Consider the following 57119-nt stretch of genomic DNA (forward strand, 5'->3'; position numbering starts at 1 on the left):
GCCTGGGCAAAAAGTAAGCTGACCGCGCAACACACCTGGTCCCTAAGCGTCTTGCCAGCAAGGCGCTAGGACTAGAGCCCGAAACACCCCATTGCTTCTCCCGCGACACAAAATCGACCAACGGACCTCACCGCCTGGCATTCGCCGGTATGCTTGCACACGTCTAGCACGGGCATCTGCCTGATACCTTCCGTTACTGCTCCTCGCTTTTCATGGAGTGAAGCATGCTCAAAACCTGTATTTTCCTGATCGCCGCCCTCGCCGCCAGCCCTTTGGCCGAAGCGCAGATTTTCCAGCGCGAATTGGGCGACTTCGATCTGAAACTGGGCACCACGCCCAGCCGCAGCATGGCCCAGGGCCTGGTCAAGCCGACATCGCCGGGCAGCGACGCCTTCCACGGCGGCCTCGACCTGAGCCACGACAGCGGCCTGTACGTCGGCCAGTTCTCACCGAACATGGGCCTGTCTTCGGCGAGCAACCTTGAAATCGACTCGTACATGGGGTTCAAACACCCCTTCGACCAGACGCTCGGCTACGAAGTAGGGTTGATCCACTACAGCTATCCCTCGCTCAGCCCCCTTGACAGCCAGGAGTTCTATGGCGGCCTGAACCTGCTGGGCAATCGCTTCGGCGCGTCCTTCAGCAACGACCCCGACCGCCAGGACAGCACCCTGTTCGCCGACCTTGGCGGCACACAGCCGTTCGGCATCGGCGTCAGCATGAAGTACACCACGCATCAACTGGGCAGCCCGGTCTCGGTGGACGGCGGTTCGATCCGCAGTTTCAGCGACTGGTCGGTGCAATTCTCACGGGCGTGGATGGGCGTTGACCTTGACTTGATCTACAGCGACTCCAGCCTCAACGGCGGCGACTGCTCGGCCTACTCCGGACACAATTCGCAATGCGATGGGCTGTTGACCTTGAAGGCAGCGCGGACGTTTTATTGATGGGCTGAACTGTCGCACCCAGCGCGGGTTCACATGCATTAACCCCCTCTGCGCAAGGACCCGCCCATGCTGAGCCGGCTCAATTTTCTGCTGCCATTCGTGATCCTGAGCCTGGTGCTTGGCGGCTGCAACCGCGTGGGTTTGGCCTACCGCAATCTCGACGTGATCATCCCGTGGACCCTCAGTGACTACCTGGACATGAATGCCGGGCAGAAACGCTGGTTCAACGACACCCTCCAGCAACACCTGGCCTGGCATTGCACCACGCAGTTACCGGGTTATCTGGACTGGCTCGACCGCCTGCAACAGATGGTCGACAACCATCAGGTCAGCGACAACGCCTTGCAGAGCCGTACCGACGAAGCCAAACAGGCGGTGAGCGAGATCGCGCGCGCGATCACACCGTCGGCGGTCCACTTGCTGCGCGGGCTGGACGACCAGCAGGTCAAGGACATGAACGACGCCCTGGCCAAAGACCTGCGCAAGCGCCAGGACGAATACCTGAAACCGCCCCTGCCGCGACAGATCCAGGCGCGTGCCGAGCGCATGAGCAAGCGCCTCGATGCGTGGATCGGGCCGCTCAGCGCCAGCCAGCAGCAACGGGTGGTGGCCTGGTCTGCGGAGCTGGGTGACCAGAACCAACAGTGGATCGACAACCGCGCCCGCTGGCAGGCGCAGTTCATCGACGCTGTGCAACAACGCCACGACCCTGACTTTGCGCAGAAAATGCAACAATTGTTGGTGGACCGCGAACGCGCATGGACCCCGGAATATCGGCAGGCCGATGCCCAGACGGAAACAGCGGCGCGCAGCCTGATCGTGGATCTAATGGCGCAAAGCAGCGTACAACAACGCCAGAAATTGACGCACAAAATCGCGGGCGTGCGCAGCGATTTCAAGGCGCTCAAATGCCTCAACGCCGCCGCAGAGTAGAACGTGGGAGCAACATCGCGCCCACAGGCCCTTCAGGCAATCGCCGCCTTGGACGCCACGTCGTCGAACGTCGCCGGTTCCAGCGCATCCGCCTGCTCATCGAGCACCTGACGCGGGTGAGCGTGGCCCGGTATCGAGCTGTCGATCAACGCCAGCAATTGGGCTCCTCGTGGCGTCAGGATAAAGTTCTCACCATTACCACCCTCGTCCTCGGGCCGCGACTCGATAAACCCGCGCTTGAGCAACAGCGCCTCGTAATCCGCAGCGGTTTTTTTCAACACATCCAGATTGCCGGTGGACTCGCCCGCCATGACCTTCTCGGCGGCCTCCTGCTCGGCGTACTTACGCGGGGCAAAGCTGCCCTCGCCATTCTGCACTTCATGCAACAGCCGTTCGATCAGATCCCAGTTGTAAGTCGTCATCCTGATTCCTCCTGCGGGCCAAAAGGAAAAGCAGCCCGTTCAGAGTTGGGACACGTCTCGTCAGCGGCCGTTCAGCCGAATGGACAGGCGTCACTTCTGTGTACTTTCCAGACGTTCGCCGCCTCAACTGGGCGGAAAGAAGCTGCGGCCAAGGCAAAAAACCGCAGGCAAAAAAAAACCGGACAGCGTCCGGTTTTTTTATCGCGGCCCAGCCTTATTCGGCAGCCGGTGCTTCTGGCTTGCGGCGCTTGAGCGGCGCCATGCCGTCCTTGCTGACCAACGACAGGTTGTCGGTCTTCGGCCGGTTGGCGATCTTGCGCTTGGTCGGCGACTTGGCGCCGGCCTTCTTCTTGTCACCCTTGCCGTCGACTTTTTTCTTCTTCACGCCTACGGCCTTGCCCGAAGCCTTGACCTTCTTCGGCCCGGTGTAGGTGCCTTTGACTTCCTTGATGGTGCGGCGCTCGAACGACTGCTTGAGATAGCGCTCGATGCTCGACATCAGGTTCCAGTCACCGTGGCAGATCAGTGAGATCGCCAGGCCATCGTTGCCAGCACGCCCGGTGCGACCGATACGGTGGACGTATTCGTCGCCGCTGCGGGGCATGTCGAAGTTGATGACCATGTCCAGGCCGTCGACGTCCAGGCCGCGCGCGGCGACGTCGGTGGCGACCAGGATCTTCACCCCGCCTTGCTTGAGGCGGTCGATTGCCAGCTTGCGGTCCTTCTGGTCTTTCTCGCCGTGCAGGACGAACGCTTTGTAGTCCTGCGCCACCAGGCGGCCGTAGATGCGATCAGCCGCAGCGCGGGTGTTGGTGAACACGATGGCCTTCTGATAGGTCTCGTTGGCCAACAGCCAGTTGAGGATCTGTTCTTTGTGGACGTTATGGTCAGCGGTGATGATCTGCTGGCGCGTGGTCGCGTTCAGGTCGCTGACGTTGTTGACCTGCAGGTGCTCGGGGTTGTTCAGGACCTTGGCAACCATGTCGCGCAGGGTCGAACCGCCGGTGGTGGCGGAGAACAGCATGGTCTGCTGACGATTCACGCACTCGGCCACCAGGCGCTGCACGTCATCGGCAAAGCCCATGTCGAGCATGCGGTCGGCTTCGTCGAGCACCAGCACTTCGACTTCCTTGAGGTCGAGGTTGCCAGCGTTGAGTTGCTCGATCATGCGGCCCGGGGTGCCGATAAGGATGTCCGGGACCTTGCGCAGCATGGCGGCCTGGACCTTGAAGTCTTCGCCGCCGGTGATCAGGCCGGACTTGATGAAGGTGAACTGCGAGAAACGTTCGACTTCTTTCAGGGTCTGCTGGGCCAGCTCGCGGGTCGGCAGCAGGATCAGGGTCTTGATGCTGACGCGGACTTTGGCCGGGCCGATCAGGCGGTTAAGAATAGGCAGGACGAAAGCGGCCGTCTTGCCACTCCCGGTTTGAGCCGTCACCCGCAGGTCACGCCCTTCGAGCGCGAGCGGGATGGCCGCTGCCTGCACAGGCGTAGGCTCGACAAATTTAAGCTCGGCCACGGCTTTGAGCAGGCGTTCGTGCAGGGCGAATTGGGAAAACACGGGTGCTACCTCGAAGAAATACAAAATATCAGCTGCATAGGGTAACGGTTTCGAGCGTCCAAACCGAGTTTCTTTACGCGAACAGGGCTAATCAGCTGCTTTTTTGTTAAGGCGTTTGTCTGTAACGCCAATGTAGCTGCTCTTAAATGCTCTAATCGACCGGTCTTGTCTTACAGAAGAATCGGTTTCACCCATGGATATCAAACAGCTCTGGCTCAACGTCAAAGACCTTTGGAACGCCCTCGATGAACACCCGCTGCTGCATTCCAGCCTGGGCTTGCTGGTGTTGTTGGTGGTGGCACTGTTGCTCGGACGGGTGGCGCGTTACCTCATTCTGCATGCGGTCAAATTGCTCGGCCGGCAACCGGCCCTGCACTGGCTCAACGACTTGCGCCACAACAAAGTCTTCCACCGCCTGGCGCAGATGACCCCATCGCTGGTGATCCAGTTCGGCCTGCACCTGGTGCCGGACCTGAGCAAGACCGCAACGCTGTTCATCGGCAACGTGGCGTTGGCGTTCACCATCCTGTTCGTGGTGCTGGCCATGAGCGCGCTGCTCAACGCCCTGCTGGACATCTATGCGCGCACCGAACATGCACGTACCCGCTCGATCAAGGGCTATGTGCAGTTGGCGAAGATGATTCTGTTCGTGTTTGGCGCGATCATCATCGTCGCCACCCTGATCGACCGCTCGCCGCTGTTGCTGCTGTCCGGCCTGGGTGCGATGTCGGCGGTTATCTTGTTGGTCTACAAGGACACCTTGCTGTCGTTCGTCGCCAGCGTGCAGTTGACCAGCAACGACATGCTGCGGGTCGGCGACTGGATCGAAATGCCCCAGGTCGGCGCGGACGGTGACGTGGTGGACATCACCTTGCACACGGTCAAGGTGCAGAATTTCGACAAGACCATCGTCTCGATTCCGACCTGGCGCCTGATGTCCGAGTCGTTCAAGAACTGGCGCGGCATGCAGGCGTCAGGCGGGCGTCGGATCAAGCGCAGCCTGTTTATCGATGCCAGCGCCGTGCGCTTCCTGCGCGACGATGAAGAAGTCCGCATGACCCAGGTCCACCTGCTCACCGACTACATCAGCCGCAAGCAGGCCGAACTCAAGGCCTGGAACGAAGCCCAGGGCCAAAGCGCGCAGTTGTCGGCCAACCGCCGGCGCATGACCAACCTCGGCACCTTCCGCGCGTATGCCCTGGCTTACCTGAAAAGCCACCCGGACATCCAGCCGAACATGACCTGCATGGTGCGTCAGATGCAGACCACCGCCCAGGGCGTGCCGCTGGAAATCTACTGCTTCACCCGCACCACGGCGTGGTCGGATTACGAGCGGATTCAAGGGGATATCTTCGACTACCTGCTGGCGGTGCTGCCAGAATTCGGCTTGAGCCTGTATCAACAGCCGAGCGGCACGGACCTGCGCAGCGGGCTGTTCGCAATTACGCAGAACACCACGACCGCCCAAGCGCTGGAGCGCTGACAAGGCAGACGGCGCGGGGCTCGCGTGCCCCTCGCCGGTCGAATCACCACACGCCCCCGCGCCCAATCAGGCCTTGCGCTACAGGCCAGGCCAACTCGGTAAATAGCCGAGGAACATGTCTAGTTGCCGCACGCGGCAAAATCAAACCGACGCCGCAACTAAGAAAACTCTACCTATACGTTTAGTGAATTTCACTATTCAGGCACCCGGTTTTTAATCTGTTTTTAGAAAAACCAAAGCTATAGCATCTGGCCATCGAACAACTCTGTGAGAAGGCGTTACTTATGTTATGGACAACTAAGCTTTCAGATGATGCGGCACACTTTGTATTAAGTTCGGATGCGGAAGCATTGACTCATTACTGCGGTGCAACTGCCTTTTCTCAACCTCGCGACTTTTATACCGACAGCCCCTACCAGCGGCCTTCAAGGCCGCAGGACGTGACCGATTCGATTATCAGCAGTTGCCTGACAAGCGAGCAACTCTCACACAGCCAGCATCTTTTGGCGCAACGTTTATTATTGAATATCTATGAGCAAGACTTGGTCTTTTTACCCAAGCCGCCCATGGCGCTGGATCTCAAGGTATTCAAGGACTTTTATGACCCATTGCATGCCGCGTCGGGTAAAAAGATTCGTCCGTTATTGGAGCACTACCTCTACAACTGGCTCAAGGAAGAGGTGCACATCAACGGCCCCTGGTGCCTGGACGCCTTTGTCGCCCACACCGACAAGGTCTTGGACGATGTGGCCCGCTCCGACTCAAAACTCCATGAGGTCCTGACCACCAGCCGCCATCCCGAACGTGCCGCGCGGTTCTTCATGACGCAATGCGCCGGCGACTTCCTCAGTGAAGCCTCGGCCATGGCGCGCAATGTGCTGGGCAACAGCGGCGTGTACACCAGCGAGCTGTTCAAGATCCTGATCGACGAATACGGCTACGGCATCGACAAGAAAAAGCACAGCACCATTTTTGAAGACATGCTCAAAGACATGGACATGTCCCATCACGTGCATCACTACTGGCAGTTCTATACCCCGGCCTCGCTGTCGCTCACCAACTACTTCCACTACGTGTCGGCCAACCATGGCGAGCTGTTCCGCTATATCGGCGCCATGTACTACACCGAAGCCACGCTGGCCCTGACCACCCAGCATCAGTCGCGCGCCATCAAGACCATCTTCAACGGCACCGTCTCCACCGAATACTTCGACGAGCACTCACACATCGATGTGCATCACGGAAGAATGGCCCTGCAACGCCTGATCCTGCCGATGATCAAGCAGTTCGGCAACGCGATCATCCCCGACCTTATCCGCGGTTTCGAGGAGTTCCGCTTACTGCAGGACATCGCCGACGAAGAGCTGTATGCCCATATCAAGTGGCATGACGAGTTGGACGAACACCGTGCCCAAGCCAGCGCCCTCCAAGGCCGCAAGCCAGTGGACCTGACGATCACCGAGCCTGAACACGAGCTTTCGGTGCTGCATACCCACCCCAACGACGAGCTGTTCTGGGTCGAGTCCGGCGAGCTGGATTTCGTCGCCAGCCCCGAACTGAGCGTGCGCCTCAAGGCCGGGGAAGGCGTGGTGATTCCCAAGGGCATGCTGCATGGCACCCGCGTCGTCAGCCCGTCCTGCACTTACACCGTCACGGCCATTTGAGGACGCCGCCCCATGAAAGCCATCAGCCTGAACCTCAGCCATACCCACTATGTGGCGGTGGAAGGGAAAACCTACTTTCTCAAGCGCCATGCACATTCGACTCAACTGCTGCCGACCGCCTGCCCCCATCGCGGCGGCCCGCTGCACATGGGGGAAGTGACGGGTGACGGGCAAAGCGTGATCTGCCCCTGGCACGACAACGCCTACAAGGTCTGCAACCTGGAAAAGAAGTCGCTGCCCACCGTTCGCGTCAGAAACCAGATCAGCACCGTCATTGGTGACACCGAGCGGTGCGTGCCTCTCCTTAAACTCTCTCGTTACGACTGATGGTGCCCATGAATAATAAATCGACCCTTGCTGCGTTTTACTCGATCGTGACCCTCTTCACCGGCCTGGACATGGCGATTGTGATTGCCATGGTCTGGTTCGGCCTGGAGACCACCGGCTCGACCTTCCTGGTGGGCGCCACCTTATGCGTGGCGACCGTGGTGCCGTATCTGTGCGAGCAGTACATCGGCCGGTTCTTCACCATTGAACTGAGCATGAAACGGCTGTTGTACATTCGCCTGACCGCGTTCGCCGCCGTACTGGGGCTGTCCTTTACCGACGCGGCGCTGTTGCCGATCGGCTTCCTGGCGATTGCCTTCGTGGTGGGGGTCACCGACTACTTCACCATCAGTACCCTGGAATCGAAAAACACCAAGCTGGTGCTGGCCGGGCTGACCAACAGCGACACCTCGGCGCGCTTGATGCAAACCTCCATCCAGATCGGGGCCTTTGGCGGTGCGCTGCTGGGCGGGGTGATTGTGGATGTGTTCACGGTCAACCAGACCCTGCAGATCATCAGCCTGGGGGCGATCCTGTCGTTGGCGGCGATTCTTTTTGTCGCGGCCACGCCCACCGCCGACGCCACCGAGCAAGTCGTCGACACCCACACGGCGCAGTCCCTACAGTTGCCGCGCAACCTGTACATCCTGATCATCGTGTTGAGCATGATCGGCTTCCATATCGGCGCCTTCAACAGCCTGGTGCCGATCGTGTTCCAGAAGCTCAACGAATGGAACGCCACCCTGTTTGGCGTCGCCAGCGGCCTGGCGGGCCTCGGTGCGTTCAGTGCCGCGGTGCTGCCACGGATCAAGCTCAACAGCTACAGCGCGATCCTGCTGGTGATCCTGGCCGACGTGGCAATCGTCTATTTCCATAACCTCTACGTGATGATGGCCGCCGCTTTCCTGCTGGGTTTCTGCATCAACAGCCTGCGCATCCAATTGCGTAAAACCCTGATCGAGTCGGCGCCCAACGCACGGATCGCCGACGTGATCGCCGCCAAAAGCTCGCTCTACTACCTGCTGGTCAGTGGCTCGGCGCCGATGATCCTGACGTTCTTCACCACCACAAGCTTCCTCGGCCTCGAAGGTGCGCGCGTGCTGATGATCGTCTCCGCCGCGCTGTTGGCCGCTGCCGTACTGGCGTGGAACCTCACCCCTGCCGTCGCGGCCACCGCCACCACAAAATAGGAGTACCTGCTTTGGAAACCGTACTGATCGTTGACCCGTTCTCCACAGGTAAACTCTACGCGCCCTTGCTCAAGGCTCAGGGCGTGAGGTGCTTTGCCGTGATTTCCACCGACAGCTTGCCCGCGCATTTCACCGATGACCTGATCAGGGAAAACTTCGAGGCGGTCTACCACTGGGAAGAGGGTTTGCTGGAGATCCTCGAACCGCTGTCACTGAGCGCCGTGATCGCCGGTTGCGAAACCGCGATCTACCTGACCGACTACCTCACCGAAGTCCTGCGCGTTCCCGGCAACAGCCGCGTCACCAGCGACCTGCGTCGCAACAAGTTCTCCATGCAGCACGCCCTGAAAAAACACGGGCTGGCGAACATCGAATCGCAACTGCTGAGCTCACCGACGCGCATTGCAGAGGTGGTTGCCACGCTGGACGACAAGACCACCTACGTGGTCAAGCCGCTCAATTCCGCCGCCACCGAAGGCGTGGTGTTTGCCCAAGGCCGGGCCGGCGTCAAGAGCGCCTTGGACACTGCGGCCTGGCAGCGCAAAAACGACCTGGGGGAAATCAACCTCGGTTTCATCGTGCAGCCGTTCGTGTCGGGCCCGGAATATGTGGTGGATATGGTCGCCTTTGACGGCGTGTACATCATTGCCTCGGTGTGCAGGTACACCAAGGTCCAGAGAAACGGCAGCATGTTTGTCTACGAAAGCCTGGACACCCTCGACCCCCGCGCCGAAGACCTGCAACCGCTGACCGACTATGCCCGCCAGGCGGCCGCGGCGCTGAGCATCGAGGTCGGCCCGATTCATATGGAGATCATCTGGTCTGCCCACGGCCCGGTGATGATTGAAGCCGGCGGCCGCTTGCATGGCGGCATCGCACCGCTGCTGTTTCAACAGGTGTATCACCCGGATTTGCTCTCGCTGGCCATCGACAGCTACCTCGGCCGCCCACGCCCGCGCGCCGATGCGGTCAGCCAGATCAGCCACGGTCGGATCGGGTTCTTCTGCTCCGACGAACAACGCACCTTCGCCGCACCCTCGCCGCAGGCCCTGCAGAGCGTAACGGAGGACGAGGCCTATTGCGGCCACCGCTACTTCATCCGCCCGGGCGACACCACGCCGGTCACGATCGACTTCGCCACCTGTCCGGGGCTGTTCTGGCTGCAACACCTCTCGGCGCCGCAACTGGACATCAGCAGCGCCAATCTACGTAAACAGCTGTGGTGTTAAGACCATGAAAAGTCGTTTGATCATCCGAAAGTCAGCCAGTGATCTGGGCATCAACAACGCGTGCGCGGCGGTTATCGAAGACATTACCGTGTCGGACGACCAGAGCTTCGTCAGTGTCCTGCAAAGCAACCTGAATCACGTTGCGTCCCACCTCAACGAGCTGGACTCCAACGTCATTTACGAAGGCTTTGCCAAGCAACTCAAGAAGCTCGGCTACGAAAACACGGTGAGCGCCAACGAGAAACTGTTGCGGCGCTTCATCGCCAAGGGCGTATACCCCATCAACAACATCGTCGATGCCTATAACGCCGTGGCGATCCGGCATGGGGTCAGCATCGGCGTACACACCTACCATCGGCGGGACGACATCTACGTCATGCGCTCGGAGGCGCCCAGGGCTTTCCGCCCGCTGTTCGCCAAGAAGGAGATTACGATTCCAGCGGGCGATATCGTCTATACCTGCGGTGACGTGCCCCTGGCGAGCATCGGCAAGGTCGACGCCGACGCCCATGACTTCAGGCTGACGAAGGACTCGTCGAGCCTGCTGGTGGTGGTGCTGGGGCACGACGATACGCCGTTGGCCTTCAACCAGGCCGTCATCGAAGAGTTCGTCGACACCCTGCGCCAGCGAATGCCGGCCTTGAGTCATCACTTTCTCGAGACCGTACACGATCACGCCTGAGGCTGGAACCGCGTAGCCGCTGCCGGAACAGCAGCGGCTACCGCCAGGCCTTGAGCACCGGGTTGACCACCACCTCGCGCACATGCTCGATCTTCAGCAGGTTGTCCTTGAACACCATCAGCTCTTCAAAGTTGCGGTATTTGACCTCGAGCATCATGTCGACGTCGCCGAACAGCGAATAAGCCTGAACCACTTCACGGAACTGGTAGATCTTCGGAAACACCAGGTGGCAGTTGCTGCCATTGAGCGTGAGCATCAAAAACGCCGATTGCTGGGCTTCTTCATCGGCGGCGACGTTGATGGTGAAGCCGAGGATAATGCCCTTCTCGATCAGTTTCTGAACCCGCGATTCCACGGCGGTTCGCGACTTGTGAACTTGTCGCGCCAGCTGCGCCAGGCTGACCCGGGAGTCGTCCTTCAAGGCAGCAATGATCTGTTCGTCAACCTTGTCCACTCTGCCGCCCCCACACTTTTCTCTTCTATAACAGACTTTCATTCCCGCTCACGCCTGCCCTGGGCCTATCACCTCGCAGACTGTACGCCAGGCCCAGGCTTTATGCCCAACCGACTGATCCACACTGCCGCCAGAATCACCAAACCGCCCAGGGCCAGACGGCCCAACGGCTCGTGCTGGTTCCAGATCAACAGGTTCAATAACAGCCCCACCGGCACATGCAGGTTGTTCATCACCGCCAGGGTACCGCCGTTGACCAGGCACGCGCCCTTGTTCCACCAGTACATGCCCAGGGCCGTGCTGACCAGCCCGAGGAACACCAGCACGCCCCATTGCAGCGGCGCTTCGGGGAGGAAATCAGCCTTGCCGAACACCAGGAATGCCGGCAACACCACCAGCAGCGCACCGAGGTAGAAATAACCGAAGCGCCGGTAGTGCGGCAGATCACTGGGGTAGCGCGCCACCAACTGCTTGTACATGACTTGCCCGGCGGCGTAGGTGAAGTTGGCCAGTTGCAGCAGCAGGAAGCCCCCAAGGAAGTGCGGGGTGACTTGATCGAAGCGGATGACCGCCGCACCCGCCACCGCGACCAGCGCGGCGACCAGGGCCCAGGGGTTGAAGCGTCGGTTGAGGGCGTCTTCGATCAGGGTCACATGCAGCGGCGTGAGGATGGTGAACAGCAGCACCTCGGGCACCGTGAGCACGCGAAAGCTCAGGTACAGGCAAACGTAGGTCACGCCAAATTGCAGCGCACCGATGACCAGCATGCCGCGCATGAAGGTCGGCTGCACCGAGCGCCAGCGCGTCAGCGGAATGAACACCAGCCCGGCCAGCAGCACGCGCACCAGCACCGCGAAGTAGCTGTCGACGTGACCGGCAAGGTATTCGCCGATCAAGCTGAAGGAAAATGCCTGTATCAGGGTGACAACCAGTAAGTAGCCCATGCGCGCCTCGTATCGAATGGGCGGGACATTAAAGGTTTTCGGCGGCTCACGAAACTCGGCGCAAAAAAAACCCGACCTCGCGATAGCGGCAGTCGGGCAGGAGCACTCAGGAGCAACAAGTGCAAAGGGAGGTTTTTACGCGGACTTGAAGGGTTTGCGTGGTGAGATATAAACACCGCGCGATTATGTGACGATTAAAGGATCACGCGACTTGCGCCAGCAACGCCTTGGCGTGGTTGATGCCTTTTTCCTGGAAGTCGCCGCTCAGGTTCACCCCTTCGGCGTGAATGAACGTCACGTCATGAATCCCGATGAATGCCATCACCTGACGCAGGTAAGGTTCCTGGTGATCGGAGCTTGCGCCGGTGTGAATCCCGCCCCGGGCGGTGAGCACGATGGCCCGCTTACCGATCAACAAACCCTGGGGGCCGGTGGCCGTGTATTTGAAGGTCACACCTGCACGCAACACGTGATCCAGCCAGGCTTTGAGGGTGCTGGGGATGGCGAAGTTGTACATCGGCGCCGCCATCACCAACACGTCGGCGGCGAGCAATTCATCGGTCAAGGTGTTGGAGCGATCCAGGGATGCCTGTTCGCTGGCGCTGCGCTGATCCGCCGGTTTCATCCAGCCGCCGAGCAGGTTGGCGTCCAGGTGCGGAAGCGGGTTGAGCGCCACGTCGCGCACGGTGATCTGATCCGCCGGGTGCGCAGCCTGCCATTGGCTGATGAACTGCCGGGTCAGTTGGCGGGAGATCGAATCCTGCTGGCGGGCGCTGCTTTCGATGATCAGTACGTTGGACATGGCTGCGTAGGCTCCATCTGTAATTGCTGTAAGTCGATGGAGAAAAGATTAACCAGAGCCAATTCGATAAAAAAGCGCAAAAAACTGCTACAACCCATCTAGAAATTTGTTTATAAGCGGAGTATTGCTGTAGGCATGCTCCGCTGTCGCTTTATTTCGGTGCACATTCCAGTGCGATACGCATCTTGATGATCGCGCGGTTGAACTTGACGGTGGTGTTGGTGCTTTTGCCCGCCGGCACGCTGACAGTACGGCGACGGGGTGATTCCGGGCCGTTGGTGAAAGTCACCGAACACAGCGCGTCGCGCGTGCCGTAGTTGTTCAGTTGGATCGAACTGATGTCACCGTCCACGTCGGACGCGGTGTAATCCACGCTCACGCCGTCGATCTTTTTTGTCACATCGATGGGGTAGGCAAACGCACTGAGCGGCAGCAGTGCCAGCACCACACAACACAATTTTCTCATTCGGCAGTCTCCAATAAGGACTGTCAGCTTAGGACAAGAGGAGCTCATCTTGAAAGCGCCCCGCGTTACCCTCGATCAATGGCGCACGTTGCAAGCCGTGGTCGACCATGGCGGCTTCGCCCAGGCGGCCGAAGCGCTGCACCGTTCGCAGTCCTCGGTGAGCTACACCGTGGCCCGCATGCAAGACCAGCTCGGGGTGCCGCTGCTGCGCATCGACGGGCGCAAGGCCGTGCTCACCGACGCTGGCGAAGTGCTGTTGCGCCGCTCCCGGCAGTTGGTGAAAAACGCCAGCCAACTCGAAGACCTCGCCCACCATATGGAACAGGGCTGGGAAGCCGAAGTACGCCTGGTGGTCGATGCCGCCTACCCGAATGCACGTCTGGTGCGCGCCCTGACCGCGTTTATGCCGCAAAGTCGCGGCTGCCGCGTGCGCCTGCGCGAAGAGGTGTTGTCGGGGGTTGAAGAGCTGTTGATCGAAGGCGTGGCCGACCTGGCGATCAGCAGCTTCAACATCCCCGGCTATCTCGGCACCGAGATGAGCAACGTGGAGTTTGTCGCCGTCGCTCACCCCGAGCATGCCTTGCACCGCATGAACCGCGAACTGAGCTTCCAGGACCTGGAAAGCCAGATGCAAGTGGTGATCCGCGACTCCGGGCGCCAGCAGCCGCGCGATGTCGGCTGGCTCGGCGCCGAACAGCGCTGGACCGTCGGCAGCCTCGCCACGGCCGCCAGTTTCGTCGGCAGCGGCCTGGGCTTTGCCTGGTTGCCCCGGCACATGATCGAGCGCGAACTCGCCGAAGGCGTGCTCAAGCAGCTACCCTTGGAGCAGGGTGGCAGCCGTCACCCTACGTTCTACCTGTACTCGAACAAGGACAAACCCTTGGGGCCAGCGACGCAGATCCTCGTGGAGCTGCTGCGCACATTTGACACCGCCCCCCTGGATGCGCCTTTCGCCGCACCGCAGCAAGCCTGAAACGGAGTTCATGCATGGCCTGGTTCGAACATGAAGGGTGCAGCCTGCATTACGAGGAATATGGTCACGGCACCCCGCTGATTCTGATCCACGGCCTGGGCTCCAGCAGCCAGGATTGGGAACTGCAGATTCCGGTGCTGGCCCGGCATTACCGCTTGATCGTGGTGGATGTGCGTGGCCATGGGCGTTCCGACAAACCCCGGGAGCGCTACAGCATCAAAGGTTTCACCCTCGACCTGATCGCCCTGATCGAACACCTGGACCTGCCCGCCGCGCACGTGGTGGGCTTGTCCATGGGCGGCATGATCGCGTTTCAACTGGCGGTGGACGAACCGGCGCGGGTCAAGAGCCTGTGCATCGTCAACAGCGCGCCCGAGGTCAAGGTGCGCAGCGCCGACGATTACTGGCAATGGGCCAAGCGCTGGACCCTGGCACGCGTCCTCAGCCTGGCCACCATCGGCAAGGCCCTGGGCGACCGGCTGTTTCCCAAACCGCAGCAAGCCGACCTGCGCCGCAAGATGGCCGAACGCTGGGCAAAAAACGACAAACGTGCTTATCTCGCCAGCTTCGATGCAATTGTGGGCTGGGGCGTGCAGGAACGACTTTGCAGAATTGCCTGTCCAACCCTGGTCATCAGCGCCGACCACGACTACACCCCTGTGGCGCACAAAGAAATCTATGTAAAACTGCTGCCCGATGCGCGGCTGGTGGTCATCGAAGATTCCCGCCATGCCACACCCTTGGATCAACCCGATGTCTTTAACGCTACCCTGCTCGATTTTCTAAAGACAGTCGAAACCACTACCCAGGATCACTGACCCATGCTGAAAAAAATCGCCTTCTTTGCCGGTTCCGTTCTGTTCGCTGCCAACCTGATGGCCGCCGAGCCCGCCAAGGCGCCCCACGTATTGATCTCCACCACCAACGGCGACATTGAAATCGAACTGGACCCGGTCAAGGCGCCGATCAGTAGCAAGAACTTCCTGGCCTACGTCGACAAGGGCTTCTACACCAACACGATTTTCCACCGTGTGATCCCGGGCTTCATGGTCCAGGGCGGCGGGTTCACCGCGCAGATGGCGCAAAAAGACACCAACCCACCGATCAAGAACGAAGCCAGCAACGGCCTGCATAACGTGCGTGGCACGCTGTCGATGGCCCGCACCTCGAACCCGGATTCGGCCACCAGCCAATTCTTCATCAACGTCGCGGACAATGCCTTCCTCGATCCAGGCCGCGATGCCGGTTATGCCGTGTTCGCCAAAGTGGTCAAAGGCATGGACGTGGTCGACATCATCGTCAACTCGCAGACCACCACCAAACAAGGCATGCAGAACGTGCCAATCGATCCTGTCCTGATCAAGTCGGCCAAGCGCATCGACTGAGGTCCGCAGGTAGTTCCGCGCGGCGCTCACAAGGCGTCGCGCGCCTTTGAACAGGAGAGCCCGCCGGGCGGGCGTCAACCCTAATGCTCTATCGTCGTTTCGAACAACTGATCGATATTTTCCGCGACGCGCCCAGCGCCGCCCCTCCCGATAAAGTCCTGCCCTTCTACCTCTACTACCTGCGTCAGGTGTGGCCGTGTTTCGCCGCGCTGTTGGTGGTGGGCTTGATCGGCGCACTGATCGAAGTCGCGCTGTTCAGCTACCTGAGCCGCATCATCGACCTGGCCCAGGGCACGCCGCCCGCGAACTTTTTCCAGATCCACAGCACCGAGCTGATCTGGATGGGCGTGGTCGCCCTGCTGCTGCGCCCGATCTTCGGCGCCCTGCATGACCTGCTGGTCCACCAGACCATCAGCCCCGGCATGACCAGCCTGATCCGTTGGCAAAACCACAGCTACGTGCTCAAGCAGAGCCTGAATTTCTTCCAGAACGACTTCGCCGGGCGCATCGCCCAGCGCATCATGCAAACCGGCAACTCCCTGCGCGATTCCGCCGTGGCGGCCGTGGACGCGATCTGGCACGTGGCGATCTACGCCATCAGTTCCCTGGTGCTGTTTGCCGAAGCCGACTGGCGCCTGATGATCCCGCTGGTGACCTGGATCGTCTGCTACAGCCTGGCATTGCGCTACTTCGTGCCGCGGGTGAAAGCGCGTTCGGTGATTTCCTCCGAGGCGCGCTCCAAGTTGATGGGCCGCATCGTCGATGGCTACACCAACATCACCACCTTGAAGCTGTTCGCGCATACCCAATCCGAGCAGGAATACGCCAAGGAAGCGATCATCGAGCAGACCGAAAAAACCCAGTTGGCCAGCCGCGTGGTGACCAGCATGGACGTGGTGATCACCACCATGAACGGCCTGCTGATCGTCACCACCACCGGCCTGGCCCTGTGGTTGTGGACCCATTCGCTGATTTCCGTGGGCGCGATTGCCCTGGCGACCGGCCTGGTGATTCGCATCGTCAACATGTCCGGCTGGATCATGTGGGTGGTCAATGGCATTTTCGAAAACATCGGCATGGTGCAGGACGGCCTGAAAACCATCGCCCAGCCACTGGCCGTGGTCGACCGCGACAACGCTCCACGCCTGACCGTGCCCCATGGCGAAGTGCGCTTCGAGCAGGTGGATTTCCACTACGGCAAGAAGAGCGGGATCATTGGCGGCCTGAACCTGACCATCGAGGCCGGTGAAAAAATCGGCCTGATCGGCCCCTCCGGCGCAGGCAAATCGACCCTGGTCAACCTGCTGCTGCGCCTGTACGACCTGCAAGGCGGGCGCATCCTGATCGACGGCCAGAACATCGCCGAGGTCGCCCAGGAAAGCCTGCGCGAACAGATCGGCATGATCACCCAGGACACGTCGCTGCTGCACCGCTCGATCCGCGAGAACCTGTTGTATGGCAAGCCGGACGCCAGCGACGAGGAGCTCTGGGCGGCCATACGCAAGGCGCGTGCCGATGAGTTCATCCCGCAGCTGTCGGACGCCGAAGGCCGCACCGGGCTGGATGCCCATGTGGGCGAGCGCGGCGTGAAACTGTCCGGCGGGCAACGCCAACGCATCGCCATTGCGCGGGTGCTGCTCAAGGATGCGCCGATCCTGATCATGGACGAAGCCACCTCGGCGCTGGATTCGGAAGTCGAAGCGGCGATCCAGGAAAGCCTGGAAACCCTGATGCAAGGCAAGACGGTGATTGCGATTGCGCACCGGTTGTCGACCATTGCGCGGATGGACCGCCTGGTGGTGCTGGAGAAAGGCCAGATCGCCGAGACCGGCAGCCATGCCCAGTTGCTCGCCCACGGCGGGTTGTATGCGCGGCTGTGGCAGCACCAGACCGGAGGCTTCGTCGGCATCGACTGAAACTGCCGGGCCTACACAACTCAAAAGGTGGGAGGGGGCTTGCTCCCACATGGGTGTCCTGGATTTGTGCCGCAACCGTGCTGTACTCAGTGCAGTGCCAAGACGGGCGCTGAAGTAAATCGCAGGGAGCATCACTGATTTACTGATTCGGTAGAGCGATCTATCAAGGACGGGTACATGTCTTTGTTCAAGCGTTCAGTCACAGAAGGTTTAGGTACGTTTTGGCTGGTGCTGGGCGGTTGCGGGAGTGCGGTGTTGGCCGCGGCGTTTCCCGCAGTCGGCATCGGGTTGTTGGGGGTGGCCCTGGCCTTCGGGCTCACGGTACTGACCATGGCGGTCGCCATCGGGCACATCAGCGGTTGTCACCTCAACCCGGCGGTATCGGTGGGGCTGGTCGTGGGCGGCAGGTTTCCAGCCAGGGAGTTACCGGCGTACATCGTTGCCCAGGTCATTGGCGGCATTGTCGCCGCGGCGCTGTTGTATGTGATCGCCAGCGGCAAACCGGGGTTCGAACTGGCGTCAGGCCTGGCCTCCAACGGCTATGGCGAGCATTCGCCTGGCGGCTATTCAATGGCAGCGGGGTTTGTCTGTGAGCTGGTGATGACAGCGATGTTCGTGCTGATCATCCTCGGCGCCACCGACCCGCGTGCCCCGAAGGGCCTCGCCCCCATCGCCATCGGCCTGGCGCTGACCTTGATCCACCTGATCTCGATTCCCGTGACCAACACCTCGGTCAACCCGGCCCGCAGTACGGGACCGGCGCTGATCGTGGGCGGGTGGGCGATCCAGCAATTGTGGATGTTCTGGCTCGCGCCGATCCTCGGCGCGGTGATCGGCGGCGTGGTCTATCGATGGTTGGGCAAGGAGGAGCCGGCCTGAGGCAAAACGGGTTCAGCCCTGCCGATACGGCAGGGCTGCCCTCGCCTCTTCGGCATACGCCAGAATCCCCACCCGCTCGCGCTCCAGGAAGTCTTCGACGGCCGTCTTCAACCCTGGATGACGCAGGTAGTGCCACGACCGGGTGATCACCGGCTCGAACCCACGAATCAATTTATGCTCGCCCTGGGCACCGGCATCGAAGCGCTGCAAGCCGTGGGCGATGGCGTAATCCATACCTTGGTAGAAGCAGGTTTCGAAATGCAGGCGGTCGAATTCCGCCAGGCAGCCCCAGTAACGCCCAAAGAAGCTGTCGCCGCCGATCAAGCTGAACGCCATCGCGACCGGGCGTGTGCCTTGTTTGGCCAGCACCACGCGGATCGCTTCGGGCATGCGTTCGGCCAGCAGGCTGAAAAACGCACGGGTCAGGTACGGCGCCTGGCGGCGCACCGCGTAGGTGTTGGCGTAGCAGGCGTAGACGAAATCCCACTGCGCCTCGCTCAGTTCATGGCCTTGCAACCATTCGAACTCGATGCCCTGCCCCGCCACCTGTTCGCGTTCCTTGCGCATCTGTTTGCGCTTGCGCGAACTCAAGGCGTCAAGGAAGTCCTGGAAGTCCCGGTAGCCTCGGTTCTGCCAGTGAAACTGACAGCCCAGGCGCGGCAACCAGCCCGGCTGTCGGGCCAGGGCGTCATCCGCCAGCGGGTCGGTGAAGTTGATATGGGCGCTGGAGAGCCCTTCGATTTCCAGGTAACCGGGCAGGCTGCCGAGCAACTCGAAACCGTCTTCAGCGCTGGCGGCCAACAGGCGCGGGCCGCTGACCGGGCTGAACGGCACGGCGACCAACAGCTTGGGGTAGTAATCGATACCGGCCCGCTCGCAGGCCTGCGCCCAACCGTGGTCGAAGACGTACTCGCCAGAGGAATGCCATTTGCGATAACCGGGCAATGCCGCCACCAGCCGATCACCGTCCCAGTGCAGTAAATGCTCAGGCTGCCAACCCGAATGCGGGCTGAGGCTGGCGCTGTCTTCCAGCGCGCTCAGGAACGCATGTCGCACAAAGGGCTGGGCCTGCGGCACCAGGGCGTCCCAGGCCTGCGGGGCGATTTCGGACAGGCTGTCCAGGCGTTGCAGCGGCATCGGCATCCTCACTACTTCAGGGCGTGAAAGCCTCGCGAGTATCGCTTATCGCCGCTGCCGACACACCTCCAAATCGCCGGACAAGGCTCTAAACCAATAGTTCCGTTCATAAATAATTTGTCATCTACCTGACATCAGTTCGCCACTGCGCCGTCATAAACGATCGCGATACTGACGCCTGTTTTTAGCGCGCCTGGTTCTACCCCGGCAGTTATTTTTTCCGTCCGTCATCGGTCGGTTGTGTCCTGGATGGTTTGCCATCCCTCCTCACTTTCGGAGATTGATATGCGTCTTGCTTCCACTAAAACTGCGGCGGCCCTTTGTGGCGGCTTGCTGCTGGCCCTGAGCGTTCCGGCCAGCGCTGCAGTCGACGCTAAATTGCTCGACATGCTCAAGGCCAACGGTCAAATCTCGGCTTCGCAGTACACTGAACTGCAAGCTGAGCTGGCCAAGGATCAGAAAGAAAAGCAGATCGCACAGCAAGCTCAACAAGAGACCAACGAACAGATCGCGGCCACCGCGAAAAAAGCCAACGACCTGAGCGTGTTCGACCAGAAACTTGCCTGGGCCGCCAAGACCCAGTTCAAGGGTGACGTGCGCTTCCGTCAGGAAACCGTGAAGATCCAGGGCGAATCCAACAACGGTGGCCGTGACAAGGACCGTCAGCGTATCCGTGCCCGTCTCGGCGCCTACACCGAGATCAACGACCAGGTCGACACCGGCATTCGTATCGCCACCGGCAGCAGCGACGATGCGCGCTCCACCAACCAGGACCAGGACAACTACTTCGACAAGAAGTCGATCTGGCTGGACCTCGGCTACATCGACTACCACCCGAAGCAGATCAAGAACCTGCACGTCATCGGCGGCAAGATGCTCCAGCCATGGGTGAACATGGGCGACGTGATCTGGGATAGCGATATCAACCCGGAAGGTCTGGCCCTGACCTACAAATACCCGCTGGGTAGCAGCGCCGAGCTGTTCGGCAGCCTCGGTAACTACAACCTCAAGGACAACGTCGACGGCGACGGCGTGCAATTCCGCCACGACCTGCGCCTGACTTCCGGCCAGTTGGGCACGCGTTTCTCGGTGACCGACAACCTGAAAATGACCCTGGGCGGCAGTATCTACGCCTACCAGAACGACGAAAACAGCACCTGTACGAGCAGCACCACGCCTTGTGCACTGGCGGTCAACGGCAACTCGGCGAACGAACAATTCCGTCTGTACGAAGGTTTTGCCCAAGCCGACATCGGTGGCCTGGCCGTGCCGCTGGCGTTCTACGGTCAGTACGTGAAGAACAACGATGCTTCCAACGATCAGGACACCGCCTGGTTGCTGGGTGCCAAGTCCAAGGTGTTCGGTTTCAACCTGGACTACAACTACCGCGATACACAACGTAACGCTGTGGTAGGCGCCTTCACCGATTCGGACTTCGCCAACGGCACCACCGGTTCGCGCGGTCATAAGATGAAGGTCAGCTACGACATCGACAAGAACTTCGCTGTCGGCGCCACGTACTTCCTGACCAAGGCTGACTACGCCAGCCGCACGCAGCGTGATGCCAACACCAACACCCTGCAGTTGGATGCTGAAGCCAAGTTCTAACTGTAAGTGCGACACGCCTTGGGCCAGGATGGCCCGGGGTGGCTGTAACAGCCTGGCGTGGGTGAATCGGTCCCCATCATCCGTCCGATTCCCCCACGCGAGTCTGCCTTCCCCCCGCCGTTACTGATCCTTGCGCCGCTCGGCGGCCAGCCGTTCAGCCAAGGCATCCACATCCTGTACCGGCGCCTGCGGCATGATCCGCAATGTGGCCTGCAGCAAGCGCATCTGACGGATAAAACGCCGGCAATTAGGGCAGAACATCAAGTGATGACGCACCAGCAGCCGCTCGCGAAAGGTCAACTGACCATCGAGAAAGTCACTGGAACGCGCCACTTGCTCTTTACACGTCAACATTCGCCGGTTTCCTCAAAATGCTCCACCGTGGCGAAGACTTTAAGCCGTGCGCGATGCAACAGCACCCGCACATTGGAGAGCGAAAGCGTCAGAAGATTACAAATCTCCTCCAACTCCAGGCCCTGGCGTTCACGCAGCACCAGTACGCTGCTTTGCAGTTCCGACAAACTCAGCAACGTATGTTCCAGGCATTTGCGCAGTTCGTCCTCCGTGAGCAGGGCTTCTGGGGTGTCCTGGTGCCAGGCAAAAGGGGCGACCGCCCAGTGACCGTCATCCGCGCTGAAACGCTCATCGCCGATCGTGCCGTGGGGCGAGGGCAAATCATCGAGTAACACTTCGCGACGATTCTGTTTGTAGCGGCTCTTGGCGGCATTGGCGGTGATGGTGAGCAGCCAGGTCTTGAGGCTGGAGCGCCCTTCGAACTTTGGCAGGTTGCGTACCACCGACAGCCAGGCGTCCTGTACCACTTCGTCGGCATGACGCTGACCGGCAATCGCGTAGGCCACCGCGCGCATGGCGCTTTGGTATTGGCTGACCAATTCCTTGTAGGCCCGCTGCTCGCCCTTGAGCAAGCGTTCAAGCAGGTGCGCGTCGTCCGCTACTGCCATTCGAGACCTCGGTTTCCAAGTGAGAACGCGATCTGTGTGGGGCTGGTTTGCCAGCGCCCACATTTGACCGCGGCGAGCCGCAGGATCAGCGTTTGCGCAGGATCACGCTGCCGATCGAATAGCCGGCGCCAAACGAACTGAGTACCGCCACGGCACCTTTGGGCAGGTCGTCCTGGTAAGTGTGGAACGCGATCACCGAACCCGCCGAGCTGGTGTTGGCGTAGGTGTCGAGAATCACCGGCGCTTCTTCCACCGTGGCTTCACGCCCCAGCAGCTTCTTCACGATCAGGTGGTTCATGCTCAGGTTGGCCTGGTGCAACCAGAAGCGCTTCACGTCGTTCACGTTCAACTGGTTTTCCGCCAGGTGCGTGCCGATCAACTCAGCGACCATCGGGCAGACATCCCGGAAGACTTTACGGCCTTCCTGCACGAACAGCTTGTCGGGCGCGCCGATGCCCTCTTCCGCCGCGCGGTTGAGGAAGCCGAAGTTGTTGCGGATGGTATTCGAGAACTTGGTCAGCAGCTTGGTGCTGACCACGTCGAACTGGTGCTCGGAGGTCGCCAGGTCAGCGCGCTCGAGGATCACCGCAGTGGCCGCGTCACCGAAAATGAAGTGGCTGTCGCGGTCGCGGAAGTTCAAGTGGCCGGTGCAGACTTCCGGGTTGACCATCAGGATCGCCCGGGCCTGGCCCAGCTTGATGCTGTTGGCGGCGTTCTGGATGCCGAAGGTCGCCGAGGAACACGCCACGTTCATGTCGAAGCCGAAACCGGCGATGCCCAGGGCTTCCTGGACTTCGATGGCGATGGCCGGGTAGGCGCGTTGCAGGTTGGAGCAGGCGACGATCACCCCGTCGATGTCGGCGGCGGTCTTGCCGGCGCGCTGCAGGGCCTGTTCGGCGGCGCCGATGGCCATCTGGCAGAGCACCGACCATTCGTCGTTGCTGCGCTCGGGCAGGCGCGGGGTCATGCGCTGCGGGTCCAGGATGCCGTCCTTGTCCATCACAAAACGGCTCTTGATGCCCGACGCCTTCTCGATGAAGGCTGCGCTGGACTCGGTCAGCGCCTGCACGTCACCGCGTTCGATGGCGGCGGCGTTCTCCGTGTTGAACTGCTGCACGTAGGTATTGAAAGACTGCACCAGCTCTTCGTTGGAGATGCTGTTGGCCGGGGTGTACAGGCCAGTGCCGCTGATGACGACGTTATGCACGGTCGTTCCTCTAAATCTGTCAGGCAGAAGATATTGGTACCGTCGTACCAAACTGTAAGTCGTTTGATTCCGTCCAGCGGGCATCAAACTGGCAACGCTTTATTCCATCGCGCCGCGGCTGCACACCAGCCCATCACGACGCTCCCGGCATTTATAACCGCGAAGTTTGCCACAACCCTGGGGATTTGGCGCCATATCCCGGATAAGCGCCATTGCCCATTGGTGTGATTACGCTTCGACCAGGCTCCATTGCTTGCTCAGGCGCTTGTCGGAAATCGGCACCCGGGTGCCCAACTGCTGGGCAAACAACGACACCCGATATTCCTCCAACCACCAGCGATAGAGCGCTAGCTGGGGGTCGTGCTTGCCTTCCTGGGCATGCTTGTTCAAACGGTTCTGGTACTGCGCCCACAGGCCCGCCAGCTCGCCGCTCCACACCCGATCTTTTTGCACCTGGCTGGGCAGTTTTTCCAGACGCAGCTCGATCGCCTTGAGGAAACGCGGCAACTCCTTGAACCACTGCGCCGGAGTTTCGCGCACAAAGCCGGGATAAACCAGATTGCTCAGTTGCAGCTTGATATCGTTCAAGGCCACCGCCTGGGCCAGGTCGATCTTGCCTTTGAAGCGCTTTTGCAGGCCGTGCCAGAGTTTCAACACGTCCAGGGTCAAGCGCGCCAGGCGCTCGGCGTGTTCGGTCCAGCCGCCACGCTTGCGCTCGGCCAGCGCCGCCAGCCCGGCGCCGTCACGCGGCAGGCTGGCTTCGCCTTCCAGCACGCAGCTGTCGAGGCTGGCCAGCAAAATATCTTCCACCAGCGCCTCGATGCGCCCCAGTTCGCGGTACATCAGGCCCAGCTCGGTCAGGCCGGGCAATTTGCCGCGCAGGAATTTTGCCGGTTCGGCCAATTGCTGCATCAGCAGGCGCTGCAAGGCCCGACGGTGCTGGAACTCGGCCTCGGCGGCGGTGGAGAAACGTCCTTCCTTGACCGTGCCGTTTTCTTCCACCAGCGCCGGGTACACCGTCATCGACAGCCCGGCGATCTTTTGCTGGGTCTTCTCGGCCACCGCCGCGAACACCTTGGCTTCCACCGGCTGTTGGCTTTTTGCCGTCTGCGGCACGGCCAACGCGGCCTGGCTGGCCTCGGCAAAGCGAGCGGTCAGTTCGGCCAGGTCGCGGCCTTCGCCGAGAAACTTGCCCTGGCCGTCGACCACTTCCAGGTTCATCTTCAGGTGGCTTTCCACCTGCTGCGCGGCCTCGGCCCAGGCTTCATCGCTGACGCGCGCGCCGGTCATGCGCAGCAGTTCGCGCCCCAGCGCCTGGGGCAGCGAGCCCTGGGCGAATTCGATACGTTGCAGGGCGGCCCTGACGAAGTCCGGCACCGGCACGAAATTCTTGCGCAGGGCCTTGGGCAGGTTGCGCACCAGGGCGATGCACTTGGCTTCGATCACCCCCGGCACCAGCCACTCCAGGCGTTCGGCGGGCAAGGCCGGCAACAGCGGCGCCGGCACGCGCAAGGTCACGCCGTCACGCGGGTGGTTGGGTTCGAAGTGGTAACTCAAGGCCAGCGCCAGGTCGCCCAGGTGCAGGGTGTCCGGGTAATGCGCGGCGGTGACTTCGCTGGCGTCGCGGGCCAGCACGTCTTCCTCGCGCATGATCAACAATTGCGGGTCTTTCTGGCTGTTGACCTTGTACCAGCTGTCGAACGTGGCGGTCTGGTGGATCTCCGCCGGCAAGCGCGCATCGTAGAACGCGTACAGCGTCTCTTCGTCGGCCAGGATATCGCGCCGACGCGCCTTGGCTTCCAGCTCGTCGAGCTGCTCCAGCAACTGCTGATTGGCGGTCAGGCACTTGGCCCGGGACTGGATTTCGCCGCGCACCAGGCCTTCGCGGATAAACAGCTCGCGCGACACCACTGGGTCGACCGGCCCGTAATGCACCGGCCGGCGCCCGACCACAATCAGCCCGAACAGGGTGATCTGCTCGAACGCCACCACTTGGCCGCGCTTCTTCTCCCAATGCGGTTCGAAGTGGTTTTTCTTGATCAGGTGCCCGGCCAGCGGTTCGATCCAGTCGGCATCGATCTTCGCCACCATGCGTGCGTACAGCTTGGTGGTTTCGACCAGCTCGGCGGTCATCAGCCACTGCGGACGTTTCTTGCCGATGCCCGACGACGGGTGAATCCAGAAGCGCCGCTGACGCGCACCGAGGTAATCGCCGTCTTCGGTTTTCTGCCCGATCTGACTGAGCAGGCCCGACAGTACGGCTTTGTGCAGTTTCGCGAAGTCGGCCGGGTCCTTGTTGACGGTCAGCTGCATGTCGCGGCAGATCAGGCTCAACTGGCGATGGGAATCGCGCCACTCGCGCAGGCGCAGGTAGTTGAGGAAGTTCTTGCGACACCAGTTGCGCAGCGGGCTGGCGGTCAGTTCCTGGCGCTGCTCTTCAAAGCCACGCCACAGATTGACCAGCCCGGCGAAGTCCGAATCGGCGTCCTTCCATTGTGCGTGGGCCTGGTCGGCGGCCTGTTGGCGTTCCGGCGGGCGCTCGCGCGGGTCCTGGATCGACATGGCGCTGGCCACGATCAGCACTTCCTGCAAGCTGCCCAGCTTGGCGGCTTCAAGCAGCATGCGGCCCATGCGCGGGTCCACCGGCAGGCGCGCCAACTGGCGACCCAGCGGGGTCAGTTGGCTGTTGCGGTCGACCGCCGACAGTTCTTGCAGCAGGTTGAAACCATCGCTGATGGCCTTGCCGTCCGGCGGTTCGATAAACGGGAAGTCGCTGATTTCGCCCAGGCGCAGGTGCAGCATCTGCAGGATCACAGCCGCCAGGTTGGTGCGCAGGATCTCCGGGTCGGTAAATTCCGGACGGCCGATAAAGTCTTCTTCGCTGTACAGGCGGATGCAAATCCCCGGCTCGACCCGGCCGCAGCGGCCTTTACGCTGGTTGGCGCTGGCCTGGGAGATCGCCTCGATGGGCAGTCGCTGCACCTTGGCGCGGTAGCTGTAGCGGCTGATGCGCGCGGTGCCGCTGTCGATCACATAGCGAATGCCCGGCACGGTCAGCGAGGTTTCGGCGACGTTGGTCGCCAGCACCACGCGCCGGCCGGGGTGGGACTGGAAAATGCGCTGCTGTTCGGCCGGTGACAGGCGCGCGTACAGCGGCAAAATCTCGGTGTGCTTGAGCTGGGCCTTGCGCAGCATGTCGGCGGCATCGCGAATCTCGCGCTCGCCCGGCAGGAACACCAGCACGTCGCCAGGGCTGCGCCGCTCGCTGCGCTCATAGGCGGCGATTTCATCGAGGGTGGCGAGGATCGCCTGATCGACGGTCAAGTCGTCCTCGACGCGGTTGCCCTCCTCGTCCTGTTCCAGGGTCAGCGGGCGATACCAGGTGTCCACCGGGAAGGTGCGGCCCGACACTTCGACAATCGGCGCATCGTCGAAATGCTTGGAGAAGCGCTCCAGGTCGATGGTGGCCGAGGTGATGATGACTTTCAGGTCCGGGCGACGCGGCAACAGGGTTTTCAGGTAGCCGAGCAGGAAGTCGATGTTCAGGCTGCGTTCGTGGGCTTCGTCGACGATGATCGTGTCGTAGCGTTCGAGGTAGCGGTCGTTCTGGGTTTCCGCCAGCAGGATGCCGTCGGTCATCAGCTTGATCAGGGTGTTGGAATCACTCTGGTCTTCGAAGCGCACCTGATAACCGACCAGTGCGCCGAGCGGCGTGGCCAATTCTTCGGCAACCCGGCTGGCGACGCTGCGCGCTGCGATCCGACGTGGCTGGGTGTGGCCGATCAGGCCGTATTGGCCGCGACCGATCTCCAGGCAGATTTTCGGCAACTGGGTGGTCTTACCCGAACCGGTCTCGCCGGCGATGATCAGCACCTGATGCTTGAGCAACGCCGCCTTGATTTCGTCGCGCTTGGCGGCGATCGGCAGGCTGTCGTCGTAGCGGATCAGCGGCAGGCTGGCGCGCCGCGCCGTGACCTGGGCGCAGGACGCCTGCATGCGCGTCACCCACTGCGCCAGCTTCTCCTCATCGGGCTTCTTGCGCAGCTCGAGCAACTGCCGCCGCAAACGGTGGCGGTCGGCGAGCATGGCGTGATCGAGGTTTTTCAGCAGTTGGTCGATAGCGGGCGCTTGGTCAGTCATCAGGTGCGTTTTGGTCGTCTATTTATGCAGGGGGCGGATTGTCGCAGAAAACCGCCGGCATGCGCGCCCCTCATTCGTTCTCGCGCTCCTTGCGCCGGTATGGAAACACATCGATGACCTTTCCGGCGCGAATCGCGTCCTGCAGGCCCTTCCAGTAGTCAGCATCGTACAACTCGCCGTGCAGTTGATCGAACAGCTTGCGCTGGCCGGCGTCGGCGAACAGGAACGGCGGGAACTCTTCGGGGAACACATCCAGCGGGCCGATGGAGTACCAGGGCTCCGAGGCCATTTCATCCTCCGGCGTGCGGGGCGCGGGGATGTGGCGGAAGTTGGCTTCGGTGAGGTAGCAGATCTCGTCGTAGTCGTAGAACACCACGCGGCCGTGGCGGGTGACGCCGAAGTTCTTCAGCAGCATGTCGCCGGGGAAAATGTTCGCCGCCGCCAGTTGCTTGATCGCCAGGCCATAGTCTTCCAAGGCTTCGCGCTCCTGGGCGGGGCTGGCGTTGTCGAGGTAGAGGTTGAGCGGGGTCATGCGCCGTTCGGTCCAGCAGTGGCGGATCAGCACGGTGTCGCCTTCGACGGCAACGGTGCTGGCGGCCACGTCGAGCAATTCGGCCAGGCACTCGGGCTCGAACTTGCTCAACGGAAAGCGAAAATCGGCGAACTCCTGGGTATCGGCCATGCGCCCGACGCGGTCGACGCTTTTGACCAGGCGGTACTTCTCGATCACGGTGGCGCGGCTGACGTTTTTCGACGGCGAGAAGCGGTCCTTGATGATCTTGAACACCGTGTTGAAGCCCGGCAACGTAAACACGCTCATGACCATGCCGCGGATACCGGGAGCCATGATGAACTGATCGTCGGTGGTGGCCAGGTGGTTGATCAGCGCGCGATAGAATTCCGACTTGCCGTGCTTGTAGAAGCCGATCGAGGTGTACAGCTCGGCAATGTGCTTGCCCGGCAGGATGCGCTTGAGGAAGCCGATGAACTCCGCCGGCACCGGCACGTCGACCATGAAGTAGGAGCGGGTGAAGGAAAAAATGATCGACACATCGGCTTCGTCGGTGATCAGCGCGTCGATCTGGATGCCCTGCCCTTCGCGGTGCAGCAGCGGAATCACGAGGGGCCACTGCTCGTCGCGGGTGTAGATGCGTCCGACAAGGTAGGCACCCTTGTTGCGGTAGAGCACCGAGGAAAACAGCTCGACCTTCAGCTCAGGGTCCTTGCACACCCAGTCGGGCAGGTTCTCGCGCAGTTGCACTTCGAGGCGGCGCAGGTCGGCCGGCAGGTCCGCGTAAGGTTCGCTGAAGCTGTAATCAGCGAAAATCTGCGCCAGCATGTCGGAAATTTTGCCGACTGGCGTGTAGACCCGGGTTTGCGCCGCCCTCGCCCGGCGCAGGCTCGGCCGCGTGGTGTGGACGAACATGCAGCCGTCACTGATCAGGTCATGGCTGAACAGGCCACAGAAGATCGAGTTGTACCAGGTCTCGGACAGCTCATCGTCAAAGCGCAGGTCGATCAGGCCGATGTAGGCGCTTTTCACCAACGGCCAGGCCTCGATGTCCATCAGGGTGGCGTCATCGAAGCTCGCCCGCAGGCGGCTCGTCACTTCGCTGACTTTCTCCTCATACAGGTTGATACGCGCCGCCGAAGCCGCCTGGCCCTGCTGCCACTGGGCCTTTTCGAAACGTTCACGGGCACCATCGGTGATCTGGCGGAAGTGCTCGCGGTAATCGTCGAAGCCATCGAGGATCATCTGGGCGATAGCGAGGGCGGGTGTGCGCTGCGACATGCGGGAAACCTCGGACGGGTATCTGGAAGCCCAGAGCTTAGCCAGTGAATGCAGGCAGGAGAAGCAGTCATTTAGCATGTTGGTTTGTGGACTTTCGTTCATTTCGCCGATTGATGGGCGTTGCTGGAAACACTCAGCGCTGCTCCGGCGCAAATTGGCCAGCAGAGGCCGGTGACGCGGTTTTTCCGGTAATCAGCGATTGTGTCGAGCCGGGCGCTGGGCAACACTCGCCGTCCGATTGATGTAGGAGTTTTCCGTGAGACCTGTCGACACCCTATACCTGCTGGGGCTGGCCGCGATCTGGGGCGCGAGTTTCCTGTTCATGCGTATTATCGCCCCGGAAATCGGCACGCTGCCGACCGCGTTCTTCCGCGTGTCGATTGCCGCCGCCGGGTTGCTGGTGATGCTCGCGGTGATGCGCGTGAACTGGGACTTCCAAGGCAAGTTCAAGACCATCCTGCTGCTGGGCGTGATCAACTCCGGCATACCCGCGACCCTGTACTCTGTGGCGGCCCAGGTGTTGCCGGCGGGTTACTCGGCGATCTTCAATGCCACCACGCCGTTAATGGGCGTGCTGATTGGCGGATTGTTTTTCAGCGAACGCCTGACGCCATCGAAAGTCGCCGGGGTGTGCCTGGGCCTGTTTGGCGTGGGCGTGCTGACCCGCGCCGGGCCGGTGGCGTTTGACCTGGAATTGTTGATGGGCGCGTTGGCCTGCTTGTTGGCCACCACTTGCTACGGCTTTGCCGGGTTTCTCGCGCGCCGCTGGCTGGATCAGCGCGGCGGGCTCGACAGTCGGCTCGCGGCCCTGGGCAGCATGCTCGGCGCGACCTTGTTCCTGCTGCCGCTGTTTGCCTACAGCGCCATCGTTCATCCGCCGGCAAGCTGGGGCGGTTGGCACGTGTGGTTGTCGTTGCTCGGGTTGGGGCTGATGTGTACGGCGTTTGCCTACGTCCTGTACTTTCGCCTGCTGACAGCCATTGGCCCGGTGCGATCGATGACCACCACCTTCCTGATCCCGCCGTTCGGGGTGCTGTGGGGTGCGTTGCTGCTGGATGAGCCGCTGTCGATGGCGCATCTGTATGGCGGGATATTGATCGCGGGGGCATTGTGGTTGGTGTTGCGGCCGGGGAAATTGGCCAAAGCGCTGTAGGAGCATGCCTGCCCCTACAGCGTGTCCGCTGGTTAGCGTTTACGGAACACAAAGACCAGGCCAATGATGATCAACCCCATCCCCAGTAAGCTCAACCACGCGAGCCGATTGCCGAAGATCAGGTAATCCATCACCGCCGTCACTGCCGGCACCAGGTAGAACAGGCTGGTGACATTGACCAGGTTGCCGCGGGCGATCAGGCGGTACAGCAACAGCGTCGCCAGCAGCGACACCACCAGGCCCATCCACAGCACCGGCAGGTAAAAACTGGCGGTGTGTTCGAAGTGGAACGGCTGGAACGGCACGAACACCGAGCACAACACCAACCCGGCCAGGTATTGCACGGGCAGCGTGCCCAACGGGTTATCGGTGATGCGCTTCTGCATGATCGAGCCGAAGGTCATGCTTGCCAGGGCCAGCAAACCGAACAGCATCCCGGCCAGGGACATCCGCGACAACCCGATGCCCTGGTACACCACCATGATCAAGCCGGCCAACCCCAGGCCCAGGCCGAACATCCGGCGCCAGGAACGCTGGCGCTCCATCAGCACCACGGTCAGGATCGGCTGCACGCCCATGATGGTCGCCATCATCCCCGGCGTGACGTTGAGGTCCAGGGCCAGCAGATAGAAAATCTGGTACGCCCCCAACAACACCAGCCCCGTCGCCGCCGCATACCACAGCGGCTTGCCGGGTTGTGGCAGTTTCAGCTTGAGGATCGGTACCAGCATCACCAGCCCCGCCAGGGCGATGGCAAAACGGATCAGCAAAAAGGCAAAGGGCGACGCATGGGCCAGGCCCAACTTGGAGAAAATCGCCCCGCTGCTCCACAGCAATACGAACAGGCTCGTCGAGGCCGCCGCGGCCACGGATTGTTTTGACATAACAGACATGGTTACCACCTGTAATCAGGCAAAAAAGCCGATTCAGCCAAGCAAGGCTGAAACTCAGTAGGTTTTTTTCAGGCGGGCATAGGGCAACAGCAATCAGCTGATCAGCCCGAAATGCCAACACCCGGCGGTGATACGACTGCGTACACCGGCGTGCTACTGACAGGTGGGGGGTAGTGGCTGATCTGCGCAGGCTGCAGGTTCCCGCACGGCACGACCACAGCGCTGGACGCTGAATCGACTACCGCTATGCACAGGAATGCAGGCATGGGCTGATCTTTTGAGGAGGTGAAGACGCGGCGACTATAACCAACCGCCGACATATTTTGCAATCGCTCCGGCAGCGCTCTTTTCGCGTGACGGCATTTTCATTTTGGCGCCGGAACCCACTCGCTATACTACCGAGCAGTTTTTTCCAAGGATGTCACATGACCGCATTGCCCTGGGTGTATCTCGTCCTCCTGTCCATCGGCTATGCACTGGCGTTGCTCTACGGCCAACTGGGTGTGCTCGCGGCCATCTCCGTGGCGCTGTTGTTGATCGCCGGGTATGCGGTACGCCAACAACGTACCCCGTGGGCGCGCTACGTCGGCCACGGGTTGTTCATCGTCTTGGCCTTGGGCCTGGCGATGCACTGGCTGCCGGGGTTCTACAACGGGCGCGGTATCGCACCCCAGCGTTTCAGCGCCGATGCCGTGCCCTTCTCGATGTACCTCAACCAGGACAAACCACTGATCGGTTTCTGGCTGTTGCTGGCCTGCCCGTGGATTGTGGCGCGGCGTTCATTGCGCCTGTCGATCTGCGTCACCGCCCTGGCGCTGGCGCTGACGGCCATCGCAGCCCTGGGCGGCGCGGCGTTGCTGGGGATCATCAGTTGGGCGCCGAAGTGGCCGGAGCAGGCGTGGCTGTGGGTGCTGAATAACCTGTTGCTGGTGACGCTGGTGGAAGAAGCGCTGTTTCGCGGCTACATTCAGGGCGGCCTGAGCCAGCGCCTCAAACACTTGCCCTACGGCGAAAACCTCGCATTGCTGCTGGCCTCGCTGCTGTTCGGCCTGGCGCACCTGAGCGCGGGCTGGCAGTGGGTGCTGCTGGCCAGCATCGCCGGGGCCGGTTATGGCCTTGCTTATCGTTTTGGCGGCCTGGGTGCGGCAATTGCCACGCATTTCGGCCTGAATTTGCTGCATTTCGGACTGTTTTCCTACCCAATGCTCGCCGGCTGATTATTACGAAAATAAGTTAAATAAATGATCGCCACCGCCGATACCCCTTGAAAGCCTTGCGGATTGAATAACCATGCGTAATAACCAGCCCGTTACCCAGCGCGAACGTACCTTCCCCGCTCAGCAACGGTTGATCTCCACCACAGATGCCAAGGGTGTCATCACTTATTGCAACGACGCTTTCGTCGAAATCAGTGGTTTCTCCCGCGACGAATTGGTGCGTGCCCCGCATAACCTGGTACGCCACCCGGACGTTCCGGCGGCTGTGTTCGCACACATGTGGTCCACGCTCAAGCAAGGCTTGCCATGGATGGGCATCGTCAAGAACCGCTGCAAAACCGGCGATCACTACTGGGTCAACGCCTATGTGACGCCAGTGTTCGATGGCAACCAGGTGGTCGGCTATGAATCGGTGCGCGTCAAGCCCACCGCCGAGCAGGTCCGCCGGGCCGAAGCGCTCTACCACCGCATCAATCAGGGCAAGCCCGCCATTCCCCGGCGGGACAAGTGGCTGCCGGTGCTGCAGGACTGGCTGCCATTTATTCTGGTCAGCCAGTTGAGCTTCATGATTGGCGCATCGCTCAATTCTCAATGGGGCTTTGCCCTCGCGGCAGGGTTGTCGGTGCCGCTGGGCCTGCTGGGCCTGAGCTGGCAACAGCGCGGTCTCAAGCGTTTGCTGCGCCTGGCCGAACAGACCACCTCCGACCCGTTGATCGCGCAGATGTATACCGACAGCCGTGGCGCCCAGGCGCGACTGGAAATGTCGATCCTCAGCCAAGAGGCACGTCTGAAGACCTGTCTCACGCGCTTGCAGGACACCGCCGAACACCTCAACGAGCAGGCCGCGCAGTCCAACACCCTGGCGCACAACAGCTCCAGCGGCCTGGAACGCCAGCGTGTGGAAACCGAACAAGTGGCTACCGCGGTCAACCAGATGGCGGCGACCACCCAGGAAGTCGCCAGCCATGTGCAGCGCACGGCCGATGCCACCCAGGAAGCCAATCGCCTGACCGGGCGCGGCCGCGATATCGCCGGGGAAACCCGCGAGGCGATTCAGCGGCTGTCGGCCGCGGTTGGCGAGACCGGTGTGACGGTCACCCAACTGGCCAAGGACAGCGATGAAATCGGCGGCGTGGTCGACGTGATCAAAGGCATCGCCGACCAGACCAACCTGCTGGCCTTGAACGCCGCGATCGAAGCGGCACGTGCCGGTGAGATGGGCCGTGGTTTTGCGGTGGTTGCCGATGAAGTCCGCCAATTGGCGCAGCGTACCGCTGAATCGACCGGGCAGATCCATACCCTGATCGCCAAGCTGCAGCAGACCGCCGCCGCTGCCGTACAAACCATGGACGCCGGGCATCGCCAGGCCGAAGAAGGCGTGGCGCGGGTGATGGAAGCGGACCAGGCACTGGTGGGCATCAGCGAAGCGGTGGCCAACATCACTGACATGACCACCCAGATCGCCGCCGCCACGGAAGAGCAAAGCTCGGTGGCCGAAGAGATCAGCCGCAATATCAGCACCATCGCGCTGTTGGCGGATCAGACCTCGGAACAGGCATTGAACTCGGCGCAGTTGAGTGAAGAGCTTACTGTTACCGCCAATACCCAGTATTCGCTGGTAGAGCGTTTTAACCGTTAAACCGCTATCGGGGGCAAGCCCCCTCCCACATTTAACCGCGTACATACCTTGGAATGCAGTCGAATGTGGGAGAGGGCTTGTTCCTTCCCACATTTAACCGTGTACACACCTTGGAATGCGGTCGAATGTGGGAGAGGGCTTGTTTCCTCCCACATTTAACCGCGTACACCTCATGTGGGAGGGGGCTTGCCCCCGATAGCGCTCTAACAGGCGCCGATAAACTGAGCCACTCGCACCGCCGCCGCCTCCAAATGCTGCTCATGGCTGAACCCTGAAGCCTTCAACGGTTTCAAATCATGATCCCCCGCCGCCAGCCACAGCACCTCGATGCTCGGTGACAAGTCATACCCCTGCACCGCGACTCGATTACCCAAGGCATCGCGTTCGCCCTGCACAATCAATGTCGGCGTGTTCAACCCGGCCAAATGCGCGACTCGCGGCTTTTCCGGCTTGCCCACCGCATAGAACGGATAGCCCAGGCACACCAAGGCATCGGCCTCCAATTCATCGGCGAGCAAACTGGCCATGCGCCCGCCCATGGACTTGCCACCAATGGCCAGTTTCCCAGCGGCATGGCGTCGCACCTCGGCATACACCTCGCGCCAGCTTTCCAGCAGTTTCGGCGCCGGGTTGGGCGGGCGTTTGCCCCCGTCCAACCGGCGCTGGGCCATGTAGGGAAACTCAAAGCGCACCACATTGACGCCATGCCTGGCAAGGCGCGCAGCCATGTCGTTCATGAAAGATGAGTCCATCGGTGCACCGGCGCCGTGGGCCAGGATCAGCGTCACAGGCGTATGCGCTGACGCACCCGAGGCGATATCCCACAGCCAGCCATGCTCCTGCACACACCGTGCCCATTGATCCCCGTCAATACTGGCCTTGTGCTCTTTGCCCATGCTTACCTCGCTTTTTAGTCTGCCTATAACTCCAGCCCAAGTGTCGCATTTGCTTGGGTTGAACCGTGGATGGGGAACCATGAACACTACTTTAAGTACCGCCTATAACTACAAGGTGGTCCGCCAATTCGCGATTATGACGGTGGTGTGGGGCATCGTCGGCATGGGGCTCGGGGTTTTTCTCGCGGCTCAATTGGTGTGGCCTGCACTCAACTTTGACTTGCCTTGGACCAGCTTCGGCCGCTTGCGCCCGCTGCACACCAACGCGGTGATCTTCGCCTTCGGGGGTTGTGCGCTGTTTGCCAGCTCCTTCTACTCGGTGCAGCGCACCTGCCAAACCCAGCTGTTCGCGCCGAAAGTCGCGCAGTTCTGCTTTTGGGGCTGGCAACTGGTCATTGTCCTGGCAGCGATCACCTTGCCACTGGGTTACACCAGTTCCAAGGAATACGCCGAGCTGGAATGGCCGATCGACATCCTGATCACTATCGTCTGGGTGGCTTATGCCATTGTGTTCTTCGGCACTGTGGCCAAGCGCAATACCAAGCACATCTATGTCGGTAACTGGTTCTTCGGTGCGTTCATCATCACCGTGGCAATCTTGCATATCGTCAACAACCTGGAAATCCCGGTCAGCCTGACCAAGTCCTACTCGCTGTACGGCGGTGCGACGGATGCCATGGTGCAGTGGTGGTATGGGCATAACGCAGTAGGTTTCTTCCTGACTGCCGGTTTCCTCGGGATGATGTACTACTTCGTACCCAAGCAAGCCGAACGTCCGGTGTATTCCTATCGCCTGTCCATCGTCCACTTCTGGGCGCTGATCACCCTGTACATCTGGGCCGGTCCGCACCACCTGCACTACACCGCGTTGCCGGACTGGGCACAGTCGTTGGGCATGGTGATGTCCCTGGTGCTGCTGGCACCAAGCTGGGGCGGCATGATCAACGGCATGATGACCCTCTCGGGCGCCTGGCATAAGCTGCGCAGCGACCCGATCCTGCGCTTCCTGGTCGTCTCGCTGGCGTTCTACGGCATGTCGACGTTCGAAGGGCCGATGATGGCCATCAAGACCGTCAACTCGCTGTCGCACTACACCGACTGGACCATCGGCCACGTACACGCCGGCGCGCTCGGCTGGGTGGCAATGATCTCCATCGGCGCGCTGTATCACATGATCCCGAAAGTCTTCGGCCGCGAGCAGATGTACAGCGTCGGCCTGATCAACGCGCACTTCTGGCTGGCCACCATCGGCACCGTGCTCTACATCGCCTCGATGTGGGTCAACGGCATCGCCCAGGGCCTGATGTGGCGTGCGATCAACGAAGACGGCACCTTGACCTACTCCTTCGTCGAAACCCTGGTGGCCAGCCACCCTGGCTTCGTCGTGCGACTGGTGGGCGGTGCGGTGTTCCTCAGCGGCATGTTGCTGATGGCTTACAACACATGGCGCACCGTGCGCTCGGCACAACCTGTCGAAGCCACCCCTGCCGCGCAGACGGCCTGAGGAGTCAGTGATGAAACACGAAACGATTGAAAAGAACGTCGGCCTGCTGATGCTGCTGATGGTGCTTGCCGTGAGCATCGGCGGCCTGACCCAGATCGTCCCGCTGTTCTTCCAGGACGTGACCAACAAACCGGTGGAAGGCATGAAGCCCTACACCGCGCTGCAACTGGAAGGCCGCGACATCTACATCCGCGAAGGTTGCGTACAGTGCCACTCGCAGATGATCCGTCCGTTCCGTGCCGAGACCGAGCGCTACGGGCACTACTCGGTTGCGGGCGAAAGCGTCTGGGATCACCCGTTCCTGTGGGGCTCCAAGCGTACCGGGCCAGACCTGGCGCGCGTCGGCGCACGCTACTCGGACGACTGGCACCGCGCGCACTTGTACAACCCGCGCAACGTAGTGCCTGAGTCGAAAATGCCGGCTTACCCATGGCTGGTGACGGCACCGCTCGACAGCAGCCACACCGAAGCCAAGCTCAAAGTGATGCGTACCCTCGGCGTGCCCTACACCGACGACGACATCAACGGCGCAGTGGCCAGCCTCAAGGGCAAGACCGAGATCGACGCGCTGGTTTCGTACCTGCAAGTCCTCGGCACCGCCATCAAGAGCAAGAGGTGAGCCATGGGATTTGAATTCGATGCGGGCACCATCCGCGGCCTCGGCACGCTAGTCGTTGCCATCGCCTTTATCGGCCTCTCGCTGTGGGTATTCAACAACCGACGCAATGCGGAATTCGAGCAGGCACGCCTGCTGCCGTTTGCCGACGAACCCACCGCCACCCCATCCGACGCTCAAGAAGCGCCTGCAACAAGGAGCAATCGGCCATGACTACCTTCTGGAGTACATGGATCTGCGTACTGACCATCGGCAGCCTGATCGGCCTGACCTGGCTGCTGTTCGGCACCCGCAAGGGCGAGACCAAGGGCAGTGTCGACCAGACCATGGGCCACGCCTTCGACGGCATTGAGGAATACGACAACCCGCTGCCTCAGTGGTGGTTCATGTTGTTCGCCGGCACCCTGCTGTTCGCCGTCGGCTACTTGATCCTCTACCCGGGCCTGGGCAACTGGAAAGGCGTCCTGCCGGGCTATGAAGGTGGCTGGACCTCGACCAAGGAATGGGACAAGGAAATGGCCAAGGCCGACGCCAAGTTCGGGCCGATCTTCGCCAAATTCTCGGCCATGCCAGTGGAAGAAGTCGCCAAAGACCCACAAGCGCTGAAAATGGGCGGGCGCCTGTTCGCCTCCAACTGCGCGGTGTGCCACGGCTCGGATGCCAAGGGCGCGTATGGCTTCCCGAACCTGGCGGACAATAACTGGCGCTGGGGCGGTTCCGCCGAGGCGATCAAGACCACCATCATGGGCGGTCGCCACGCGGCGATGCCGGCCTGGGGCGAAGTGCTGGGCGAAGACGGTGTGAAAAACGTCGCGGCCTATGTGCGTCACGACCTGGCCAAGCTGCCACTGCCAGCCGACAGCGGCGCTGACCTGGTCGCCGGCCAAGCCACGTTCAACACCACCTGCGTGGCCTGCCACGGTCCGCAAGGCCACGGCACCGAAGCCATGGGCGCGCCGAACCTGACCGAGCCAAGCGGCTTTATCTACGGCACCAGCCTGGCGCAGTTGCAGCAAACCATTCGCCACGGCCGTCAAGGCCAGATGCCGGCGCAGGAAGTGCTGCAAGGCAATGACAAGGTTCACCTGCTGGCCGCTTATGTTTACAGCCTCTCCCACAACGCTGACGGCGCAACGCCGCAACGCCAGGCAGAGTAACGCTCCACCCCTGAACTGCCGCCCCTGATCCGGGGGCGGTAGCTCAACCCTCCTACGCGACCAAGTGTCGCACCCTTCCAAAGCACTGCTTTCCCCTCCTGCCATTCGGGTCTACGCTTGTCTGCACAGCGGATCGGTACAGACCGGTCGACGGTCGACTTGCACGCGCTGGGTTGCATACTTCTGCAGGGATGACAGGCGCAAAGGCTGGCAGCGACCGGCTGTCGTGCCACTGACCGTTCATCGCTTCAGCAGCGTGTCGACACACAGCGAGTCACCCGCCGACGCGTCACGCAAAAATTCCTGTCCGATCGATCAGTTTTTGATTTCGGATTTTGTCCTTACATCAAACATGGAAAGGGCGCAGAATCTGGCGTGGCACGCATTGACACAGGTCACCCTTGCGTTGCAATGGCACCTCGGTTTCTACATACTTGCGACCGATTTTTACCTATAAAAAAACCTAAACCGTGGAACCTTAGAATGAGCACAGCAATCAGTCCGACTGCTTATAACTATAAGGTAGTCCGCCAGTTCGCCATCATGACGGTGGTCTGGGGGATCCTTGGCATGGGGCTCGGGGTCTTCATCGCCTCGCAACTGGTCTGGCCGGAATTGAATTTCGGCCTGCCATGGACGACCTTCGGCCGCCTACGCCCGCTGCACACTAACCTGGTGATTTTCGCCTTCGGCGGATGTGCATTATTTGCCACCTCCTACTATGTCGTGCAGCGAACCTGCCAGACGCGACTGATTTCCGACGGCCTCGCCGCCTTCACCTTCTGGGGATGGCAAGCCGTGATCGTCGGGGCCGGCATCTCGTTGCCGCTGGGCTACACCACCACCAAGGAATACGCCGAGCTGGAATGGCCCATCGCCATTTTGCTCGCGATTGTCTGGGTGATCTACGCGGTGGTGTTCTTCGGCACCATCGCCAAGCGCAAGACCAAGCACATCTATGTGGGTAACTGGTTCTACGGTGCCTTCATCCTGGTGACGGCGATGCTGCACATCGTCAACCATGCGTCGTTGCCGGTCACCCTGTTCAAGTCCTATTCGGCCTACGCCGGAGCGACGGATGCGATGATCCAGTGGTGGTACGGCCACAACGCCGTGGGGTTCTTCCTCACCACCGGTTTCCTGGGGATGATGTATTACTTCGTGCCGAAACAGGCCGAACGTCCCATCTACTCTTACCGTCTGTCCATCGTCCACTTCTGGGCGCTGATCACCCTGTACATCTGGGCCGGTCCGCACCACCTGCACTACACCGCGCTGCCGGATTGGGCACAGTCGTTGGGCATGGCGATGTCGATCATCCTGCTGGCGCCAAGCTGGGGCGGCATGATCAACGGCATGATGACCCTCTCGGGCGCCTGGCATAAGCTGCGCACCGACCCGATCCTGCGCTTCCTGGTGGTTTCGCTGGCGTTCTACGGCATGTCGACCTTCGAAGGGCCGATGATGGCGATCAAGACCGTCAACTCGCTGTCGCACTACACCGACTGGACCATCGGCCACGTACACGCCGGTGCGCTCGGCTGGGTAGCGATGATCTCCATCGGCGCGCTGTACCACATGATCCCGAAAATCTTCGGGCGTGCGCAGATGCACAGCGTCGGGTTGATCAATACGCACTTCTGGCTGGCCACCATCGGCACCGTGCTCTACATCGCCTCGATGTGGGTCAACGGCATTACCCAAGGCCTGATGTGGCGTGCGATCAACGATGACGGCACCCTCACCTACTCCTTCGTCGAAGCGCTGCAAGCCAGCCACCCGGGCTACATCGTCCGTGCCCTGGGCGGCGCGTTCTTTGCCTCCGGCATGCTGTTCATGGCCTACAACGTCTGGCGCACCGTGCGTGCCTCCGACCCTGCAGAAGCCGAAGCCGCCGCCAAGATCGCCGTTGTGGGAGCCCACTGATGAAGCACGAAGTAGTCGAGAAGAATATCGGCCTGCTGGCCTTCTTCATGGTCATCGCCGTGAGTATCGGCGGCCTGACCCAGATCGTTCCGCTGTTCTTCCAGGACGTGACCAACAAGCCGGTCGAAGGCATGAAACCGCGTACCGCCCTTGAACTGGAAGGCCGCGACATCTACATCGCCAACGGCTGTGTCGGCTGCCACTCGCAGATGATCCGTCCGTTCCGCGCCGAAACCGAACGTTATGGCCACTACTCCGTGGCCGGTGAAAGCGTGTGGGACCACCCGTTCCTGTGGGGTTCCAAGCGTACCGGGCCGGACCTGGCCCGTGTCGGCGGACGCTACTCCGATGACTGGCAACGCGCGCACTTGTACAACCCGCGCAACGTTGTGCCTGAGTCGAAAATGCCGGCGTACCCGTTCCTCGTGGAAAACAAGCTCGACGGCAAGGACACCGCGAAGAAGATGGAAGTCTTGCGCACCCTGGGCGTGCCCTACACCGACGAAGACATCGCCGGTGCAGCCGCAGCCGTGAAGGGCAAGACCGAAATGGACGCATTGGTGGCCTACCTGCAAGGCCTTGGCACCATCATCAAAAGCAAACGGTGATTCTTCATGGATATCGGGATGATTCGTGGCCTGGGCACCGTTGTCGTGATGGTGGCCTTTATCGGCCTGGCGCTGTGGGTGTTCAGCCCCAAGCGCAAGTCGGAGTTTGACGACGCAACCATGCTGCCCTTTGCGGATGACCCCGAAGCCATCAAGCACGTCGAGCAAGCTTCTAGGAGTAACAAAGAATGACTACGTTCTGGAGTCTGTACGTCACAGTCCTCAGTCTGGGTACCATTTTCGCCCTGACCTGGCTGCTGCTGTCGACCCGCAAGGGCCAGCGCGCCGAGCAAACGGACGAGACTGTCGGCCACTCGTTCGACGGTATCGAGGAGTACGACAACCCACTGCCGAAATGGTGGTTCATGCTGTTCGTCGGCACCATCGTCTTCGCCCTCGGCTACCTGGTGCTGTACCCCGGCCTGGGCAATTGGAAAGGTCTGCTGCCGGGCTACAACTACCTCGACAACGACAAGCAGACCGCCTTCGCCAACGGCCAGACCGGCTGGACCGGCGTGCATGAGTGGGAAAAGGAAATGGCCAGGTCGGACGCCAAGTTCGGGCCGATCTTCGCCAAATTCGCCGCGATGCCGATTGAAGAGGTTGCCAAAGACCCGCAGGCCCTGAAGATGGGCGGCCGTCTGTTTGCCTCCAACTGCTCGGTATGCCACGGTTCGGACGCCAAGGGAGCCTACGGCTTCCCTAACCTGACCGACGCCGACTGGCGCTGGGGCGGCGAGCCCGCGACCATCAAGGAAACCATCATGAAAGGCCGCCACGCGGTGATGCCGGCCTGGGCCGAAGTCATCGGCGAACAGGGCGTGGCCGACGTGGCGGGCTTCGTGGTGACCAACCTCGACGGCCGCAAACTGCCGGAAGGCGCCAAGGCCGATGTGGCCAACGGCGGGAAACTCTTCGCCGCCAACTGCGTGGCCTGCCACGGCCCGGCCGGTAAAGGCACACCCGCCATGGGCGCACCCGACCTGACTCACCCGGGCGCGTTCATCTACGGTTCAAGCTTCGCCCAACTGCAGCAGACCATCCGTTACGGCCGCCAGGGCCAGATGCCTGCACAGGAATTACTGCAAGGGAACGACAAGGTGCATTTGCTGGCCGCATATGTTTACAGCTTGTCCCATGGGGATAAGAAGGCTCAAGAGCAGTAAGCTTCATCAGAAACACAAAAGCCCCGCACAGTACAAACTGGCGGGGCTTTTTTCTGGCAGCTATATGGGCCAATGAAATCGATGCGTTGATCGCCGCTACTGCTCTGGTTCATGGGTTAACCCATGGGACGAATAACCGCTCCACGCGCAAAAACCGTCCATACTTCACAAGTCAATTGATCCACGTCACCTACACCATCAATTGATTTCCCCCAACGCGACCAAAGGTCGCACCCTTTGCGCGTCATCGGGGGCGTATCATTACGCCACTGCAAGACCCTTCATTTGACCCCGACCGGCACGTACTGGCCGAGGCAAATCTCCACCGCCGTGGGATGCAATGATGAGCAAGCAAATACCGGTACAAGACGTTACTCCACCTGCCAAAAACTCCAACAACGGTGTCGACCTCTACGCGTCGCGAGAGAAAATCTACACCCGCGCCTTCACGGGCCTGTTCCGCAACCTGCGCATGCTTGGCGGCGCCGGTCTGTTCCTGCTCTACTTCGGCACGGTGTGGCTGAACTGGGGTGGTCACCAGGCCGTGTGGTGGGACCTGCCGGAACGTAAGTTCTTCATTTTCGGTGCGACCTTCTGGCCCCAGGACTTCATCCTCCTCTCGGGCATCCTGATCGTCGCGGCCTTTGGCCTGTTCTTCATCACGGTGTACGCGGGGCGCATCTGGTGCGGGTATACCTGCCCGCAAAGCGTGTGGACGTGGATCTTCATGTGGTGCGAAAAAGTCACCGAAGGCGACCGTAACCAGCGCATCAAGCTGGACAAGGCGCCGATGGGCGCCAACAAGTTCCTGCGCAAGTTCAGCAAACACACGCTGTGGCTGCTGATCGGTTTTGTCACCGGCATGACCTTCGTCGGTTATTTCTCGCCGATCCGCGAACTGGTGTTCGACTTCTTCACCGGCCAGGCCGATGGCTGGTCGTATTTCTGGGTCGGTTTCTTCACGCTCGCCACCTACGGCAACGCCGGCTGGCTGCGCGAACAGGTGTGCATCTACATGTGCCCCTATGCGCGTTTCCAAAGCGTGATGTTCGACAAAGACACCCTGATCGTCTCCTACGACCCACGTCGTGGCGAAGTGCGTGGCCCGCGTAAAAAAGGCGCCGACTACAAGGCCCAGGGCCTCGGCGATTGCATCGATTGCACAATGTGCGTGCAGGTGTGCCCGACCGGCATCGACATCCGCGATGGCCTGCAGATCGAATGCATCGGCTGCGCCGCGTGTATCGACGCCTGCGACAACATCATGGACAAGATGGATTACCCGCGCGGCCTGATCAGCTACACCACCGAGCACAACCTGTCGGGGCAGAAAACCCACAAGCTGCGTCCGCGCCTGATCGGCTATGCGCTGGTATTGCTGGCGATGATGAGCCTGTTGGCCACGGCATTTTTCATGCGTCCGCTGGTGGGTTTCGACGTCAGCAAAGACCGTGTGCTGTACCGCGAAAACGCTGAAGGACGGATCGAGAACGTCTACAGCCTGAAGATCATGAACAAAGACCAGCGCGACCACACGTATGTGCTTGATGCTGCCGGGCTGCCGGACCTCAAGCTGCAAGGCCGCCGCGAAATCAAGGTGGCTGCCGGCGACATCGTCAGCATGCCGGTCGAACTGTCGAGCGCGCCGGAGCAATTGCCGTCGAGCACCAACGAGGTGAAATTCATCCTCAAGGATGCCGATGACGCCAGCGTCCACATTGAAGCCAAGAGCCGATTCATCGGCCCACAAGTTCGTTAACGAGAGAGCTGAACAATGCCCGTAGCCACTGCCGCAAGCCCCTGGTACAAGCACCTCTGGCCCTGGATCATCATTGGTATCCTGGCCTGCTCGGTGACCTTGACCTTGTCCATGGTGACCATTGCAGTGAACAACCCGGACAACCTGGTCAACGACAACTACTACGAGGCCGGCAAAGGCATCAACCGCTCCCTGGACCGCGAACGCCTGGCCCAGACCCTGCAACTGCGCGCCAAGGTGCATCTGGATGAGCTGACCGGTGAAGTCGAACTGCACCTCACCGGCTACAGCAACCCGAGCACCCTGGAACTGAACCTGATTTCGCCGACTCAGCCCGAGAAGGACCGCAAGATCAACCTGGCCCGCAGCGACAGCGAACCCGGTCGCTACATCGGCCAGGTCACCGACAAGGTCGAAGGTCGGCGCTTCGTCGAACTGCTCGGCGTGGAAGGCGACAGGACCTGGCGCTTGTTCGAAGAAGAACAGGTCAACCACGACAAGGACTTGCTGCTCGGGGATGAACCGCTGCAGGGTGCTGAAGATCTGAAGAAGTAAACAGGCTGCGCTTCACGCATCGCGGGCAAGCCCGCTCCCACATGGACACCGCGATCCACTGTGGGAGCGGGCTTGCCCGCGATGAGGCCCTACCCGCCACCAAAGATCTAACGCCATGACCACCCCAACCCCCTGCTACCACTGCGCCCTGCCCGTTCCACCCGGTAGCCGCTTCACCGCCGTGATCCTCGGCGAGCGCCGCGAACTCTGCTGCCCGGGCTGCCAGGCCGTGGCCGAAGCGATCGTGGCGGGCGGGTTGGAAAGCTATTACCAGCACCGCAGCGAAGCCTCGGCCAACCCCGAGGCACTGCCGGTGCAATTGGTCGACGAACTGGCGCTGTACGACCGCGCCGATGTGCAAAAACCCTTCGTGCGCCACGATGGCGAACTGGCCGAAGCCACGCTGTTGATGGAAGGCATCAGTTGCGCGGCCTGTGGCTGGCTGATCGAAAAACACCTGCGCAGCCTGCCCGCCGTGGCTGAGGCGCGCCTGAACCTGTCCAACCATCGCCTGCAGGTACGCTGGGCCGACGGGCAACTGCCGCTGAGCCAACTGCTCAGTGAGCTGCGCCATATCGGTTACGCCGCCCACCCCTATCAGGCAGATCGCGCCGCCGAGCAATTGGCCGGCGAAAACCGTCTGGCCTTGCGCCAACTCGGCGTTGCCGGGTTGCTGTGGTTCCAGGCGATGATGGCGACCATGGCCACCTGGCCGGAATTCAATATCGACCTGAGCGCCGAACTGCACGTCATCCTGCGCTGGGTCGCGATGTTTCTGACCACGCCCATCGTGTTCTACAGCTGTGCGCCGTTTTTCAAGGGCGCCATGCGCGACCTGCGCACCCGCCACCTGACCATGGACGTGTCGGTATCCCTGGCCATTGGCGGGGCTTACCTGGCCGGCATCTGGACCGCGATCACCGGCGTCGGTGAACTGTATTTCGATGCGGTGGGCATGTTCGCGCTGTTCCTGCTGGCCGGCCGCTACCTGGAGCGGCGGGCCCGCGAACGCACGGCCGCCGCTACCGCGCAGTTGGTCAACCTGCTGCCTGCCTCATGCCTGCGTTTGAACGCTGAAGGCCAGAGCGAACGCATCCTGCTCCCCGAGCTGGCCCTGGGCGACCGCGTGCTGGTTCATCCCGGTGCCGTGCTGCCGGCGGACGGGGTGATTCTCGACGGCCAGTCGAGCATCGACGAATCCCTGCTCACCGGCGAATACCTGCCGCAACCGCGTCAAGTCGGCGATGCGGTAACGGCCGGCACCCTCAACGTCGAGGGCGCGCTGACCGTCGAAGTGCGCGCCCTGGGCCATGACACGCGCCTGTCCGCCATCGTGCGCCTGCTGGAGCGGGCCCAGGCCGAGAAACCGCACCTGGCGCAAATCGCCGATCGCGCCGCACAGTGGTTCCTGCTCGGCTCGCTGGTCGCCGCCGTGCTGATCGGCCTGTTGTGGTGGCAGTTGGACGCGTCGCGGGCGTTCTGGATCGTCCTGGCAATGCTGGTGGCGACCTGCCCGTGCGCGCTGTCGCTGGCCACGCCGACCGCCCTGACGGCCGCCACCGGCACCCTGCACAAACTCGGCCTGCTGCTGACCCGCGGCCATGTGCTGGAAGGCCTGAACCAGATCGACACGGTGATTTTCGACAAGACCGGCACCCTCACCGAAGGGCGCCTGGCGCTGCGTGCGATCCGCCCCCTGGGAGCGTTGAACAGCGACCAGTGCCTGGGCCTCGCCGCCGCCCTGGAAAATCGCTCAGAACACCCGATCGCCCGTGCCTTCGGGCGCGCGCCCCTGGCCGCCGACGAAGTGCTCAGTTCCCCCGGCCTCGGCCTGGAAGGCTGGGTGGGCGAACGTCAACTGCGCATCGGCCAACCGGGCTATGTGTGTGAACTCAGCGGCTGCCCGATCCCCGCCGCGCCGGATGAAGCCGGGCAATGGCTGCTGTTGGGCGACCGCGACGGCGCCCTCGCCTGGTTCGTCCTGGATGACCGCCTGCGCAGCGACGCCCCGGCCCTGCTGGCGGCCTGCAAGGCACGCGGTTGGCGCACGCTGCTGCTGTCGGGCGACAGTTCGCCGATGGTCGCCAGCGTCGCCGCCGAACTGGGCATCGACGAAGCCCACGGCGGCCTGCGCCCCGATGACAAGCTGCAAGTGCTGCAACAACTGCACAAGGAAGGGCGCAAAGTGCTGATGCTCGGCGATGGCGTGAACGATGTGCCGGTGCTGGCCGCCGCCGATATCAGCGTGGCCATGGGCTCGGCCACCGACCTGGCAAAAACCAGCGCCGACGCGGTGCTGCTGTCCAACCGCCTCGACGCCCTGGTGCAAGCGTTTACCTTGGCGCGGCGCACCCGTCGGGTGATCATGGAGAATCTGCTGTGGGCCGGGCTGTACAATGGCCTTATGCTGCCGTTTGCCGCGCTCGGCTGGATCACGCCGATCTGGGCCGCGGTCGGCATGTCCCTCAGTTCGTTGACCGTGGTGCTCAACGCCCTGCGCCTGACTCGCCTGCCGAGCGCGCCGACCGCCAGCACCCCCTCAGTAACCCGCCCGTTGCCGGCTTGAGCCGCGCGGGCATGGAGTGCAGATGCCAGCTTTATACGTGATGATTCCGGCGGCGCTGCTGATTGTGGCCATCGCCATCTACATCTTCTTCTGGGCGGTGGACAGCGGCCAGTACGACGACCTCGACGGCCCGGCCCACAGCGTGCTGTTCGACGATCAGGACCCAAACCACCTGGCCGCCGTCGACGAGGCCAACAGCCCCGAGCCCCCGACCGACCCGAAAGATCCACCCCATGCTTGATCTGGCGCCGCTGCTGGTCTCCGCGCTGATCCTTGGCCTGCTGGGGGGCGGCCATTGCCTGGGCATGTGCGGCGGCCTGATGGGTGCGCTGACCCTGGCGATCCCCAAGGAGCAACGCAGCCGCAGGTTCCGCCTGCTGCTCGCGTACAACCTGGGGCGCATCCTCAGCTACGCCACCGCCGGCCTGCTGATCGGCCTGGCCGGCTGGGCCGTGGCCAACAGCCCGGCGGCGATGTTCATGCGCGGGCTGGCCGGCCTGCTGCTGATCAGCATGGGCCTGTACCTGGCCGGCTGGTGGAGCGGCCTCACCCGCATCGAAAGCCTCGGTCGCGGCCTGTGGCGGCACATCCAGCCGGTTGCCAACCGTTTGCTGCCGGTGTCCAGCCTGCCCCGCGCCCTGCTGTTGGGCGCGCTGTGGGGCTGGTTGCCGTGCGGGTTGGTCTACAGCACCCTGCTTTGGGCCGCCAGCCAAGGCAATGCGCTGGACAGTGCGGTGCTGATGCTGGCGTTCGGCCTGGGTACCTGGCCAGTGCTGCTGGCGACCGGGCTGGCCGCCGAACGCGTCACGGCATTATTGCGCAAACGCAGTGTGCGTACCGCCGGCGGCGTGCTGGTGATTCTGTTCGGTATCTGGACCTTGCCCGGCCCCCATCAGCACTGGCTAATGGGCCACTAAAAGGCCATGTGGCATAGCGCCGCTCCCCGTTGACGCAAATCAAGATGCCATATCCGCCACGCCCCTAGACTCGGCCGACTAGTCTATCCGGGGGAACGCCCGCATGCTCGACGCCATTCGTTGGGACAGCAACCTGATTCATCGCTACGATTTGGCGGGGCCACGCTACACGTCCTACCCCACCGCAGTGCAATTCGACAGCCAGGTCGGCTCCTTCGACCTGCTCCACGCCCTGCGCGACAGCCGCAAGGCTGCACGCCCGTTGTCGCTGTATGTGCACGTGCCGTTCTGCGCCAACATCTGCTACTACTGCGCCTGCAACAAAGTCATCACCAAGGACCGCGGCCGCGCCCAGCCCTACCTGCAGCGCCTGGAACAAGAGATCCAACTGATCGCCTGCCACCTCGATCCGAAACAGACCGTGGAGCAACTGCATTTCGGCGGTGGCACCCCGACTTTTCTCAGCCATGACGAACTGCGCCAGGTGATGGCCTGCCTGCGCAAGCATTTCAACCTGCTCGATGACGATTCCGGCGACTACAGCATCGAGATCGACCCGCGCGAAGCCGACTGGGCAACCATGGGCCTGCTGCGCGAGCTGGGCTTCAACCGCGTCAGTATCGGCCTGCAAGACCTCGACCCGGAAGTGCAACGGGCGGTCAATCGCCTGCAAAGCCTGGAAGAAACCCGCGCCGTGATCGATGCCGCGCGCACCTTGCAGTACCGCTCGATCAATATCGACCTGATCTACGGCCTGCCCAAGCAAACCCCGATCAACTTCGCGCGCACCGTGGAAGAAGTGATCAAGTTGCAACCGGATCGCCTGTCGGTGTTCAACTACGCGCACTTGCCGGAACGCTTCATGCCTCAGCGGCGGATCAACGCCGATGACCTGCCGTCCCCGGCGGCAAAACTGCAGATGCTGCAAACCACCATCGAACAGTTGACCGACGCCGGCTACCGCTACATCGGCATGGACCACTTCGCGCTACCGGACGACGAATTGGCCATTGCCCAGGAAGAAGGCACCCTGCAACGCAACTTCCAGGGCTACACCACCCACGGCCATTGCGACCTGATCGGGCTCGGGGTGTCGGCCATCAGCCAGATCGGCGATCTGTATTGCCAAAACACCAGCGACCTCAATAGCTACCAGAACGCCCTGGCCGACGCGCAACTGGCGACCAACCGCGGCCTGGTCTGCACCACGGACGATCGGTTGCGGCGGGAAGTGATTCAGCAATTGATCTGTAATTTCAGCCTGACATTCGAGCAGATCGAACAGGCGTTCAATATCGATTTTCGCGGCTACTTCGACGAGATCTGGCCGCAACTCGAAACGATGGCCGACGACGGCCTGATCGAACTGGACGCACAAGGCATTCGCGTTCTACCGGCCGGGCGGCTGCTGGTGCGCTCGGTGTGCATGGTGTTCGATGCCTACCTGGAACATCAGAACCGGCAGCGCTTTTCGCGGGTGATCTGAAGGTTCTATGCCATCGCCAGGGAGGCCGCCTTCATGGCGTCTTCGCCGCTCAGGCCTTTCATGGCTTTGGCCAGCGAGGCTTGCGCGGTCACCAGGCTCGCCTGCAGTGCGCTGAGTGAGGCTTGCAGGTTGCTGGCCTTGACCCGCGCCTGGTCAGGCGTCAGGCTCGTGTCCGCCATCACTGCAGCCAGCTCGGCCTGTTTCTTGGCGATCTGCTCCTTGATCTGACGGATCATTTTCAGCGTCTGCTGAATGTTATCCGGCAGGCCACTCTCTTCGATATCGCTGTTGGCTTTCTTCGCGGTACCCGCCGCCTTCAATGCCGCTCCGGAAATAGTCACGGTCACGCCCTCGACCGCCTTGGCCGGACGCAGCGGCGCCGACGTGGCGTCCTCAAGTGCTTTGGCGGCCTTGGCTTCTTTAGCCTCCGCCACCAGGTCCTTGGGCTCGCGAACCGCCGGAACCGGCAGCTTGGCAGCAGAGTTTTCACCGATGGAAAGCATGATGTGAGCCTCCAGGCTCTAAGGGACACTGACTTGTATCGGCATCGATACAATAATCTTTATCCCGGCATCGGTTTTTCGTCCATGCTGGCCTCTTCTACCCACAGTGCGTTACCCTTATGTCTTATGTGTGTTTTCCCACAAGGATTTAAGAAATGTCCGAGCCCGTTAAGCTGCGCGCTAACAGCCAGGCCCATTGCAAGGATTGCAGCCTGGCCCCCCTCTGCTTACCACTTTCATTGAATCTGGAAGACATGGATGCGCTGGACGAAATCGTTAAACGTGGACGCCCACTGAAAAAAGGCGAGTTTCTATATCGCCAGGGCGACAAGTTCGATTCTGTCTATGCAGTACGTTCGGGTGCATTGAAGACCTTCAGCCTGAGCGACAGTGGCGAAGAGCAGATCACCGGCTTCCACCTGCCGAGCGAGCTGGTCGGGTTGTCGGGGATGGACACCGAGATTCATCCGGTGTCGGCTCAGGCACTGGAGACCACATCGGTGTGCGAAATTCCTTTCGAACGCCTGGACGAACTGGCCCTGCAACTGCCGCAACTGCGCCGCCAACTGATGCGTGTCATGAGCCGCGAGATCCGGGACGACCAGCAAATGATGCTGCTGTTGTCGAAGAAAACCGCCGACGAGCGCATCGCCACCTTCCTGGTCAACCTGTCGGCGCGGTTCCGTGCCCGTGGTTTCTCGGCCAACCAGTTCCGCCTGAGCATGTCGCGCAATGAAATCGGCAATTACCTGGGCCTGGCGGTGGAAACCGTGTCCCGGGTATTTACCCGTTTCCAGCAGAACGAACTGCTTGCCGCCGAAGGCAAGGAAGTACACATCCTCGACCCGATCCAGCTGTGTGCGTTGGCGGGCGGCTCCCTGGAGGGCTGATCCAGACACTTGCGGCCGCGCCAATCGGCCAGGCCGCAAGGTATACTTCGAGTCCGTTTTCCGCCCCTGGACTCTGCGACGATGACCTTCGATTCGTTCGACATCAAATCCCTGATCCGCCCTGTCATCGACTTCCCCAAGCCTGGGGTGATCTTTCGTGACATCACGCCGCTGTTCCAGTCGCCCAAGGCCCTGCGCCTGGTGGCCGACACCTTCGTCCACCGCTACGTCGAAGCCGATTTCAGCCATATCGGTGCGATGGATGCCCGGGGTTTCCTGATCGGCTCGATCATCGCCTACCAATTGAACAAACCGCTGATCCTGTTCCGCAAACAGGGCAAGCTGCCGGCCGACGTGTTGGCCGAGGGTTACCAGACCGAATACGGCGAAGCCTTCCTCGAAGTGCATGCCGACAGCCTGTGTGAAGGCGACTCGGTGCTGATCTTCGATGACCTGATCGCCACCGGCGGCACGCTGATCGCCGCAGCAAACCTGGTGCGGCGCATGGGCGCGAAGGTGTTCGAAGCGGCGGCGATTATCGACCTGCCGGAACTGGGTGGCACACAACGCCTGGAAGATATGGAGATTCCGACGTTTTGCCTGACGCAATTTGCGCTGAGCGAGCGTTGAGGATTATCACCGACACCACACAACCCATGTGGGAGCAAGCCCCCTCCCACACCTTGACCTGCCGCGTGGCTTAAAGCGCGATGGGTTTGCGACCGGCAAACGAATGCGCCAGGGTGCCGCCGTCCACCAACTCCAGCTCGCCACCCAGCGGCACACCGTGGGCGATCCGCGAGGTGACCAGGCCTTTGTTGCTCAGCAGTTGGGCGATGTAATGCGCGGTCGCTTCACCCTCCACGGTCGGGTTGGTGGCCAGGATCACTTCAGTAAACGTGCCCTGCGCTTCGATCCGCGCCACCAATTGCGGAATGCCGATGGCTTCCGGGCCCAGGCCGTCCAACGGCGACAGATGGCCTTTGAGCACGAAATAGCGCCCGCGATAACCGGTCTGTTCCACCGCGTACACGTCCATCGGCCCTTCCACCACGCATAACAGCGTGTCATCGCGACGCGGGTCGGCGCATTGCGGGCAGAGTTCTTCCTCGGTGAGGGTGCGGCACTGGCGACAGTGACCAACGCCCTCCATGGCCTGGCTCAAGGCCTGGGCCAACCGGGTGCCGCCGCTGCGATCACGCTCCAGCAGTTGCAGCGCCATGCGCTGGGCGGTTTTCTGGCCGACACCGGGCAAAGTGCGCAGGGCGTCGATCAGTTGGCGAATCAGGGGGCTGAAGCTCATGGGCGAAGGGTCCGACAAAACAACGAGACGCGGTTTATACCCGCGCCCCGGATTAGCGTCAAATGCTCAATCCTGCGCGACGCGCACCACCAACTTGCCGAAGTTGCGTCCTTCGAGCAAACCGATAAAGGCTTGAGGCGCGTGTTCCAGGCCGTCGACCATGTCTTCGCGGAACTTGATCTTGCCGTCGCGTACCCACGGCGCCATGGCGCTGAGGAATTCCGGCTGGCGATCGCCGTAGTCATCGAACACGATAAAGCCCTGGATACGCACGCGCTTGGTCAGCAAGGTGCGTTGCAGCGCCGGCAGTCGATCAGGGCCGCTGGGCGCTTCATGGGCGTTATAGCCGGCGATCAGCCCGCATAGCGGGATCCGCGCCTTGGGGTTGAGCAGCGGCAGCACGGCATCGAACACCTTGCCGCCGACGTTTTCAAAGTAAATATCCACGCCCTTGAAACAGGCGAGGGCCAATTCATCGGCGAAGTTCTCGCTTTTGTGATCGATGCAGGCATCAAAGCCCAGCTCATCCACCACGTAACGGCACTTGTCGGCCCCGCCCGCGACACCCACCACGCGCAGGCCCTTGAGCTTGGCCACCTGGCCCACCACCGAGCCCACCGCACCGGACGCGGCCGCCACCACCAGGGTTTCGCCGGCCTTGGGCTGGCCGATGTCCATCAGGCCCATGTAGGCGGTCATGCCCGGCATGCCCAGCACGCCCAACGCCATCGACGGGCTGGCCAGACCGTTGGGCACCGGCATCAGGTTGCGACCGTCGCTAATGCTGTGGCTTTGCCAGCCGGTGGAGCCGACCACCAGGTCGCCCGCTTCGAATTTCGGGTTGCGCGACTGCTCGATACGGCTGACAGCGCCACCCGTCATCACTTCGTCGATTTCCACCGGAGCGGCGTAGGACGGTGCATCACTCATGCGCCCGCGCATGTAGGGGTCGAGGGACAGGTACAGCGTCTTCAACAGGACTTGGCCGTCTGCCAGTTCCGGCAGGGTCACACGTTCGAGGCGGAAGTTTTCCGCGGTTGGCGCGCCGTGAGGGCGCGAGACCAGGACAATGCGCTGGTTAAGCATCGGTTCTTGAGGCATCGGGGGGCTCCGTTATCGAGGGTCGAATTCAATGGCATCAAGTGCAGACACTGGCCAAGGCACCGAGGTTCGACAAAGTTACCCTTGCGTAGCCGCTACGCAGGGGAAAACAGCCAAAAAAAATGCCAGGCGCGATGCCTGGCATTCCAGTCTAGCTAAGGCTGGCCGATCAGAACGGCAGTTTCATGCCCGGTGGCAGTTGCATGCCAGCGGTCACGCCGGACATTTTGTCCTGGCTGTTGGCTTCGATCTTGCGCACAGCGTCATTGACGGCCGCAGCGAACAGATCTTCCAGCACTTCACGGTCGTCATCGCTGACGCCTTCGAGCAGGCTCGGGTCGATGCTCACGCGCTTGATGTCGTGACGACCGGTCATCACCACGCTGACCATATCGCCACCGGCTTTACCGGTGACTTCGGCGTTGGCCAGCTCTTCCTGCATCTTGGCCATCTTTTCCTGCATCTGCTGTGCCTGCTTCATCAGGCCGGCCATGCCACCTTTCATCATGGGAATCACCTCAAAAGTACGTGGATCAATAAGTAGCCCGGTGTCATGACGCCTGGGGCACCGGGGCTTCGACAGGTTCAATAGTATCGTGACGGACGACCGCGCCGAACTGTTGCATCAATTGTTGGATGAGCGGGTCACCGTGGATCGACTCCTCGGCCTCGCGCTGGCGATTGAGGCGTCGGCGGGTCGCGGCCTGGGCCGGGGTTTCCTGCTCGGGCTTGATCAACTCGATGGTGATGCTCAGCGTGCGCTCATGATACTGGTTGAGGGCATCGTTGAGCCGGCGCTGCTGGGTCGCGTTGAACAGGGCGCTGTGGGCCGGGTCCAGGTGCAGCAACCAGTGGTCGCCCTCGATGGCGATCAGGGTGCAGTTGGCGGCGATGCTGCCGGTCATGCCGGAAATCGGCAGTTTCGGGAACAGCTCCAGCCATTGCAGGGCCAGGCCGGTGGCCGGCGCGGCAGCGGGTTCCGCTTCGGGCTCGGGGGCCGGCTCGGCGGTGTGTTCGCTGGCCAGTTCGTCGAGGTAGCTGTAGGCCGAATCGATGTCCGGCTCGATGTAGTCTTCGTCCAGCGGCGGTTCGTCGTCCAGGTCGATGCCGGGCGTTGCGGCGTCCACCTGGGCGACGGTCGGCTCGGGGACGGGCGCACTGACCCATTCCGGCGCATCCGGCACCACGCTGTCCGGCATTGGCGTAGGCATCGGCGTCAGCTCGGGCTGCTCGCCGGCGGTTTCCAGCACGGGCTCCACGGCGGGCTGCAGCTCGACCTCGGGTTCAGCCTCTGCCGGGGCATTCCAGGGCAGGTCGACCACCGGGGCCGGTTCGGGCTCGACGACCGGCACCGGCGCGACAACCACCGGCTCAGGCACCGGCGCAACCGGCGCAGGCGCAGCAACCGCTGGCGCGACCACCGCCGCGCCAGCCACTGATTTGGCGGAATCAACTGTGGCCTGGCTGATCCCCACTGGCTTTAGCGGCTGTCTCGGCGCGTCCGTCGCGTCGGCGGGGCGGAAGGCCAGCATGCGCAGCAGGACCATTTCGAAGCCGCCACGCGGGTCTGGTGCGAGGGGCAAGTCGCGGCGACCGATCAGGCCCATCTGGTAGTAGAACTGCACGTCTTCGGCGGGCAACGCCTGGGCCAGGGCCAACACGCGGTCGCGGTCGCCGTGGCCGTTGTCGACGCCTTCGGGCAGGGCCTGGGCGATGGCGACGCGGTGCAGCACGTTGAGGATTTCCGAGAGCACACCGTTCCAGTCCGGGCCTTGTTCCGACAAGTGGCGCACGGCTTCGAGCAACGCCTTGGCGTCGCCTTCGATCAGCGCGTGCAGCACGTCGAACACCTGGCCGTGGTCGAGGGTGCCGAGCATGGCACGCACATCGGCGGCCATGACCTTGCCTTCACCAAAGGCGATGGCCTGGTCGGTGAGGCTCATGGCGTCACGCATCGAACCATCGGCGGCACGGCCGAGCAGCCACAGCGCGTCGTCTTCGAACGGTACGTTTTCGACACCCAGCACGTGGGTCAAGTGCTCGACCACGCGCTCCGGGGTCATGTTTTTCAGGGAGAACTGCAGGCACCGCGACAAAATCGTTGCAGGGAGTTTCTGCGGGTCGGTGGTCGCCAGGATGAATTTGACGTAGGGCGGCGGCTCTTCCAGGGTTTTCAACAATGCGTTGAACGAATGACTGGAAAGCATGTGGACTTCGTCGATCAGGTAGACCTTGAAGCGGCCACGGCTCGGCGCGTACTGCACGTTATCGAGCAGCTCGCGGGTATCTTCAACCTTGGTGCGGCTCGCGGCGTCGATCTCGATCAGGTCGACGAAACGCCCTTCGTCGATCTCGCGGCATACCGAGCAGGTGCCGCAGGGCGTCGAGGTGATGCCCGTCTCACAGTTCAGGCACTTGGCAATGATTCGGGCAATGGTAGTCTTGCCGACACCGCGAGTACCGGTAAACAGGTAGGCGTGGTGCAGCCGTTGGCTGTCCAAGGCATTGATCAGAGCCTTGAGCACATGGGTCTGGCCGACCATTTCGCGGAACGAGCGCGGGCGCCATTTACGTGCAAGAACCTGATAACTCATCGAAAACCGTCGCAACTGAGAAGCGGAAGCCGGTAATGCTAGCGGAGCAAGGGGGAAATTGCATCCGGCACGCTTGCCTTATCTGCCTAAGATTGCCTGAGCGGCCCCGAAAAGGCCTGAACCCGGAGAGTGTATGCGCGTAGTCCTGGGCGCCTTATGGATGCTCACCACCGCCAGCCTTGCGGCGCCCGCACCGTTGCGTTTCTCGGTTTCCGACAGTTGGGCGATGCCTATGGTGCAAGTGGAGGACGGCCAGCCCACCCAGGGTATTTTGTATGACCTGATGTCAAGCCTGGCCACCCAGGTCGGCCGCCCGGCCGAGTTCCACGTACTGGCGCGGGCACGCATTGCCGCGGCCATGGCCCATGGCGACATCGATGTGCGCTGTTATGTCGCCCAGGCCTGGCTCGACAACCTGTCTGGCGACTACCTCTGGAGCCTGCCGTTGCTGGTCCAGCGCAACGTATTGGTCAGCGTCCGCAACCAGCCGGTGCAATTGGCCCGGCTGGCGCCGCAGTCGATCGGAACGGTGCTCAATTATCGCTACCCCACGCTCGACCCATTGTTCGCCAAAGGCCAACTGAGGCGCGACGACGCCCGCAGCGAAGAACAAGTGCTGCACAAACTGGTGGCCGGGCGCTTCAAGTACGCGGTGAGCAATGAATGGATCGTCGACCGCTTCAACCAGCACCTGCCGATGGAACAGCGACTGCACAAAGTCGCCGTCATCGAGGAGCAAAGCCTGGGCTGCGCCGTGCGCAACGACCCGGACCTGCCGGTGCAACAAATCCTGCGCACCCTGCTGCGGATGAAGATGTCAGGCGAAATCGACGACATCATCCAGCTGTACACCGGCGAAAACGCCGTGCCCCTGCACGCTCCTGACAAGAACTGACAGCGCCGCCTTTTAGACTGGGCTCAACCACCCCGTCCTCAAGGAGCCTCCATGAACGCCGTCGCCCAATACTTCCTGCTGTATGTCGACAGCCCCGCCACCAGCGCCAACTTCTACAGCCGCCTGCTGGACAAGCCACCGGTTGAATTGAACCCGACCTTCGCCCTGTTCATTCTCGATAATGGCGTCAAGCTCGGCCTGTGGTCGCGCCACAGCGTAGAGCCGGCCACCCAGGTCACGGGCGGTGGCGGCGAATTGGGTTTCCCCCTGCCCGACAACGCCGCCGTGGATGCCCTGCATGCCCAATGGCTGGCGCGGGGCGCCACGATCATCCAGTCACCGACCGCCCTGGACTTTGGCTACACCTTTGTCGCCCAGGACCTCGACGGTCATCGGTTGCGCGCGTTCTGCATGAGCAACTGAGCCGCGCCGCCAACGGCCTTCGAGGCTGATGGCCGCCACACTGGCGAGCACGATCATCGCGCCGAGCATCACCTGCCCGGCGACGTGCTCGCCCAGCAATATCGCCGCCATCGCCATGGCCACCGGCGGAATCAAGTACATCGCCACCGATGCACGGCTGACCTCGACATGCTTCAACACATAAGCCCAGGCCAGGTACGCCAAGGCACTCGGGAAAATGCCCAGCACCAGCACCGCCAGGTTTTCCGG

Annotated in this window: 56 protein-coding genes (2 of these 56 only partly in view); 36 read left to right on the forward strand and 20 right to left on the reverse strand. The window is 61.6% G+C overall.

The genetic code is table 11. From position 1 onward, the window contains the following. The 3 genes from C8K66_RS09765 to C8K66_RS09775 form a co-directional block, all read left to right on the forward strand. Positions 1–17, forward strand: the 3' end of a protein-coding gene (locus C8K66_RS09765) for a hypothetical protein (protein ID WP_003193095.1). The gene continues 163 nt to the left of window position 1, outside the view; 17 of the gene's 180 nt are visible here — the last part of the coding sequence; its start codon lies beyond the left edge, outside the window; its stop codon occupies positions 15–17. A gap of 207 nt (positions 18–224) precedes the next feature. Beyond that, positions 225–947, forward strand: coding sequence for a TorF family putative porin (locus C8K66_RS09770; protein WP_046382473.1), 723 nt, complete (start codon positions 225–227; stop codon positions 945–947). A gap of 66 nt (positions 948–1013) precedes the next feature. After that, entirely contained in the window at positions 1014–1880 is an 867-nt protein-coding gene (locus C8K66_RS09775; RefSeq protein WP_108524719.1) for a DUF6279 family lipoprotein, read from the forward strand. A 32-nt stretch (positions 1881–1912) separates the two neighbouring features. Here C8K66_RS09775 and C8K66_RS09780 read toward each other — a convergent pair whose 3' ends face one another. After that, positions 1913–2302, reverse strand: coding sequence for a hypothetical protein (locus tag C8K66_RS09780; RefSeq protein ID WP_046382471.1), 390 nt, complete (start codon positions 2300–2302; stop codon positions 1913–1915). A 214-nt stretch (positions 2303–2516) separates the two neighbouring features. Further along, positions 2517–3863, reverse strand: coding sequence for a DEAD/DEAH box helicase (locus C8K66_RS09785; protein WP_017845291.1), 1347 nt, complete (start codon positions 3861–3863; stop codon positions 2517–2519). Between the two features lie 193 nt (positions 3864–4056). On the opposite strand from C8K66_RS09785, the gene C8K66_RS09790 reads away from it, so the two are divergent. The 6 genes from C8K66_RS09790 to C8K66_RS09815 all read left to right on the forward strand — a co-directional run bounded on the left by C8K66_RS09790 (position 4057) and on the right by C8K66_RS09815 (position 10438). Further along, positions 4057–5346: a mechanosensitive ion channel family protein gene (locus C8K66_RS09790; protein WP_108524721.1), complete on the forward strand. Its 1290-nt coding sequence runs from the start codon at positions 4057–4059 to the stop codon at positions 5344–5346. Positions 5347–5786: 440 nt separating this feature from the next. Further along, positions 5787–7010 carry an iron-containing redox enzyme family protein gene (locus C8K66_RS09795; protein ID WP_256590916.1) on the forward strand — a complete coding sequence of 408 codons (1224 nt, stop codon included), beginning with the start codon at positions 5787–5789 and terminating at the stop codon, positions 7008–7010. 12 nt (positions 7011–7022) lie between these two features. Next, positions 7023–7337, forward strand: coding sequence for a Rieske 2Fe-2S domain-containing protein (locus C8K66_RS09800; protein ID WP_017845288.1), 315 nt, complete (start codon positions 7023–7025; stop codon positions 7335–7337). 8 nt (positions 7338–7345) lie between these two features. After that, a complete protein-coding gene (locus tag C8K66_RS09805) occupies positions 7346–8527 on the forward strand; it encodes a hypothetical protein (RefSeq protein ID WP_057003839.1) in 1182 nt (393 codons plus the stop codon). Positions 8528–8538: 11 nt separating this feature from the next. Beyond that, the gene (locus C8K66_RS09810; RefSeq protein ID WP_108524725.1) at positions 8539–9756 is read left to right on the forward strand and encodes an ATP-grasp domain-containing protein; all 1218 of its coding nucleotides are present in this window, start codon (positions 8539–8541) and stop codon (positions 9754–9756) included. A gap of 4 nt (positions 9757–9760) precedes the next feature. Continuing rightward, positions 9761–10438 (forward strand): phenylalanine--tRNA ligase beta subunit-related protein, encoded by a 678-nt coding sequence (locus tag C8K66_RS09815; protein WP_017845285.1) that lies wholly within the window; start codon positions 9761–9763, stop codon positions 10436–10438. Positions 10439–10475: 37 nt separating this feature from the next. Here C8K66_RS09815 and C8K66_RS09820 read toward each other — a convergent pair whose 3' ends face one another. The 4 genes from C8K66_RS09820 to C8K66_RS09835 form a co-directional block, all read right to left on the reverse strand. Then, positions 10476–10892 (reverse strand): Lrp/AsnC family transcriptional regulator, encoded by a 417-nt coding sequence (locus C8K66_RS09820; protein ID WP_017845284.1) that lies wholly within the window; start codon positions 10890–10892, stop codon positions 10476–10478. A 68-nt stretch (positions 10893–10960) separates the two neighbouring features. Continuing rightward, positions 10961–11836, reverse strand: a complete 876-nt coding sequence (locus C8K66_RS09825; RefSeq protein WP_017845283.1) for a carboxylate/amino acid/amine transporter — start codon at positions 11834–11836, stop codon at positions 10961–10963. A gap of 202 nt (positions 11837–12038) precedes the next feature. Continuing rightward, complete coding sequence (locus tag C8K66_RS09830; protein WP_017845282.1) at positions 12039–12638, reverse strand: FMN-dependent NADH-azoreductase; 600 nt, start codon at positions 12636–12638, stop codon at positions 12039–12041. 151 nt (positions 12639–12789) lie between these two features. After that, a complete protein-coding gene (locus C8K66_RS09835; RefSeq protein ID WP_026139816.1) occupies positions 12790–13104 on the reverse strand; it encodes a hypothetical protein in 315 nt (104 codons plus the stop codon). Between the two features lie 49 nt (positions 13105–13153). Here C8K66_RS09835 and C8K66_RS09840 point away from each other — a divergent pair, with 49 nt between their 5' ends. The 5 genes from C8K66_RS09840 to aqpZ all read left to right on the forward strand — a co-directional run bounded on the left by C8K66_RS09840 (position 13154) and on the right by aqpZ (position 18257). Then, positions 13154–14077, forward strand: a complete 924-nt coding sequence (locus C8K66_RS09840) for a LysR family transcriptional regulator (RefSeq protein ID WP_017845280.1) — start codon at positions 13154–13156, stop codon at positions 14075–14077. 14 nt (positions 14078–14091) lie between these two features. Next, a complete protein-coding gene (locus C8K66_RS09845) occupies positions 14092–14895 on the forward strand; it encodes an alpha/beta fold hydrolase (RefSeq protein ID WP_017845279.1) in 804 nt (267 codons plus the stop codon). A gap of 3 nt (positions 14896–14898) precedes the next feature. Beyond that, on the forward strand, positions 14899–15462 hold the full coding sequence (locus tag C8K66_RS09850; RefSeq protein WP_017845278.1) for a peptidylprolyl isomerase A: 564 nt from the start codon (positions 14899–14901) through the stop codon (positions 15460–15462). An 83-nt stretch (positions 15463–15545) separates the two neighbouring features. Further along, positions 15546–17378: an ABC transporter ATP-binding protein gene (locus C8K66_RS09855; protein WP_046382464.1), complete on the forward strand. Its 1833-nt coding sequence runs from the start codon at positions 15546–15548 to the stop codon at positions 17376–17378. 177 nt (positions 17379–17555) lie between these two features. Then, entirely contained in the window at positions 17556–18257 is a 702-nt protein-coding gene (aqpZ, locus tag C8K66_RS09860; RefSeq protein ID WP_046382463.1) for an aquaporin Z, read from the forward strand. Between the two features lie 12 nt (positions 18258–18269). On the opposite strand, the gene C8K66_RS09865 is transcribed toward aqpZ, so the two are convergent. After that, positions 18270–19394 carry a GNAT family N-acetyltransferase gene (locus C8K66_RS09865; RefSeq protein WP_108524727.1) on the reverse strand — a complete coding sequence of 375 codons (1125 nt, stop codon included), beginning with the start codon at positions 19392–19394 and terminating at the stop codon, positions 18270–18272. A 285-nt stretch (positions 19395–19679) separates the two neighbouring features. On the opposite strand from C8K66_RS09865, the gene C8K66_RS09870 reads away from it, so the two are divergent. Then, a complete protein-coding gene (locus tag C8K66_RS09870) occupies positions 19680–21002 on the forward strand; it encodes a putative porin (protein ID WP_057003834.1) in 1323 nt (440 codons plus the stop codon). 120 nt (positions 21003–21122) lie between these two features. Here the strand turns inward: C8K66_RS09870 and C8K66_RS09875 are convergent, their stop codons facing one another. From C8K66_RS09875 to aceK, 5 genes are all read right to left on the reverse strand, one after another. Beyond that, positions 21123–21356: an anti-sigma factor gene (locus tag C8K66_RS09875; RefSeq protein ID WP_017845273.1), complete on the reverse strand. Its 234-nt coding sequence runs from the start codon at positions 21354–21356 to the stop codon at positions 21123–21125. Beyond that, positions 21350–21964, reverse strand: coding sequence for an RNA polymerase sigma factor (locus C8K66_RS09880; protein ID WP_017845272.1), 615 nt, complete (start codon positions 21962–21964; stop codon positions 21350–21352). The genes C8K66_RS09875 and C8K66_RS09880 overlap by 7 nt, the downstream gene beginning before the upstream one ends. Before the next feature lie 85 nt (positions 21965–22049). After that, on the reverse strand, positions 22050–23171 hold the full coding sequence (locus tag C8K66_RS09885) for a beta-ketoacyl-ACP synthase III (protein WP_017845271.1): 1122 nt from the start codon (positions 23169–23171) through the stop codon (positions 22050–22052). A 228-nt stretch (positions 23172–23399) separates the two neighbouring features. Beyond that, positions 23400–27311 carry an ATP-dependent RNA helicase HrpA gene (gene hrpA, locus C8K66_RS09890; protein WP_046382462.1) on the reverse strand — a complete coding sequence of 1304 codons (3912 nt, stop codon included), beginning with the start codon at positions 27309–27311 and terminating at the stop codon, positions 23400–23402. 70 nt (positions 27312–27381) lie between these two features. Next, positions 27382–29103, reverse strand: coding sequence for a bifunctional isocitrate dehydrogenase kinase/phosphatase (aceK, locus tag C8K66_RS09895; protein WP_046489433.1), 1722 nt, complete (start codon positions 29101–29103; stop codon positions 27382–27384). 256 nt (positions 29104–29359) lie between these two features. Between aceK and C8K66_RS09900 the strand changes: the two genes are divergently transcribed. Continuing rightward, on the forward strand, positions 29360–30256 hold the full coding sequence (locus tag C8K66_RS09900; protein ID WP_017845268.1) for a DMT family transporter: 897 nt from the start codon (positions 29360–29362) through the stop codon (positions 30254–30256). Positions 30257–30288: 32 nt separating this feature from the next. Here C8K66_RS09900 and C8K66_RS09905 read toward each other — a convergent pair whose 3' ends face one another. Further along, positions 30289–31149: a DMT family transporter gene (locus tag C8K66_RS09905; RefSeq protein ID WP_046382460.1), complete on the reverse strand. Its 861-nt coding sequence runs from the start codon at positions 31147–31149 to the stop codon at positions 30289–30291. Between the two features lie 425 nt (positions 31150–31574). Between C8K66_RS09905 and C8K66_RS09910 the strand changes: the two genes are divergently transcribed. Both C8K66_RS09910 and C8K66_RS09915 read left to right on the forward strand, forming a co-directional pair. Further along, positions 31575–32366 (forward strand): CPBP family intramembrane glutamic endopeptidase, encoded by a 792-nt coding sequence (locus tag C8K66_RS09910; protein ID WP_057003830.1) that lies wholly within the window; start codon positions 31575–31577, stop codon positions 32364–32366. 73 nt (positions 32367–32439) lie between these two features. Next, positions 32440–34005 (forward strand): PAS domain-containing methyl-accepting chemotaxis protein, encoded by a 1566-nt coding sequence (locus C8K66_RS09915; RefSeq protein WP_017845265.1) that lies wholly within the window; start codon positions 32440–32442, stop codon positions 34003–34005. A gap of 203 nt (positions 34006–34208) precedes the next feature. Here the strand turns inward: C8K66_RS09915 and C8K66_RS09920 are convergent, their stop codons facing one another. Continuing rightward, entirely contained in the window at positions 34209–34901 is a 693-nt protein-coding gene (locus C8K66_RS09920; protein ID WP_108524729.1) for an alpha/beta family hydrolase, read from the reverse strand. Positions 34902–34980: 79 nt separating this feature from the next. Here C8K66_RS09920 and ccoN (C8K66_RS09925) point away from each other — a divergent pair, with 79 nt between their 5' ends. The 14 genes from ccoN (C8K66_RS09925) to hemN all read left to right on the forward strand — a co-directional run bounded on the left by ccoN (C8K66_RS09925) (position 34981) and on the right by hemN (position 49161). Beyond that, a complete protein-coding gene (ccoN, locus tag C8K66_RS09925; protein WP_017845263.1) occupies positions 34981–36405 on the forward strand; it encodes a cytochrome-c oxidase, cbb3-type subunit I in 1425 nt (474 codons plus the stop codon). A 10-nt stretch (positions 36406–36415) separates the two neighbouring features. Next, positions 36416–37024: a cytochrome-c oxidase, cbb3-type subunit II gene (ccoO, locus tag C8K66_RS09930; RefSeq protein WP_017845262.1), complete on the forward strand. Its 609-nt coding sequence runs from the start codon at positions 36416–36418 to the stop codon at positions 37022–37024. Positions 37025–37027: 3 nt separating this feature from the next. Then, the gene (locus tag C8K66_RS09935; RefSeq protein ID WP_017845261.1) at positions 37028–37234 is read left to right on the forward strand and encodes a cbb3-type cytochrome c oxidase subunit 3; all 207 of its coding nucleotides are present in this window, start codon (positions 37028–37030) and stop codon (positions 37232–37234) included. After that, positions 37231–38178 carry a cytochrome-c oxidase, cbb3-type subunit III gene (ccoP, locus tag C8K66_RS09940; protein ID WP_057003828.1) on the forward strand — a complete coding sequence of 316 codons (948 nt, stop codon included), beginning with the start codon at positions 37231–37233 and terminating at the stop codon, positions 38176–38178. Before C8K66_RS09935 ends, ccoP (C8K66_RS09940) begins: the two co-directional genes overlap by 4 nt. A 483-nt stretch (positions 38179–38661) precedes the next feature. Next, entirely contained in the window at positions 38662–40104 is a 1443-nt protein-coding gene (gene ccoN / locus C8K66_RS09945; RefSeq protein WP_017845259.1) for a cytochrome-c oxidase, cbb3-type subunit I, read from the forward strand. Beyond that, on the forward strand, positions 40104–40712 hold the full coding sequence (gene ccoO, locus C8K66_RS09950) for a cytochrome-c oxidase, cbb3-type subunit II (RefSeq protein ID WP_017845258.1): 609 nt from the start codon (positions 40104–40106) through the stop codon (positions 40710–40712). The genes ccoN (C8K66_RS09945) and ccoO (C8K66_RS09950) overlap by 1 nt, the downstream gene beginning before the upstream one ends. Positions 40713–40718: 6 nt before the next feature. Continuing rightward, entirely contained in the window at positions 40719–40904 is a 186-nt protein-coding gene (locus C8K66_RS09955; protein WP_016775513.1) for a CcoQ/FixQ family Cbb3-type cytochrome c oxidase assembly chaperone, read from the forward strand. Then, positions 40901–41878: a cytochrome-c oxidase, cbb3-type subunit III gene (gene ccoP, locus C8K66_RS09960; protein ID WP_017845257.1), complete on the forward strand. Its 978-nt coding sequence runs from the start codon at positions 40901–40903 to the stop codon at positions 41876–41878. Before C8K66_RS09955 ends, ccoP (C8K66_RS09960) begins: the two co-directional genes overlap by 4 nt. 343 nt (positions 41879–42221) lie before the next feature. After that, the gene (gene ccoG / locus C8K66_RS09965) at positions 42222–43637 is read left to right on the forward strand and encodes a cytochrome c oxidase accessory protein CcoG (RefSeq protein ID WP_017845256.1); all 1416 of its coding nucleotides are present in this window, start codon (positions 42222–42224) and stop codon (positions 43635–43637) included. Positions 43638–43652: 15 nt separating this feature from the next. Next, positions 43653–44192 carry a FixH family protein gene (locus tag C8K66_RS09970; RefSeq protein WP_017845255.1) on the forward strand — a complete coding sequence of 180 codons (540 nt, stop codon included), beginning with the start codon at positions 43653–43655 and terminating at the stop codon, positions 44190–44192. A 115-nt stretch (positions 44193–44307) separates the two neighbouring features. Continuing rightward, on the forward strand, positions 44308–46758 hold the full coding sequence (locus C8K66_RS09975; RefSeq protein ID WP_017845254.1) for a heavy metal translocating P-type ATPase: 2451 nt from the start codon (positions 44308–44310) through the stop codon (positions 46756–46758). Positions 46759–46780: 22 nt separating this feature from the next. Continuing rightward, positions 46781–46999 (forward strand): cbb3-type cytochrome oxidase assembly protein CcoS, encoded by a 219-nt coding sequence (gene ccoS / locus C8K66_RS09980; protein ID WP_046382456.1) that lies wholly within the window; start codon positions 46781–46783, stop codon positions 46997–46999. Further along, entirely contained in the window at positions 46992–47675 is a 684-nt protein-coding gene (locus tag C8K66_RS09985; protein ID WP_108524731.1) for a sulfite exporter TauE/SafE family protein, read from the forward strand. The genes ccoS and C8K66_RS09985 overlap by 8 nt, the downstream gene beginning before the upstream one ends. Positions 47676–47778: 103 nt before the next feature. Then, positions 47779–49161 carry an oxygen-independent coproporphyrinogen III oxidase gene (gene hemN / locus C8K66_RS09990; RefSeq protein WP_017845251.1) on the forward strand — a complete coding sequence of 461 codons (1383 nt, stop codon included), beginning with the start codon at positions 47779–47781 and terminating at the stop codon, positions 49159–49161. Between the two features lie 5 nt (positions 49162–49166). Here hemN and C8K66_RS09995 read toward each other — a convergent pair whose 3' ends face one another. Next, on the reverse strand, positions 49167–49664 hold the full coding sequence (locus tag C8K66_RS09995; protein WP_079444494.1) for a hypothetical protein: 498 nt from the start codon (positions 49662–49664) through the stop codon (positions 49167–49169). 155 nt (positions 49665–49819) lie between these two features. On the opposite strand from C8K66_RS09995, the gene fnr reads away from it, so the two are divergent. Continuing rightward, positions 49820–50554 carry a fumarate/nitrate reduction transcriptional regulator Fnr gene (gene fnr / locus C8K66_RS10000; RefSeq protein ID WP_017845249.1) on the forward strand — a complete coding sequence of 245 codons (735 nt, stop codon included), beginning with the start codon at positions 49820–49822 and terminating at the stop codon, positions 50552–50554. A gap of 81 nt (positions 50555–50635) precedes the next feature. Beyond that, complete coding sequence (locus C8K66_RS10005) at positions 50636–51184, forward strand: adenine phosphoribosyltransferase (RefSeq protein WP_017845248.1); 549 nt, start codon at positions 50636–50638, stop codon at positions 51182–51184. A 70-nt stretch (positions 51185–51254) separates the two neighbouring features. On the opposite strand, the gene recR is transcribed toward C8K66_RS10005, so the two are convergent. The 4 genes from recR to dnaX form a co-directional block, all read right to left on the reverse strand. Next, complete coding sequence (gene recR, locus C8K66_RS10010; RefSeq protein ID WP_017845247.1) at positions 51255–51857, reverse strand: recombination mediator RecR; 603 nt, start codon at positions 51855–51857, stop codon at positions 51255–51257. Between the two features lie 66 nt (positions 51858–51923). Then, entirely contained in the window at positions 51924–52958 is a 1035-nt protein-coding gene (locus C8K66_RS10015) for an NADP-dependent oxidoreductase (RefSeq protein WP_046382453.1), read from the reverse strand. A gap of 169 nt (positions 52959–53127) precedes the next feature. After that, entirely contained in the window at positions 53128–53466 is a 339-nt protein-coding gene (locus C8K66_RS10020; RefSeq protein WP_017527493.1) for a YbaB/EbfC family nucleoid-associated protein, read from the reverse strand. A 43-nt stretch (positions 53467–53509) separates the two neighbouring features. After that, complete coding sequence (dnaX, locus tag C8K66_RS10025; RefSeq protein WP_046382452.1) at positions 53510–55552, reverse strand: DNA polymerase III subunit gamma/tau; 2043 nt, start codon at positions 55550–55552, stop codon at positions 53510–53512. A gap of 133 nt (positions 55553–55685) precedes the next feature. On the opposite strand from dnaX, the gene C8K66_RS10030 reads away from it, so the two are divergent. Both C8K66_RS10030 and C8K66_RS10035 read left to right on the forward strand, forming a co-directional pair. Next, the gene (locus tag C8K66_RS10030; RefSeq protein ID WP_057003822.1) at positions 55686–56447 is read left to right on the forward strand and encodes an ABC transporter substrate-binding protein; all 762 of its coding nucleotides are present in this window, start codon (positions 55686–55688) and stop codon (positions 56445–56447) included. Between the two features lie 51 nt (positions 56448–56498). Then, positions 56499–56870, forward strand: a complete 372-nt coding sequence (locus tag C8K66_RS10035; protein WP_046382451.1) for a VOC family protein — start codon at positions 56499–56501, stop codon at positions 56868–56870. On the opposite strand, the gene C8K66_RS10040 is transcribed toward C8K66_RS10035, so the two are convergent. Next, positions 56784–57119, reverse strand: partial view of a DMT family transporter gene (locus tag C8K66_RS10040; RefSeq protein WP_108524733.1) — the end only. The gene runs 630 nt beyond the window's last position; 336 of the gene's 966 nt are visible here — the last part of the coding sequence; the start codon falls outside the window, past its right edge; the stop codon is at positions 56784–56786. The genes C8K66_RS10035 and C8K66_RS10040 overlap by 87 nt on opposite strands.

Origin of the sequence: Pseudomonas sp. GV105 (assembly GCF_003058185.1) — a bacterium.
Lineage (GTDB): Bacteria > Pseudomonadota > Gammaproteobacteria > Pseudomonadales > Pseudomonadaceae > Aquipseudomonas > Aquipseudomonas veronii.

Coding starts and splice junctions, on each gene's coding strand:
- C8K66_RS09770 (WP_046382473.1), top strand. CDS start 225: ATGCTCAAAACCTGTATTTTCCTGATCGCCGCCCTCGCCGCCAGCCCT.
- C8K66_RS09775 (WP_108524719.1), top strand. CDS start 1,014: ATGCTGAGCCGGCTCAATTTTCTGCTGCCATTCGTGATCCTGAGCCTG.
- C8K66_RS09780 (WP_046382471.1), bottom strand. CDS start 2,302: ATGACGACTTACAACTGGGATCTGATCGAACGGCTGTTGCATGAAGTG.
- C8K66_RS09790 (WP_108524721.1), top strand. CDS start 4,057: ATGGATATCAAACAGCTCTGGCTCAACGTCAAAGACCTTTGGAACGCC.
- C8K66_RS09800 (WP_017845288.1), top strand. CDS start 7,023: ATGAAAGCCATCAGCCTGAACCTCAGCCATACCCACTATGTGGCGGTG.
- C8K66_RS09805 (WP_057003839.1), top strand. CDS start 7,346: ATGAATAATAAATCGACCCTTGCTGCGTTTTACTCGATCGTGACCCTC.
- C8K66_RS09815 (WP_017845285.1), top strand. CDS start 9,761: ATGAAAAGTCGTTTGATCATCCGAAAGTCAGCCAGTGATCTGGGCATC.
- C8K66_RS09825 (WP_017845283.1), bottom strand. CDS start 11,836: ATGGGCTACTTACTGGTTGTCACCCTGATACAGGCATTTTCCTTCAGC.
- C8K66_RS09830 (WP_017845282.1), bottom strand. CDS start 12,638: ATGTCCAACGTACTGATCATCGAAAGCAGCGCCCGCCAGCAGGATTCG.
- C8K66_RS09835 (WP_026139816.1), bottom strand. CDS start 13,104: ATGAGAAAATTGTGTTGTGTGGTGCTGGCACTGCTGCCGCTCAGTGCG.
- C8K66_RS09845 (WP_017845279.1), top strand. CDS start 14,092: ATGGCCTGGTTCGAACATGAAGGGTGCAGCCTGCATTACGAGGAATAT.
- C8K66_RS09850 (WP_017845278.1), top strand. CDS start 14,899: ATGCTGAAAAAAATCGCCTTCTTTGCCGGTTCCGTTCTGTTCGCTGCC.
- C8K66_RS09855 (WP_046382464.1), top strand. CDS start 15,546: ATGCTCTATCGTCGTTTCGAACAACTGATCGATATTTTCCGCGACGCG.
- aqpZ (WP_046382463.1), top strand. CDS start 17,556: ATGTCTTTGTTCAAGCGTTCAGTCACAGAAGGTTTAGGTACGTTTTGG.
- C8K66_RS09865 (WP_108524727.1), bottom strand. CDS start 19,394: ATGCCGCTGCAACGCCTGGACAGCCTGTCCGAAATCGCCCCGCAGGCC.
- C8K66_RS09870 (WP_057003834.1), top strand. CDS start 19,680: ATGCGTCTTGCTTCCACTAAAACTGCGGCGGCCCTTTGTGGCGGCTTG.
- C8K66_RS09875 (WP_017845273.1), bottom strand. CDS start 21,356: ATGTTGACGTGTAAAGAGCAAGTGGCGCGTTCCAGTGACTTTCTCGAT.
- C8K66_RS09880 (WP_017845272.1), bottom strand. CDS start 21,964: ATGGCAGTAGCGGACGACGCGCACCTGCTTGAACGCTTGCTCAAGGGC.
- hrpA (WP_046382462.1), bottom strand. CDS start 27,311: ATGACTGACCAAGCGCCCGCTATCGACCAACTGCTGAAAAACCTCGAT.
- aceK (WP_046489433.1), bottom strand. CDS start 29,103: ATGTCGCAGCGCACACCCGCCCTCGCTATCGCCCAGATGATCCTCGAT.
- C8K66_RS09905 (WP_046382460.1), bottom strand. CDS start 31,149: ATGTCTGTTATGTCAAAACAATCCGTGGCCGCGGCGGCCTCGACGAGC.
- C8K66_RS09910 (WP_057003830.1), top strand. CDS start 31,575: ATGACCGCATTGCCCTGGGTGTATCTCGTCCTCCTGTCCATCGGCTAT.
- C8K66_RS09915 (WP_017845265.1), top strand. CDS start 32,440: ATGCGTAATAACCAGCCCGTTACCCAGCGCGAACGTACCTTCCCCGCT.
- C8K66_RS09920 (WP_108524729.1), bottom strand. CDS start 34,901: ATGGGCAAAGAGCACAAGGCCAGTATTGACGGGGATCAATGGGCACGG.
- ccoN (WP_017845263.1), top strand. CDS start 34,981: ATGAACACTACTTTAAGTACCGCCTATAACTACAAGGTGGTCCGCCAA.
- ccoO (WP_017845262.1), top strand. CDS start 36,416: ATGAAACACGAAACGATTGAAAAGAACGTCGGCCTGCTGATGCTGCTG.
- C8K66_RS09935 (WP_017845261.1), top strand. CDS start 37,028: ATGGGATTTGAATTCGATGCGGGCACCATCCGCGGCCTCGGCACGCTA.
- ccoP (WP_057003828.1), top strand. CDS start 37,231: ATGACTACCTTCTGGAGTACATGGATCTGCGTACTGACCATCGGCAGC.
- ccoN (WP_017845259.1), top strand. CDS start 38,662: ATGAGCACAGCAATCAGTCCGACTGCTTATAACTATAAGGTAGTCCGC.
- ccoO (WP_017845258.1), top strand. CDS start 40,104: ATGAAGCACGAAGTAGTCGAGAAGAATATCGGCCTGCTGGCCTTCTTC.
- C8K66_RS09955 (WP_016775513.1), top strand. CDS start 40,719: ATGGATATCGGGATGATTCGTGGCCTGGGCACCGTTGTCGTGATGGTG.
- ccoP (WP_017845257.1), top strand. CDS start 40,901: ATGACTACGTTCTGGAGTCTGTACGTCACAGTCCTCAGTCTGGGTACC.
- ccoG (WP_017845256.1), top strand. CDS start 42,222: ATGAGCAAGCAAATACCGGTACAAGACGTTACTCCACCTGCCAAAAAC.
- C8K66_RS09970 (WP_017845255.1), top strand. CDS start 43,653: ATGCCCGTAGCCACTGCCGCAAGCCCCTGGTACAAGCACCTCTGGCCC.
- C8K66_RS09975 (WP_017845254.1), top strand. CDS start 44,308: ATGACCACCCCAACCCCCTGCTACCACTGCGCCCTGCCCGTTCCACCC.
- ccoS (WP_046382456.1), top strand. CDS start 46,781: ATGCCAGCTTTATACGTGATGATTCCGGCGGCGCTGCTGATTGTGGCC.
- C8K66_RS09985 (WP_108524731.1), top strand. CDS start 46,992: ATGCTTGATCTGGCGCCGCTGCTGGTCTCCGCGCTGATCCTTGGCCTG.
- hemN (WP_017845251.1), top strand. CDS start 47,779: ATGCTCGACGCCATTCGTTGGGACAGCAACCTGATTCATCGCTACGAT.
- C8K66_RS09995 (WP_079444494.1), bottom strand. CDS start 49,664: ATGCTTTCCATCGGTGAAAACTCTGCTGCCAAGCTGCCGGTTCCGGCG.
- fnr (WP_017845249.1), top strand. CDS start 49,820: ATGTCCGAGCCCGTTAAGCTGCGCGCTAACAGCCAGGCCCATTGCAAG.
- C8K66_RS10005 (WP_017845248.1), top strand. CDS start 50,636: ATGACCTTCGATTCGTTCGACATCAAATCCCTGATCCGCCCTGTCATC.
- recR (WP_017845247.1), bottom strand. CDS start 51,857: ATGAGCTTCAGCCCCCTGATTCGCCAACTGATCGACGCCCTGCGCACT.
- C8K66_RS10015 (WP_046382453.1), bottom strand. CDS start 52,958: ATGCCTCAAGAACCGATGCTTAACCAGCGCATTGTCCTGGTCTCGCGC.
- C8K66_RS10020 (WP_017527493.1), bottom strand. CDS start 53,466: ATGATGAAAGGTGGCATGGCCGGCCTGATGAAGCAGGCACAGCAGATG.
- dnaX (WP_046382452.1), bottom strand. CDS start 55,552: ATGAGTTATCAGGTTCTTGCACGTAAATGGCGCCCGCGCTCGTTCCGC.
- C8K66_RS10030 (WP_057003822.1), top strand. CDS start 55,686: ATGCGCGTAGTCCTGGGCGCCTTATGGATGCTCACCACCGCCAGCCTT.
- C8K66_RS10035 (WP_046382451.1), top strand. CDS start 56,499: ATGAACGCCGTCGCCCAATACTTCCTGCTGTATGTCGACAGCCCCGCC.